This is a genomic window from Paenibacillus sp. FSL K6-2862 (assembly GCF_038005125.1).
GTDB lineage: Bacteria > Bacillota > Bacilli > Paenibacillales > Paenibacillaceae > Paenibacillus > Paenibacillus illinoisensis_A.
Window position 1 is genome coordinate 5,016,195 of the sequence record NZ_JBBOSN010000001.1, and the last position, 57,671, is coordinate 5,073,865.

49 protein-coding genes (2 of these 49 cut by a window edge) are annotated in these 57,671 nt (G+C 48.6%); 15 read left to right on the top strand and 34 right to left on the bottom strand.

Annotation, left to right across the window (positions count from 1 at the left end; all coding sequences use genetic code 11):
- Positions 1–298 carry the 3' portion of a LysR family transcriptional regulator gene (locus MHB82_RS22635; protein WP_341175891.1) on the top strand. Its footprint begins 584 nt before the window's first position, so only the last 298 of its 882 coding nucleotides appear in the window; its start codon lies off the left edge, out of view; its stop codon occupies positions 296–298.
- 135 nt (positions 299–433) lie between these two features.
- Here MHB82_RS22635 and MHB82_RS22640 read toward each other — a convergent pair whose 3' ends face one another.
- The 5 genes from MHB82_RS22640 to MHB82_RS22660 form a co-directional block, all read right to left on the bottom strand.
- On the bottom strand, positions 434–2,350 hold the full coding sequence (locus tag MHB82_RS22640; protein WP_341175892.1) for a beta-glucoside-specific PTS transporter subunit IIABC: 1,917 nt from the start codon (positions 2,348–2,350) through the stop codon (positions 434–436).
- Between the two features lie 128 nt (positions 2,351–2,478).
- Positions 2,479–3,330, bottom strand: coding sequence for a BglG family transcription antiterminator LicT (gene licT / locus MHB82_RS22645; RefSeq protein ID WP_095289679.1), 852 nt, complete (start codon positions 3,328–3,330; stop codon positions 2,479–2,481).
- Between the two features lie 232 nt (positions 3,331–3,562).
- Positions 3,563–4,987: a glycoside hydrolase family 1 protein gene (locus MHB82_RS22650; RefSeq protein WP_095289678.1), complete on the bottom strand. Its 1,425-nt coding sequence runs from the start codon at positions 4,985–4,987 to the stop codon at positions 3,563–3,565.
- A 69-nt stretch (positions 4,988–5,056) separates the two neighbouring features.
- A complete protein-coding gene (locus tag MHB82_RS22655; protein ID WP_341175893.1) occupies positions 5,057–6,514 on the bottom strand; it encodes a glycoside hydrolase family 1 protein in 1,458 nt (485 codons plus the stop codon).
- Positions 6,515–6,862: 348 nt separating this feature from the next.
- Positions 6,863–7,156: a hypothetical protein gene (locus tag MHB82_RS22660; protein WP_341175894.1), complete on the bottom strand. Its 294-nt coding sequence runs from the start codon at positions 7,154–7,156 to the stop codon at positions 6,863–6,865.
- Positions 7,157–7,304: 148 nt separating this feature from the next.
- On the opposite strand from MHB82_RS22660, the gene MHB82_RS22665 reads away from it, so the two are divergent.
- The 3 genes from MHB82_RS22665 to MHB82_RS22675 all read left to right on the top strand — a co-directional run bounded on the left by MHB82_RS22665 (position 7,305) and on the right by MHB82_RS22675 (position 10,039).
- A complete protein-coding gene (locus MHB82_RS22665; RefSeq protein ID WP_341175895.1) occupies positions 7,305–8,369 on the top strand; it encodes a suppressor of fused domain protein in 1,065 nt (354 codons plus the stop codon).
- Between the two features lie 18 nt (positions 8,370–8,387).
- Positions 8,388–9,149, top strand: a complete 762-nt coding sequence (locus tag MHB82_RS22670; protein ID WP_341175896.1) for a LuxR C-terminal-related transcriptional regulator — start codon at positions 8,388–8,390, stop codon at positions 9,147–9,149.
- A gap of 110 nt (positions 9,150–9,259) precedes the next feature.
- A complete protein-coding gene (locus tag MHB82_RS22675) occupies positions 9,260–10,039 on the top strand; it encodes a hypothetical protein (RefSeq protein WP_095359643.1) in 780 nt (259 codons plus the stop codon).
- 112 nt (positions 10,040–10,151) lie between these two features.
- Here the strand turns inward: MHB82_RS22675 and MHB82_RS22680 are convergent, their stop codons facing one another.
- Positions 10,152–11,897: an ABC transporter ATP-binding protein gene (locus MHB82_RS22680; RefSeq protein ID WP_341175897.1), complete on the bottom strand. Its 1,746-nt coding sequence runs from the start codon at positions 11,895–11,897 to the stop codon at positions 10,152–10,154.
- Between the two features lie 170 nt (positions 11,898–12,067).
- On the opposite strand from MHB82_RS22680, the gene MHB82_RS22685 reads away from it, so the two are divergent.
- The 4 genes from MHB82_RS22685 (at position 12,068) to MHB82_RS22700 (ending at position 17,239) form a co-directional block, all read left to right on the top strand.
- Positions 12,068–13,486 carry an ABC transporter permease gene (locus MHB82_RS22685; RefSeq protein ID WP_258377784.1) on the top strand — a complete coding sequence of 473 codons (1,419 nt, stop codon included), beginning with the start codon at positions 12,068–12,070 and terminating at the stop codon, positions 13,484–13,486.
- Positions 13,487–13,498: 12 nt separating this feature from the next.
- On the top strand, positions 13,499–15,013 hold the full coding sequence (locus MHB82_RS22690; RefSeq protein ID WP_341175898.1) for an ABC transporter permease: 1,515 nt from the start codon (positions 13,499–13,501) through the stop codon (positions 15,011–15,013).
- Positions 15,014–15,057: 44 nt separating this feature from the next.
- Positions 15,058–16,884 (top strand): ABC transporter substrate-binding protein, encoded by a 1,827-nt coding sequence (locus tag MHB82_RS22695; protein WP_341175899.1) that lies wholly within the window; start codon positions 15,058–15,060, stop codon positions 16,882–16,884.
- An 85-nt stretch (positions 16,885–16,969) separates the two neighbouring features.
- Positions 16,970–17,239 carry a hypothetical protein gene (locus MHB82_RS22700; protein ID WP_341175900.1) on the top strand — a complete coding sequence of 90 codons (270 nt, stop codon included), beginning with the start codon at positions 16,970–16,972 and terminating at the stop codon, positions 17,237–17,239.
- Positions 17,240–17,368: 129 nt separating this feature from the next.
- Here MHB82_RS22700 and MHB82_RS22705 read toward each other — a convergent pair whose 3' ends face one another.
- Both MHB82_RS22705 and MHB82_RS22710 read right to left on the bottom strand, forming a co-directional pair.
- A complete protein-coding gene (locus MHB82_RS22705; RefSeq protein WP_341175901.1) occupies positions 17,369–18,106 on the bottom strand; it encodes a cyclase family protein in 738 nt (245 codons plus the stop codon).
- 181 nt (positions 18,107–18,287) lie between these two features.
- Positions 18,288–19,214, bottom strand: coding sequence for an NADP-dependent oxidoreductase (locus MHB82_RS22710; RefSeq protein WP_341175902.1), 927 nt, complete (start codon positions 19,212–19,214; stop codon positions 18,288–18,290).
- A 188-nt stretch (positions 19,215–19,402) separates the two neighbouring features.
- On the opposite strand from MHB82_RS22710, the gene MHB82_RS22715 reads away from it, so the two are divergent.
- Positions 19,403–20,281, top strand: a complete 879-nt coding sequence (locus MHB82_RS22715) for a PhzF family phenazine biosynthesis protein (protein WP_341175903.1) — start codon at positions 19,403–19,405, stop codon at positions 20,279–20,281.
- A 126-nt stretch (positions 20,282–20,407) separates the two neighbouring features.
- Here MHB82_RS22715 and MHB82_RS22720 read toward each other — a convergent pair whose 3' ends face one another.
- Genes MHB82_RS22720 through MHB82_RS22730 form a run of 3 tightly spaced genes read right to left on the bottom strand, consistent with a single transcriptional unit; the run spans position 20,408 to position 22,586 of the window.
- Positions 20,408–21,613, bottom strand: coding sequence for a cation:proton antiporter (locus MHB82_RS22720; protein ID WP_095359650.1), 1,206 nt, complete (start codon positions 21,611–21,613; stop codon positions 20,408–20,410).
- 3 nt (positions 21,614–21,616) lie between these two features.
- Complete coding sequence (locus MHB82_RS22725; RefSeq protein ID WP_341175904.1) at positions 21,617–22,123, bottom strand: cation:proton antiporter regulatory subunit; 507 nt, start codon at positions 22,121–22,123, stop codon at positions 21,617–21,619.
- Positions 22,113–22,586, bottom strand: a complete 474-nt coding sequence (locus MHB82_RS22730) for a GreA/GreB family elongation factor (RefSeq protein ID WP_341175905.1) — start codon at positions 22,584–22,586, stop codon at positions 22,113–22,115. Before MHB82_RS22730 ends, MHB82_RS22725 begins: the two co-directional genes overlap by 11 nt.
- A 388-nt stretch (positions 22,587–22,974) precedes the next feature.
- Here MHB82_RS22730 and gdhA point away from each other — a divergent pair, with 388 nt between their 5' ends.
- Positions 22,975–24,351 carry an NADP-specific glutamate dehydrogenase gene (gene gdhA, locus MHB82_RS22735; RefSeq protein WP_095289665.1) on the top strand — a complete coding sequence of 459 codons (1,377 nt, stop codon included), beginning with the start codon at positions 22,975–22,977 and terminating at the stop codon, positions 24,349–24,351.
- A 231-nt stretch (positions 24,352–24,582) separates the two neighbouring features.
- Here the strand turns inward: gdhA and MHB82_RS22740 are convergent, their stop codons facing one another.
- On the bottom strand, positions 24,583–25,122 hold the full coding sequence (locus tag MHB82_RS22740; RefSeq protein ID WP_095359839.1) for an NADPH-dependent FMN reductase: 540 nt from the start codon (positions 25,120–25,122) through the stop codon (positions 24,583–24,585).
- A 351-nt stretch (positions 25,123–25,473) separates the two neighbouring features.
- Between MHB82_RS22740 and MHB82_RS22745 the strand changes: the two genes are divergently transcribed.
- On the top strand, positions 25,474–26,298 hold the full coding sequence (locus MHB82_RS22745) for a pentapeptide repeat-containing protein (protein WP_341176682.1): 825 nt from the start codon (positions 25,474–25,476) through the stop codon (positions 26,296–26,298).
- Positions 26,299–26,406: 108 nt separating this feature from the next.
- Here the strand turns inward: MHB82_RS22745 and MHB82_RS22750 are convergent, their stop codons facing one another.
- From MHB82_RS22750 to MHB82_RS22835, 18 genes are all read right to left on the bottom strand, one after another.
- Positions 26,407–27,384, bottom strand: a complete 978-nt coding sequence (locus MHB82_RS22750) for a diaminopimelate dehydrogenase (protein ID WP_341175906.1) — start codon at positions 27,382–27,384, stop codon at positions 26,407–26,409.
- 167 nt (positions 27,385–27,551) lie between these two features.
- A complete protein-coding gene (locus tag MHB82_RS22755; protein ID WP_341175907.1) occupies positions 27,552–27,731 on the bottom strand; it encodes a hypothetical protein in 180 nt (59 codons plus the stop codon).
- A 44-nt stretch (positions 27,732–27,775) separates the two neighbouring features.
- Positions 27,776–28,759: an alpha/beta fold hydrolase gene (locus MHB82_RS22760; protein WP_341175908.1), complete on the bottom strand. Its 984-nt coding sequence runs from the start codon at positions 28,757–28,759 to the stop codon at positions 27,776–27,778.
- 300 nt (positions 28,760–29,059) lie between these two features.
- Entirely contained in the window at positions 29,060–29,815 is a 756-nt protein-coding gene (locus tag MHB82_RS22765) for an exodeoxyribonuclease III (protein ID WP_095359655.1), read from the bottom strand.
- A gap of 102 nt (positions 29,816–29,917) precedes the next feature.
- Positions 29,918–30,649 carry an alpha/beta hydrolase gene (locus MHB82_RS22770; protein WP_110821872.1) on the bottom strand — a complete coding sequence of 244 codons (732 nt, stop codon included), beginning with the start codon at positions 30,647–30,649 and terminating at the stop codon, positions 29,918–29,920.
- Between the two features lie 36 nt (positions 30,650–30,685).
- Complete coding sequence (locus tag MHB82_RS22775) at positions 30,686–31,708, bottom strand: FecCD family ABC transporter permease (protein WP_341175909.1); 1,023 nt, start codon at positions 31,706–31,708, stop codon at positions 30,686–30,688.
- Positions 31,701–32,708, bottom strand: a complete 1,008-nt coding sequence (locus MHB82_RS22780) for a FecCD family ABC transporter permease (protein WP_341175910.1) — start codon at positions 32,706–32,708, stop codon at positions 31,701–31,703. The genes MHB82_RS22775 and MHB82_RS22780 overlap by 8 nt, the downstream gene beginning before the upstream one ends.
- A gap of 23 nt (positions 32,709–32,731) precedes the next feature.
- Positions 32,732–33,733 (bottom strand): ABC transporter substrate-binding protein, encoded by a 1,002-nt coding sequence (locus tag MHB82_RS22785; RefSeq protein WP_341175911.1) that lies wholly within the window; start codon positions 33,731–33,733, stop codon positions 32,732–32,734.
- A 118-nt stretch (positions 33,734–33,851) separates the two neighbouring features.
- Positions 33,852–35,495, bottom strand: coding sequence for an AraC family transcriptional regulator (locus tag MHB82_RS22790; RefSeq protein WP_110821868.1), 1,644 nt, complete (start codon positions 35,493–35,495; stop codon positions 33,852–33,854).
- A gap of 117 nt (positions 35,496–35,612) precedes the next feature.
- Positions 35,613–36,449, bottom strand: a complete 837-nt coding sequence (locus MHB82_RS22795; protein WP_110821867.1) for an alpha/beta hydrolase — start codon at positions 36,447–36,449, stop codon at positions 35,613–35,615.
- 214 nt (positions 36,450–36,663) lie between these two features.
- Complete coding sequence (locus MHB82_RS22800; protein ID WP_341175912.1) at positions 36,664–37,221, bottom strand: GNAT family N-acetyltransferase; 558 nt, start codon at positions 37,219–37,221, stop codon at positions 36,664–36,666.
- Positions 37,222–37,413: 192 nt separating this feature from the next.
- Entirely contained in the window at positions 37,414–40,419 is a 3,006-nt protein-coding gene (locus MHB82_RS22805; RefSeq protein ID WP_341175913.1) for a beta-galactosidase, read from the bottom strand.
- Positions 40,420–40,506: 87 nt separating this feature from the next.
- On the bottom strand, positions 40,507–42,003 hold the full coding sequence (locus tag MHB82_RS22810) for a glycoside hydrolase family 30 protein (protein ID WP_341175914.1): 1,497 nt from the start codon (positions 42,001–42,003) through the stop codon (positions 40,507–40,509).
- Positions 42,004–42,085: 82 nt separating this feature from the next.
- Complete coding sequence (locus MHB82_RS22815) at positions 42,086–42,931, bottom strand: carbohydrate ABC transporter permease (protein WP_095289651.1); 846 nt, start codon at positions 42,929–42,931, stop codon at positions 42,086–42,088.
- Positions 42,924–43,811 (bottom strand): carbohydrate ABC transporter permease, encoded by an 888-nt coding sequence (locus tag MHB82_RS22820; RefSeq protein WP_095289650.1) that lies wholly within the window; start codon positions 43,809–43,811, stop codon positions 42,924–42,926. The genes MHB82_RS22815 and MHB82_RS22820 overlap by 8 nt, the downstream gene beginning before the upstream one ends.
- An 83-nt stretch (positions 43,812–43,894) precedes the next feature.
- Positions 43,895–45,166, bottom strand: a complete 1,272-nt coding sequence (locus MHB82_RS22825; RefSeq protein WP_095359666.1) for an ABC transporter substrate-binding protein — start codon at positions 45,164–45,166, stop codon at positions 43,895–43,897.
- 181 nt (positions 45,167–45,347) lie between these two features.
- A complete protein-coding gene (locus MHB82_RS22830) occupies positions 45,348–46,376 on the bottom strand; it encodes a LacI family DNA-binding transcriptional regulator (RefSeq protein ID WP_095359667.1) in 1,029 nt (342 codons plus the stop codon).
- A gap of 84 nt (positions 46,377–46,460) precedes the next feature.
- Complete coding sequence (locus MHB82_RS22835) at positions 46,461–47,348, bottom strand: metallophosphoesterase family protein (RefSeq protein ID WP_341175915.1); 888 nt, start codon at positions 47,346–47,348, stop codon at positions 46,461–46,463.
- A gap of 155 nt (positions 47,349–47,503) precedes the next feature.
- Here MHB82_RS22835 and MHB82_RS22840 point away from each other — a divergent pair, with 155 nt between their 5' ends.
- Both MHB82_RS22840 and solA read left to right on the top strand, forming a co-directional pair.
- A complete protein-coding gene (locus tag MHB82_RS22840) occupies positions 47,504–47,866 on the top strand; it encodes an iron-sulfur cluster biosynthesis family protein (protein ID WP_095289646.1) in 363 nt (120 codons plus the stop codon).
- Positions 47,867–48,085: 219 nt separating this feature from the next.
- Positions 48,086–49,243 carry an N-methyl-L-tryptophan oxidase gene (gene solA, locus MHB82_RS22845; protein WP_341176683.1) on the top strand — a complete coding sequence of 386 codons (1,158 nt, stop codon included), beginning with the start codon at positions 48,086–48,088 and terminating at the stop codon, positions 49,241–49,243.
- A gap of 164 nt (positions 49,244–49,407) precedes the next feature.
- On the opposite strand, the gene MHB82_RS22850 is transcribed toward solA, so the two are convergent.
- Positions 49,408–51,468: a methyl-accepting chemotaxis protein gene (locus MHB82_RS22850; protein WP_341175916.1), complete on the bottom strand. Its 2,061-nt coding sequence runs from the start codon at positions 51,466–51,468 to the stop codon at positions 49,408–49,410.
- 335 nt (positions 51,469–51,803) lie between these two features.
- On the opposite strand from MHB82_RS22850, the gene MHB82_RS22855 reads away from it, so the two are divergent.
- A complete protein-coding gene (locus tag MHB82_RS22855) occupies positions 51,804–52,154 on the top strand; it encodes a hypothetical protein (RefSeq protein WP_341175917.1) in 351 nt (116 codons plus the stop codon).
- A 30-nt stretch (positions 52,155–52,184) separates the two neighbouring features.
- On the top strand, positions 52,185–52,619 hold the full coding sequence (locus tag MHB82_RS22860) for a hypothetical protein (protein ID WP_341175918.1): 435 nt from the start codon (positions 52,185–52,187) through the stop codon (positions 52,617–52,619).
- A 297-nt stretch (positions 52,620–52,916) separates the two neighbouring features.
- On the opposite strand, the gene MHB82_RS22865 is transcribed toward MHB82_RS22860, so the two are convergent.
- The 3 genes from MHB82_RS22865 to MHB82_RS22875 form a co-directional block, all read right to left on the bottom strand.
- A complete protein-coding gene (locus tag MHB82_RS22865) occupies positions 52,917–53,795 on the bottom strand; it encodes an amidohydrolase family protein (RefSeq protein ID WP_341175919.1) in 879 nt (292 codons plus the stop codon).
- On the bottom strand, positions 53,782–56,952 hold the full coding sequence (locus MHB82_RS22870; protein ID WP_341175920.1) for a GNAT family N-acetyltransferase: 3,171 nt from the start codon (positions 56,950–56,952) through the stop codon (positions 53,782–53,784). The genes MHB82_RS22865 and MHB82_RS22870 overlap by 14 nt, the downstream gene beginning before the upstream one ends.
- Before the next feature lie 246 nt (positions 56,953–57,198).
- On the bottom strand, positions 57,199–57,671 hold the end of the coding sequence (locus MHB82_RS22875; protein ID WP_110757225.1) for an MFS transporter. It continues 736 nt past the right edge of the window; the window shows 473 of its 1,209 coding nt (coding positions 737–1,209); the start codon falls outside the window, past its right edge — the gene reads right to left on this strand; its stop codon occupies positions 57,199–57,201.

The following is a 57,671-nucleotide window of genomic DNA, read 5'->3' on the forward strand; positions in this document are numbered from 1 at the left end:
AGAGGGACTTGGCATGTTTGAACTGATTCTCGAGAAGTTTCGTGAACATCAGGTGAAACCTTCGATTATGGGTGAATGCTCAGATGTCGCCATGCTGCTAGAGCTGGTCCGGCTCGGATTCGCGAATTCCATCGTGCCTGGCACTGTACTGCAGCTCCATCACGAACAATCATTCCATATATATCGGATCCTTGATTCGAACTCTACCGTGGGTTCAGCGCTCGTCTGGCTGCATCATCGTTATCTGTCCAAGCCGGCCCAGCAATTCGTGCAGTTGGTTCGGGAGATGCTCCCATAGGTACATAACGGATGAGGTGTTAATTGAAAGCAACAGATATTCAGCTGCGATGAAACACAGGCGATTAGCGTAGCTATAAACCAAAAAAACAGCAGGGTCTCCAGTACGTTTGGAAACCCTGCTGTTTCTTATTTGTTAGGCTTTGGCTGTATAGAGCAGCTCTTGCTCTTTGATTGCAGTACGACCTGCAGATACAATCGACTCATATTGATGCATGTTTGTGACGATGACTGGTGTAATGGTTGTATAACCGGCTTTTTCGATTTCTTCACGGTCAAATTCCATCAATACATCACCCACAGCAACTTTTGCACCCGCCTGAACCTTAGGCGAGAAGAATTGGCCTTTCAGCTTCACCGTATCAATTCCGATGTGGATCAGCATCTCTGCACCGTTGTCGCTGACCAGACCAATGGCATGTCCACTCTTCGACAAGGAGAACACTGTTCCGTTAATTGGGGAAACGACACGACCTTCAGTCGGCTGAATTGCAAATCCTTTACCCATAATTTCTTCAGAGAACGCAGGGTCAGGTACTTCGCTCAGCGGTTTTACTTCCCCTGTCATCGGGCTGAATACTTCTTGATCCTGGACTTTTTCTTCTTCAACCGCAGATACTGCGGAAGCGGAACTGTTTACATCAGCTGCAACTGGTGTAACAGGCTCAGCTGAAGCTGTAGCCGTTGCTGCTGGAACTGCTTCTGGAACATCTTCGAATCCGAGGATGTAGGTCAGAATTGCTGAAGCTACAACCGCAATGACAATTCCGATCAGAGCATATACAAATGTCGGACCGATGATCATTGGAATTCCTGAAAGACCTGCCAGACCACCGATAACATACGCTTTAGTTTGGAAGAAGCTGATGAACGCTCCGCTAATTGCCGCACCAATCAGTGCTGCCACAAACGGTTTTTTGAATCGCATGTTGACGCCGTACATGGCCGGTTCTGTAATACCCATAAGTGCGGTAACACCAGTCGATGCAGACAAGGACTTGATTTGTTTGTTTTTGGATTTCAGAGAAACTCCCAAAGCACTACCCGCTTGTGCAAAGTTAGCAACCATCATAAGTGGAATCAAGTAATCGTATCCCAATGTTGCAATGGAACCGATCATGATTGGAACGAGAGCATAGTGCATTCCTGTAATAATCAAGAGTGAGAACGCTCCACCAACAAGCAATCCTGCAAACAAACCAGCATTATTAAACAACCAGTTAATACCGTCCGTCAAGCCGTTACCAATGATAACCCCTAGTGGTCCTACGGCAATCATCATAACAGGAACAATGATAAGCAGAGTCACTGTAGGCACAACAATCAATTTAAGTGAAGCATGTGTAACTTTGTCGATCGCCTTTTCCACATAAGACGCCAGCCAGATTGCAATCAAAATCGGAATAACCGAAGAGGCATAGGTTGCAGCTACAACCGGCAAACCGATGAAAGATACATTCTCACCCGGTGCTAACAAAGCCGTAATGGTTGGATGCATAACCGATGCACCAATGGCTGCACCAATGTACATATTGCTCCCGAGTTTACGTGCTGTACTAATCCCGAGAATGATTGGCAGGAAGTAGAACGCACCATCACCAATAGCAGACAAGATGATGTATGTTGAACTTGTTGCATCAATCCATCCAAAGGTAAGCAGCAAGGCCACGATCCCTTTGATCATACCCGCGCCAGTGATGGCAGGAAGGATTGGAGTGAACACACCTGAAATAAAGTCAAATACGGCACTCAGCGGATTTTTCTTTTTGCCTCCTGTTGCAGCAGCAGCTGGTTTCGCATCAGGAGATTTGGACATGTTTCCTACCAGCGCGTTATACACCACAGGCACATCGTTCCCGATAATGACCTGAAATTGACCACCATTCTCCATAACACCCATAACGCCGGGTGTATTTTTAAGCGTCGCTTTGTCAGCTTTGCCATTGTCATTGAGATTAAATCTAAGTCTTGTCATACAGTGCGTGACTTGATCAATGTTTTCTTCTCCACCGACCAATTTCAAAATATCTTTGGACAATTGTTGTTTATCCATTGTGTTTTGCTCCTTTAATGTGTAATGAAGGTTAAAAAAAAACCTAAACACTGGATAATGACAAAGCAGTTTCAGCTTATCATTATTCAACGTTTAGGTTTTGCCTTTTTAGCAGTAACAATCCCAAATTATTCAGTTGGTTGTTCATTTCTTACTACACGCTCAATGTGAATCGTCAGATACAGTATTTCTTCCTTAGACAAGACCCGATTATAGATCTTCCGCGTATAATCATTAATCTTGACTGCACAAGCAAATGCTTCAGGGTATTGCTTACTCACCAGATCATGAAGCGGATTATCTTCTTCCTTGTCTTCAATGGCTGTACCTTGCAGCACACGTTGAGCAAAAAACTTCAGATGGGTTAAGAAGCGATAATAGCTCAGCGAATCCTCATCCAGTTCAATGACAAAACTGCGCCTTACAATGTTGAGTATGTCCTTGACAATATTCGTAATACTGATGGTTTCTCTCATCTCACCGTTCATCTGGGCATTGACCAGATGCATGGCGATGAATGCGCATTCGTCTTCGGGAAGCAGTACTCCCAGCGTCTCTTCAATAATCTGAAGTGCCTTTAGTCCAATGGCATATTCCTTGCGGTACATGCGCTTGATCTCCCAGAACAGTGCGTTACGGATCTGCAATCCTTGACGATGTCGATCAATGGCAAAATGAATATGATCCGTTAGTGAAATATAGATGCTCTCATGTAACTTCTCACCTAACACCGTCTCCGCATAACGAATAATTTCATCCGAGCATTCAACATATTCAACTGGAATATCGGACAGAAGCGTTTTCAGTTTCTGCGATACTTCCTTGCTTTCCAATGAGAATATTTTTTCGACAAGACTTTCGTCGATCGATTCACCAGCATGTTTTTTGAAGGCAATTCCCCGCCCCATGACGACCAGTTCGTTTCCGCCCGAATCAATCACGGTAACTACGTTGTTGTTGAGCACCTTCTCAATTTTCATTTCTTCACATCACCTTGCACCGTCAAAGTAGTAAAAGGCAAAACCAAAGCAGGTCACGAAAGATGCCCTGCTTCTGGTTTTGCCTGATTGAACAGTAACAATCCAGTTATTCATTAGCCTTAGGCCCATCTTACCATATAAATATCTATATGACAATGTTTTTGTGAAAGCGGTTAATGCGACTAATTATGACACGAGAAGATGCCTGTCAACCATGCCTTTTGAACCACTATTATTCGTTAATGCCTTTCAAGCTTGCACCATTAGTACTAATAACTTCTTTGTACCAATGGAACGATTTTTTCTTATACCGTTCCAATGAACCAGTTCCGTCGTTGTTGCGGTCCACATAGATAAATCCGTAACGTTTCTTCATCTCTGCAGTCGATGCACTAACCAGGTCGATACAGCCCCATGAAGTGTAGCCCATAACTTCGACACCATCTTCAAGCGCTTCACCTACCTGCACCAAGTGGTCATTCAGATATTGAATGCGATAATCGTCATTTACCGTTTTATTGCCGTTCTCGTCCGTGATCAGTTCATCCACGGCACCCAGCCCGTTCTCCACGATAAACAATGGTTTTTGGTATCGATCCCAGTATTTGTTCAGCGTCACACGCAGACCTTGCGGATCGATCTGCCAGCCCCATTCACTTGCTTTGAGGTAAGGGTTTTGAACCCCTGCAAACAGATTTCCTTTTCCTTCAATGCGTTTTTGCGGATCGCCAGTTTCACAGATACTTACATAGTAGCTGAACGAGATGAAGTCGACCGTATGCTTCAGAATTTCCGCATCTCCGTCTTCGAACTTAATATTGATATTATTCGCTTTGAAATAACGGTTAATGTATTTTGGATAGTACCCACGTGCGTGGATATCGGCAAAAATGTCATTGCGTTGTTCTGCATGCATCGCTGCAACCACATCATCCGGATTCGGAGTCAGCGGATACGTTGGCATACTCAGAACCATACAGCCAATTTTGGCTTCCGGCATAATTTCATGACCCAGTTTAACAGCCAGTGCACTTGCCACCAACTCATGGTGAATCGCCTGATACAGATCCTGCTTGCTCAATTGATCTTTTGGAGTATATATCCCGCCGCTCATGAATGGCTCCTCCAAAATGGAGTTGATTTCATTAAAGGTCAGCCAGTATTTTACTTTGCCTTTGAACCGGTTGAACAGAACGGTTACATACCGCTCGTAAAACTCGATCATTTTGCGGTTAACCCAGCCGTCATACGTTTTGGACAGATGCAGCGGTGTCTCATAGTGAGAGATCGTTACTAGGGGTTCAATCCCGTATTTATGGCACTCATCGAACAGGTCATCGTAAAATTGCAGACCTTTTTCGTTGGGCTCCAGCTCGTCCCCTTTAGGGAAGATTCGGGACCAGGCAATGGATGTACGGAACACTTTGAAGCCCATTTCGGCAAACAGTTTTACGTCCTCTTTGTAACGGTTGTAGAAATCGATACCGATCAATTTCAGGTTATCTTCCGTAGGACCTTCTGTTCTTGGCGTTGTGATCCCGTGAGGCATCACATCTTGGACAGACAATCCCTTGCCATCCGTATTATAAGCTCCTTCAAGCTGGTTGGCGGCTACCGCGCCGCCCCATAGAAAGTCCTTAGGAAATGGTGTTGTCATCTCAATCATTCCTCTCTTATCGTGTCTATTCATTGTTTGTCAGAAGCGTTCAAGCTATCCGAACCTGTATTACAGCTGTTCACCATTGCTTGCAATCACATTTTTGTACCAGTCAAAAGAATCCTTTTTGGAACGTTCAAGGGTTCCGTTACCTTCATCGTCCAGATCCACGTAGATGAAGCCGTATCGTTTGGACATTTCGGAAGTGGACATGCTAACCAGGTCAATTGGACCCCAAGCCGTAAATCCGATCAGATCCACACCATCCTTGATGGCTTCCTTCATTTGTTCAATGTGTTTTTTCAGGTAATCCACACGATAGGAGTCATGAATCGAACCATCTTCTTCTACTTTGTCATAAGCTCCAAGACCATTCTCAACGATGAACAATGGTTTTTGGTAACGATCCCAGAAGTTGTTCAGCGTTATGCGCAGGCCGATTGGATCGATCTCCCAACCCCAGTCAGAAGCTTCCAAATAAGGGTTTTTCACACCGCCAGCCAAGTTGCCTGCAGTTTCTTCCAGGTCAGCAGAAGCTGATTTGGTCACGGACATGTAGTAGCTGAAGGAGATGAAATCGACCGTGTTGTTCAGCAAGATTTCATCATCGCCAGCTTCTTTTTGAATCACGATGTTGTTCTCTTCAAAATAACGTGCCATGTAGTTCGGATATTTACCACGAGCGTGCATATCCGTGAAGAAGAGGTTGATCTGGTTCTCGTGTTGAGCCAGACGAACATCTACGGGGTTGCAAGTCGCCGGATATGTCTCCATGCGAGCAAGCATACAGCCCACTTGGGAACCAGGCATGATCTTATGCGCAAGTTTTGTTACCATTGCACTTGCTACGAATTGGTGATGCAGCGCTTGATATGTCGTTTGCAATTTGTTGTCTACTTTATCGATCAGAATGCCGCCGCCAGTGTACGGGCTGAACAGCATGACGTTGATTTCGTTAAAAGTCAGCCAGTATTTCACTTTGTTTTTATATCGGTTGAATACCGTTTCTGCATATCTTACGTAGTGCCCAATAACTTCACGGCCAGCCCAGCCATTGTACTTCTGTGTCAGACCAAGCGGAGTTTCGTAGTGAGACAAGGTTACCAGCGGCTCAATGCCGTATTTCAAAAGTTCATCGAAGACTTCGTCATAGAATTTCAGACCTGCTTCATTCGGCTCCTGATCGTAACCATTCGGGAAAATGCGCGCCCAGTGAATGGACAAGCGAAATACTTTGAAGCCCATTTCGGCAAACAAAGCGATGTCTTCCTTGAAACGATGATAGAAATCGATACCAAAACGTTTCGGGAAACGCTCTTCAATTTTGCCTGACAGAATCTCTTCGATGCGGGAAGAGGAGATTTCCATCGCATGTCCGCTCGTACGTTTCTCTTTGGGAACATGGGCGATCATATCTGCTGTGGATAGACCTTTGCCGTCCTTATCAAATGCACCCTCCAATTGATTGGCAGCAGTAGCGCCGCCCCATAGGAAGTTTTCAGGGAAACCTTTTTTTGCCGTAGTCATGAACAACAACCTCTTTTCAACAATTTATTTTGTAATGACAAGTCAGAAAGATAGAATGTCCTATTTCGAGCAAACCAACACGGTAATCAATAGATTCAATTGAGGTTGTTCCTGAACTATGGACCCAAAATAGGCCAGAAAACAAGAAAAACCTAAACTCAAGGTAAAATAGCGCCCAAAAAAGGAGCTTTCATTTCACCATCAGTTTAGGTTTTGCCTGTCTTCGCAGTAACAATCCATCAAACGATGTATTGATTATTCTGTTGTTTTCTCTCGTGATGTAAGCGTAACATATCTATATTTTAAAATCAACTTCACCACGTGACACTCCATTTATATAGAAGAACTTCAACGCGGCATTTGCATAATGGCTGCTCTTAATGCATTTGCACCGTCTGTATGACCCAGATAGCTTGCAGGACTTTGGTCGCCTAAAGCAGGCACCTTTTTGCACACCCATTCCAGTCCATACTCACCCATTTCGCATAAAAGCACCTGACATATATCTGCCGGAATCCCCTTTTGTTTCGCGCTTTCCACCAGTTTGGGATCAATCTGCAAAAAGCGATCGGCAAAGCACATAACAAATGAGTCCCAATTCTCCTGGTTGAATTCTGCAAGAAAGATATCTTTCATACTCATGTAAATTACCTCCCTGAAATGCGATTTGGTACCCCGAAGTCCTATCTGACATAATTCAGCCTTAAGCCGCTTGAAACGATAATTGAGAAAGGTAAACTTAATTTTAAATGTTTTTTTGGGAAATTGGAACATGAAGGAGGAACCCATCATGACTGATGAAGCAAGCACAGCCGGCTGGGATGCCATTGATACAGCATTTAACGAACTTTATGGGGAGCAGGAACCCAAACATTATGGCACAGCCATCCCTTATGCGCTCGGAGGACCTGACCCTCTGGATGGAATCAGTGCCTATAAAGTGGAACAACCAACGCCTCATTGGCATTTTGTAACGTACGGATTCTCCGAACTATATGACAAAGAAACCAATGATCCAGAGCACAGTGGATATGGATTCGAACTGACCTTTCGGCTTACCCGAACAGAGGATGAGACTGAACCTCCCGCTTGGGCCCTGAACTTGTTACAGAATATGGGGCGGTATGTCTTCAATAGCGGAAACGTATTTCGCGCAGGCGACTACTTGGATGCCAATGGACCGATCTGTCTGGGCTCTGATACCTTGCTGACCGCCCTTTCCTTCATTGAAGACCCGGATCTGAAGCAGCTGTCCACCCCTAACGGCACAATGGAGTTTATTCAGATGGTCGGAATCACCGGACGTGAACTGGAAACGATGCAGACATGGAATACTCGCGGATTCCTCAAATCATGCGAACCTTTCATGCCCAAATATGTCACGGATCTCATGCGTAACTCCTATGTGGATATTCCATCGGTAGGGCAGGCGGTTCAGCGTGGAATTGAGCTTGAAGGCTCCAGCACGGCATTTTTGTTCATACAACAACTGGCTTGGACGCCTTCCCGCAAAAGATTGCTGCAAAAAAATGTGCCCGCCGAACTTCAGCTTGGAGCCAAACAGGCGGTTCTGATTGGAAAAATACTGCGCAGCCGCATTGCAAAAGGTGCTCCGTTATCACTTGTAGGTTCAGGAGTAAATATCACCTTCGAGGCCGGAGAAAATGCTTCTTTTCATGAAGAAGAGACCAAAATCAACGTAACCGTGAATGAACAGACAGTAAACGAACTAACAGCTCATCTTAAACCTTCGGAAATGACATTCGAGTTACCTTCTCTTCCCGGTTTGCTTATCCGAATAGTCCGAACTGAAATTACCGACCAGGAAGGTCGCGTCGTAGAAACCATCGGTTAAATGTAAGGAGGTAATATCATGTCTGTCACTACAACGGCCTTGCTGGAACATTGGTCTGACATCAGTGCACCTAGATCCGGCATGGCTCATATTAAATATATTTCCAGGACCAGTCTGGAAAGATTGCGCAAAATCAATCATTTTCTGATCAGTGCCTTCCAGCGCAGTCTATCGGATATCCGGGAGAACCTGTCCAGCACCTATCTGTTTCTGCTTACGGATGCGGATGGCGTGCTGCTCGCCATGGATTACAGCCATGATCTGGAGGATGAAGTGAAGCAGTCTCCGATTCGTCCAGGCATGATTTTCACTGCACAGAGCTGCGGAATCAACGCCATCTCGGCCACCATGGAAAAAAACGAACCGGTATTGCTGCCACCAGAGCAGCATGAGAGCCCGCTTTTTCAACAATGGCATTGTTACGCTACGCCTCTCTCTGTAGGACTGAACCATTCCGGTTATCTGGATGTGTCCACCATTAACGCAGATATGCAAAGTGAATTAATCGCCATTGCTAAGCTCATTCCTGCCCATATGCAGAACAGCTACCAGAGCCTAATGTCATCCGTTCCTTCGGAGAAACCTTCTGTGGATTTCACTGAGCGTCAGTTAACCATCCTTGAAATGATCTCAAAAGGGTTAACCGTTAAGGCCATTGCTTTGAAATTAAAAATCAAGGAATGCACCGTGAATCACCACAAAAAAGTGATCTTCAACAAATTAGGTGTGCAATCCAGCACAGAAGCTGTTTCAATTGCAAGCCGATTGTCTTATTTATAGAGGGACCCCTATAGTTTCCTATAGGTGGTAAAGAAGAACGTTTGTGCTACAATTTTGGAGTACGCAACATTACAGAGAGAGAACACACACATTTATTTCAGGAGGGTTTTATGTCTATCACAAAAAAAACGTCTTTATTCACTATGCTCATCATGATGATGCTTGTTGCAGCCGCTTGCGGTGACAAGGCAGATAACAACGCTCAAACGGAAGACACGACTAAAACAGAAACTGCAGCCGCTACAGACACGGATACCGCCAAGACTGAGGATACTGAAAGTACGGAAACGTCGACTGACGCAGCAGCTGAGGAAGACAATTCAGCAAACGTGGAACTGGGTACAACCGAAAAAGGTTCCTACACGAATGACTACTTCGGTGTATCATTGAAATTCCCTGAGCAATGGGAGTTCCAGGATGCAGAAGGAATGAACGAGCTGACAAGTGCTTCTTCGGATGCCATTGCCGGTGACGATGATACGAAGAAAAAACAGCTTGAACTGTCCCAGACAAAAACACTGAACCTATTGATGGCTTCGGAATTGCCACTGGGTGGTCAGGAAGTGGGTCCTTCCGCTATGGCCATTGCCGAGAAGGTCAGCCTGCTGCAAGGGATTCGCACGGGTAAAGACTACCTGGAAGCAACCAAGAAATTCATGGTCGACAGCCAGTTCCCTTATGAATATAAAGATATCGCAACCGAAACGATCGGTGGTAAAGAGATGGATGTTATGCAAATCACAATGGATGCTGGTGACGGCACAACCATTACACAAGATTACTACAGCACCATCATTGAAGGTTATGCCTTCAACTTCATCTTCACGTATTTGGATGATGCAAGCAAAGCCGAGATTGACAACATCAAGAAATCGGTGCAATTCAAATAATAAAGTCCACAACCTAAAACAAACGTATAAAGGACCCCGTACAGTTGATCTTGCACAGATCACTGACGGGGTTATTTTTTTGTGCCTGCTTGTTTGATTACTCTGATCCGTTCTAACCAGAAACGGCCACCCAGTGCCCTTCCGTTACTTCGACCCACTTGGACTGCTCCAGATTGTAACGATCGGCTAGCTGCTCCCTGCTGTTTTCTTCATACACTGTGCGTTTTTTCTTCGCTTCCACAGCCGGATCAGGGACCGGAATTGCAGAGAGAAGAGATTTCGTATACGCATGCTGTGGATTGGAATAGAGCTCTTCACTCTCAGCAAGCTCAACGATTTTACCGTTATACATCACAGCCACACGATCACTGATATGTTTGACCATGGACAAGTCATGTGCAATAAAAAGATACGTCAAACCAAGCCGCTGCTGCAATTCCTCAAGCAGCTGCACGATCTGCGCCTGTATGGACACATCGAGCGCAGACAGCGGCTCATCGCACACAATAAACTCCGGTTCCACAGCGAGTGCGCGCGCAATCCCAATTCTCTGTCTCTGACCGCCAGAGAATTCGTGAGGGTACCGCAGCGCATGGGATGGATCAAGCCCCACCATTTCCAGCAGCTCTTCCACCCGCTTCTCTCTCTCCGCTGTTGTCTTGGTCAACTGATGAATATCAAGCGCCTCCCCGATAATGTCCATAATTCTCAATTTCGGGTTCAATGAGGCGTAGGGGTCCTGGAAGATGATCTGCATATGCCGTCTCATCGTTTTCATTTCCGAAGCGGACAGCCGGTTTAGTGGAACCCCTTTGAACAAGACATCCCCGCCAGTCGGTTCATGCAGTCTCAAGATGGCACGCCCTGTCGTGGATTTGCCGCTGCCAGACTCTCCGACAACCCCCAATGTCTCGCCCTGGCGGATATAAAAGCTGATATCATTCACTGCCTTCAGCGTATTGCCTTTGCCAAGATTAAAATGCTGCCGCAGGGATTTCACCTCAAGCAGAGGCTGATCATCTTTTAGATCCTTAGGGAACAGTGAAACCGGTTTGGGTTTCTTCTTCTCATCCAACCGCGGCAAGGCATTCAGGAGTCTGGACGTATATTCGTGTTTCGGATTCGCGAAGATCTCCGCCGTTGTCCCGGATTCCACGATCTGTCCCTCTTTCATGACCGCGACGCGGTCACACATTCCGGCCACAACCCCCAGATCATGTGTAATCAGTATAATGGACGTCCCCAGCCGTTCCTGCATGTCTTTCATCAAATTCAGAATTTGCGCCTGGATGGTCACGTCGAGCGCAGTCGTTGGTTCATCGGCAATCAGCAGCTCAGGGCGGCAAGCAAGTGCTATGGCGATCATTACCCGCTGACGCATGCCTCCCGAGAACTCGTGCGGATACTGATTGTAGCGCACCTCACTCCGTGATATGCCAACCAGTTCGAGCATGGCGATGGCTTGCTTTTTCGCTTCCCGACGTGACAGCTTCTGATGCTTGATCAGACTTTCGGAGATTTGTTTTCCAACTTTGATGGTCGGATTAAGCGAACTCATGGGATCCTGGAAAATCATGCCGATGTCGCGGCCGCGGATGCTTTCCATCTCTTTTTGCGTTTTGGTCGCCAGATTGACTCCACGAAACAAAATCTCTCCCTGCTTCATCTGAGAAGGAGGAGAAGCAAGCAGCCTCATAATGGAACGGGCTGTTACGCTTTTGCCGCTTCCCGATTCTCCAACAATCCCAAGCGTTTCCCCTTTCCGAACCTCGAAGCTGACATCCCGTACCGCCTGAAACTCATTCTCTCCGGAATGAAAAGAGACTGACAAATCACTAACTTTCAGTAAAGGCTGCATACAAACACCTGCTTTCCTTCATATTTACGCGTTTCATAATATGTACAGAATTCCATACCTTGACAATTGAATAGACCCTAAATAATATATACTATATCAATCGGAATAATGCAATTTAAACCTGAATGAAGGGAGGTTTGCTCGGTTTGAATCTTGCAGTAGGCGGCAAAATGTCACGGCTTGCACAGAATCTGAGTTTCATTTATGGCAAAATGCTGCTTCATCCCTCCTACCGATATGTGCTGTTTATTCTCGGGCTGCCGATCAATCTGATTGTGCTTCTGGTGTGGCAATCCAGACGCCAAAAGGATGGATGGCAAACCGCTCAGCGAGCTGTAGAACAGGAGATGCACTCTTCTTCTTACCGGGATAAGCTTCGAACCATAGTAGAAGAACAGCTGAGACGCAAACATCGCTTCTTCCAGCAGCAGGTCAGTGAAACAGAATTCAAGCGTCAGACTGAGCAGTGGCTGGAGGAAACATATCAGAAAGAGTTGTATGAACGAACGTCACGCAGGCTGCAGGAACATGGAGAACAGCGCCTGACCATGGCCGACACGTTTCGTGCACTGCTGGATAAACCCTGGTTTGTGGCTCTATCTATCATTCCTGGCTGTCTGATGTACGTCATACTATGGATCTATGGCAATCCTTATCTAAAGTACATATTCGAAAGAATACTGATGACCCTGTTCGTCATTTTGGGTGTAGCTACCCTCGTATTTACCATCTTGTATCTGTCTCCGTTCAACCCTGCAGCCAACATTCTTGGAGAGACAGCGACACAGGAACAGATTGCAGCCTTTAATCACGTATACGGTCTGGATCAGCCTTATCTCGTTCAGCTATGGAACAATATTAAGGGAATCGCACTGTTTGATCTGGGCAAATCCTTCTCGGGAAATGAGGATGTGACAGCGACCATAGCCAGAAAGTTTCCGATTACACTGACACTCGCAGTCATTTCTCTACTGCTTGCCCTTGTCATCGCACTTCCCATCGGGATCATCTCGGCGATCAAGCCTAATTCGCTGTTTGATTACACTTTTATGTTTATTGCTCTGATCGGATTGTCGATTCCGAACTTCTGGCAGGGACTGATCTTCATCCTGAACTTTTCTATTAAAATGCAGTGGCTTCCCGCGACCTTCAATCCTCAGAACTGGCTGTCCATCATCATGCCAACCATTGTTCTGGGAACAGGATTAACGGCTGCAGTGGCCCGAATGACCCGTTCTTCCACGCTGGAGGTTATTCACGAAGATTACGTGATGACGGCTCGCGCCAAAGGACTCAGTGAACGGAGTGTTCTGCTGAAACATGCGGTACGCAATGCGTTGATTCCAATCGTAACGGTCGTTGGATTGCAATTCGGAGGGATGCTCGGTGGAGCGGCCGTAACGGAGAAAGTATTTAATATTAGCGGACTCGGCAGTTACATTGTGGATAAACAGTTTATTCCCGATATTCCGAGTATTATGGGCGGAGTAGTGTATACAGCGATTACCATTTCCATCATTAATGTGATCGTAGATCTATTGTACGCATTTATCGATCCAAGAGTACGTTCCAAGATGAAACAATATTAAAGCAGGTGCAATATGACAAATTCGGTTTCCTTAACACAAGAAGTGCGTTTCCGGCTTAAGTCTTCACCAGAATACAGTCAGGCCAGCTTTGCGTGGGTTACTTCTCTTCTATTGACGGTATTACTGCTGTTTAACAGTTATGACCTGGGCAGGCAAGAATTCAGACCCTTTCTGTTGACTGCACTTTGTATCTATCTTTTTTTCACGATCATTCAGAGTATTCTGATGCTGCTCATCCGAAAAGACTTGACCAAACAAGGACATATCTCAGCATTAACCCGCAGGCTGGCTTGGGTTCAGTTGCTGGCCATCTGCTCTGGCAATATTTTCATCGTCACAGCGGCGTTTCACCTGATCATAAAAGCAAAGCAAGTGGAGTACACCTTTGCGGTCTATATGCTGCTGACGCAGCTATTCGTTATTGGCGTATCGGCGCTCAATATGTTCAAACCCTATGTATCAGATACGTTTTTGCCAGCCATGGCCGCCTTGCTATTCATTCTGGTCATTGACCTGGTCGTTTTGACGATTGTAGCCCAGTATACTGCTGCTTCGGTCATCCCACGCTGGATGGTTGCTGTCAGCATCCTGCTGATCCTGACCTCGGCCACAGGAAACGTATTTGCACTGCTGCTCGGCATTTCCATCATGGGTCGCTACCGGAGACAAGGGAAACAGAAATCAAACTTCTGGAACGACCTCTGGGACCGACTGGCTCCTAACGTAACAGCAATGTCCGGCATGTTTTTTATCATCTTTCTATTTTCCATCTCGATCTGCAGTTTCTTCACCTTTGATTACAGCATGGCGGTCGAAAACAACTATTCCGCCCTGCTGCAGCCGCCATCCCTGGCTTATCCACTCGGGACGGATGACTTCGGGCGATGCCTGTTCTCCCGAATCATATTTGGTGCCCGCATCTCGTTGATCGTAGGCTGCCTGTCGACCATTATTCCTGTAATCATTGGTGGAGTACTTGGGGCCTTCTCCGGATTCTATGGAAGACACACAGACAATATCATCATGCGGCTGCTCGATGTCCTCTATGCCATTCCGGGCATCCTGCTGGCCATTGCCATCATTGCGGCATTTGGTGCCAATACGGTCAATCTGATTCTGGCCCTCAGTCTGGGATCGATCCCGACTTATGCACGTACCATGAGAGCCAGTGTCCTGTATGTTTCTACCTTTGAATTCGTGGAGGCTGCGCGTGCACTCGGCTATAACAACCGTTCCATCATTTTCAAACACATCATTCCCAACTCGCTTGCACCAATGATCATCAAATCCACGCTTACGATTGGCGGAGCGGTCATTGCGACCAGCAGCCTGAGCTATCTGGGACTGGGTGTCGAACCACATATCCCGGAATGGGGCAACATTCTCAAGCTGGGCAGTACATATCTGGAAACGCACTCGTATCTCGCCATTTATCCTGGGCTGGCTATCATTCTGCTCGTTCTGTCATTCAACTTTCTCGGTGATGGTCTGCGCGACGCACTTGATCCCAAATTGGTAAAGGCTTAATTCAAAACCATCATTCCATTCAAAATTATCCAGGAGGTTATCCCATGAAAAAACGTTCGTTGATCTCATTGCTGCTTATTCTCGTCATCGTGATTTCGGGCTGCAGCGTGAAGACCAAGTCCGAAACCCAATCGGAGACGGCCCAGACTTCGCCAGCAGAGAACACTCAGAATCAGGCTCCAGTCGACATTGAGTTACTCGCCCAAAGTTCTTCCGAAAATGATGTTAATATCATCCGTGATCAGCTGACCAAAAACGGCTTCAATGTGAAGCTGAATCTGCAGCCGGATTACGGCAGCTACAAATCCCAACAGGACGCAGGCAACTATGATATTGCTCTCTCCAGCTGGACAACAGTAACCGGTAACCCGGACTATGCCGTTCGTTCCCTTTTCAAAACCGGTGGTGACTACAGCATTCTGGCGGATGAAGAGATCGATAAACTCATTGACGCCGCAGCTACCCAAACACCCGAAGAATACAAGGAAACGTACAAACAATTGGAGGACCGCCTGGTAACCGATCAAGCCTACATCGCTCCATTGTACATTTCCCTGAAAAGTCAGGCCGTGAATCAGGACATCCTGAATCCGGATACGGTGCGCCTGTCCAAATCCCGTGCCATGGCTTGGGAACCCATTGAATTCAAAGACAGTTCCAAAAATACGAAAGATCCACTGATCCTGACTCAAAGTGCTTCCGTGCTGACTTCCCTTGACCCGATCAAAGGAAACGACGGCTCCATCAACCAATTGAACACCAATATGTATGTTCGTCTTGTAAACCTCACGGATGATGATCAACTAACGCCCGAAGGATCACTTTCACACAATTTCAGCATCGCTGAAGGGAATTCGGAGTATTATTTCATTCTGAGAGACGATATTAACTTTGCAAAGATTGAAAACAAAAAGGCAGTAGATACCGGGGAGCGCGTTGGTGCCGATGACGTCATCTTCTCTCTGGACCGTGCCAAAAATAAAGACTCTGTTCCGGATCACCGGACTTACAGCTTGCACGAGCATATCAAAGAAGCTGAGCTGGTAACCGACCTGAGCACCCTGGAATCCATCCAGCAATCCGGCGGTAATGGAACCATCAAAGACGCTCTCGAGCAAGGACTCGATTCCAAAATTACCGAACTCGTCTCTGACAAAACAAAAGCGGATAATAATGCAGGAAAATATCAGGTCGTAAAACTAACCACAACGGAGCCTTTCCCTCAAGTGCTGAACTACCTTGCTCACCAATCTGCAGGGATCGTGTCCAAAAAACAGGTGGAGAGCATCAACACTTATGACGTAGCTTCTTTTGACGTAAACAAGGATATTCCTTACGGTGATCAGAACACGGTTACAGAGGGTGCTTCCTACAACAACACGCTGTATGCAAGCGGACCTTACATCCTGGCTTACAAAAATGACTATGAGGGCGTATTCTACCAAAATCCCGGATACCGCAAAGGATCAGAATATGCACCGAAAATTTCGCAGGTAAACGTTCGCTTCATCGCGGATGCTGACAGTGCGCTGTCTGCGCTTCGCAGCAGTGAGATTCATTTGTATTACGGAGTACCTGAAACGAAGTATGACATCATTGAAAGTGACAGCAAGTTGAAGCTGCAGAGCATTCCGAGCAACGCGGTTTCCTATCTGCTGTTTAACACCAAGAATAGAGATGTAGCGAAGAGCAGTGACTTGAGAAAGGCCGTGCTGTACTCCATCAATCAGGATGAGATTCTGCAGTTCTATAAGAACAACAAGCTCAAAGCCTACTCTACAGTAAGTCCGCTCGTTCAGACCGGGAATGAATTGAAGTCTGATCCGGCCAAAGTAAAAGAGTTCTTGAGCAATTACAACGCATCCAAGTAAATAAATGCATAAACGGCTGCTGACAGAATCACTCCAGGGTTCTGTCGGCAGCCGTTTTCATATCATGCAGATTGCAAGCAGGTTAATGGTAAAACTTGATAAAAGAACGTACGTTCGGTATAATGGTGTTATCCTGAATGAGCGAGAGGCAGATATGGACGACAAATTTATTAAAGAATTACGCGAGATTAGTCGGGATGATAGACGAAGATCCGAATTCATGATTCAAGGCATGAAAGAGACACTGGAAGAAAGAAAGCAGCAGAACATACTTAAGCGCTGGATTCGGCGCAAGAAAGCAGAGAAGAAAATCTCACAAAGATTCAATCCGAATATCCATTCGGATCAAAAGTAAGACATAAAAAAGGAGGCAACGCGTGCCTCCCTTACGTTTACATATGAGCATTGATCTAGTAATTAGGAATTGTATTTTAATTGGACACTTACTTTCTATAGAACTTGATTTCATCTGAGAGCTGCTGCATCAAGGCAAAATGGCAAAGGATCTAACCGGGAATCCGGAAGCCTTTTCGGCCTTGGGTACAATGTTGAAGATCACTGCACCTTTTGCTGGCACCTGGTCCAGATTGGTTAACAACTCTACCTGATATGTATCCTGAGCAAGCACATAATATTCCGCGAGAAGTGCGCCATTTTTCTGATAGTCCACAGCTGAATCGGTATCGAAGGTTTCATGACCAATGGCCTTGATTTTGCGTACTTCGAACAAAAACATCAATGCACTAACCGACCAACCGGGTGCATGGCTGTTGCCTTCTGCATCCTTGTTGTCGAACTTTTCATGATTGGGCCAGCGTTTGCTCCAATCGGTACGAAGTGCCACGAAGCTGCCTTCTTCAATAACCCCATGTTCCTTTTCGAATTCAAGAATATGTTCGACATCCAGCGTAAAGTCCGGATTGCTCGCCACGGCAGCAGACTGGTCAATGACCACCAGCGGCAGCACAAGTTCCTTCAGACCTAGCTGATCCAGATAACGCGTGTCACGCACAAAATGAATCGGTGCATCCAGATGGGTGCCGTACTGGCCAGGGAATTTGAAGCTCTGAGCGAAAAAGCCTTGGTCGTGATTAAACAGCGTATCAAACTCGGCAGCATCAAAAGCAGAGAAATGCGGTGATTCTGGACCGAACGTATGGGTCAGATCAACCCACTTCTTTTCTTTTAACAGTTGAATGGCTTGGATGAGTTCGTTGGACAATTGGATCACCTCATACGCAGAATGGAATAAATTTCTACTATTATAGCTTAAACCTCCACATATGGGAATCTGCTTCTGCTTCTCCCGTCATCCATGAAACAGCCACCTTCCCAAACGGAAGATGGCCATGATTCAGACTCCTGATTTTAGTGGAATATCACTGGTCCTTAATCGTTGAAACCTATTGCGCACGAATGACCAGCTTACCGCGTGCATGATGCGATTCACTCTTTTCATGTGCCTCCCGAAGTCCCTGCTCACTTAAATCATACGTCTCGTCTATCACAGGTTTGAGTTTTCCCTCGAAGGCGAGCTTCGCCAGTTGATCCAGCTGCTCCCCTTTCGGTTCCATCATGAATACATTAGCGGTTACGCCTGCCTCCTTGGCAAGGTTATCGTCCGGTTGTTCCACGAGCGAAACCAGATGTCCGCCGGGCTTCAGCACCTTGAAGCTGTCCCGCTGAATGTCACCACCCATCGTGTCGAGCACGACATCATACCCGGAGAGAATCTCCGAGAAATCTTCTGTTTTATAATTGATAAAATGATCCACGCCCAAGGACCGAAGCAGCTCCTCATTTGACTCGCTAGCTGTGGCCGCCACTTCAGCGCCAATATATTTGGCAATCTGTATCGCATAAGTCCCCACACCGCCTGCTCCCGCGTGAATCAATACCTTTTGCCCCTTGGCGAGATGCGCATGGTCAACAAGTGCCTGCCAGGCTGTCATGCCCGCAAGCGGTATGGCTGCAGCCTCCTCAAAACTCAGATTGTCCGGAATACGGGATATGATATCTGCATCTACCGCCACATATTCTGCATAGGTTCCGAAGCTTCGCGGACGGGCAAATACTCGGTCACCCTCCCTGAACTGTGTAACATTGGATCCTACCTCTGCCACAATACCCGCAGCATCCCCGCCCAAGATTAAAGGGAATGAGTCAGCCGCTTCTTCCATATGTCCTTGTCTGACTTTGAAGTCGACCGGGTTCACCGAGGTTGCATGAATCTGGATGATCACCTGATTGATTCCACATGTCGGTTTGGGTATTTCCTGTTCCTTCAATTGTTCCGCTCCACCAAACTTATCAATAACAATAGCTTTCATACCAAATCCCTGCCTTTCGATTGGATTATCGCGTGCTCTCCTTCTTCATTACCCTTTGCAGCCATTCACTTGACCTTGAATCATCAATCGCTCGCCGTCCTCGTTCCATCAAAAACCAGCCACCGAGCATGCTATAATAGGAACATTCTCATTCTTCATGAACTAACGGACAAGCGAGGGAAAACAAAATGGATATTGAGGTAATCACATTACATGCATTTTCGGATATCACTGAGGGAGGTAACCCCGCTGGGGTCGTTCTGCAGGCAGAGCATTTGTCCGCGTCGCAGATGCAGGAGATTGCCAGACAAGTCGGATTCTCCGAAACGGCATTTGTCATGCCTTCAAATTTAGCTGATTACAACATACGTTACTTTACTCCAAATCATGAAGTTGACCTATGTGGACATGCAACAGTGGCCCTCTTCTATCTCATGAAGGCAGAGCAGATGGTTGACGTGGGCAAGTATACACTTGATACACTTGCTGGAATTCTCGAAGTAACCGTCGAGGAAGGTGGTGACGTCTATCTGTCCCAGACACTTCCGCAGTTTGGAGAGCTGGTTAACCGGCAGGACATCGCGGACTCTCTGCAGATTCCGCTGCAGGACCTACACCCTGATTTGCCTGTACAGATCGTATCTACCGGGCTGCGCGACATCTTAATTCCGGTTAGGCATCCTGTTGTCTTGACAACCATTAATCCTAACCTTCAGCAAATCTCCGACATCAGCAAAGCACATCAAGTGGTGGGTTATCATGTGTTCGCACTCGAAACGCAGGATAATGCAGCCCTCGCCGAATGTCGGAACTTTGCCCCGCTGTACAACATACCGGAAGAGAGCGCCACAGGTACATCCAATGGGGCATTGCTGTGTTACCTGCATAAGTATCAACAACTCCGAGCTCCCCATGATCAGACATATATGATCAAACAAGGGTACACGATGAACCGTCCTTCCAGGATTCTAGGCAGAATAACGCTTAGTCCTTCCAACGAGATCACTCAAGTTCAGATCGGCGGTGTCTCCGTGCATATCGAGAATATTCAAATTCATCTCCCTTAGGCAAAAAATATCCCACATTGCCCGCCTACTCACTTACGGTACTTGGTAGCATAGGAATCCAAAAAAAAGCGTCACACCCGAGAGATGAAGTCTCTCCATGGTGTGACGCTGCTACCAAAATCCAATCTAACCTGTCTCTTTCCTTCGTAATCGATTTCTCAGACGCTCATACTGCCCATAGATCCACGGCGCTTCCTTCGTCAAGATCGGGCCCAGTACCGCCAGAATCAGCACGTACAGCACAGCAAAGGACTGGATTGAAACCATCAGTCCTCCGGCCTTGCCAATGTTCGCCATAATGATGGAGAACTCTCCTCGGGAAACCAGCGTGAATCCTACTTTGAGTGAAGCCTTTGGCGTCATTCCAGACATTCTGCCTGCAATCATTCCTGCGCCATAATTGCTCGCAATCGTTAAAATGACCGCAATGATCGTCATCCCGACAGCTCCCCCAAGGGAGGAGGGTTCAATGGTCAGTCCAAAGCTAAAAAAGAAGATCGCACCAAAAAAGTCCTTGAACGGCATGACCTGATGCTCAATCCGGTTCGCATGTCTCGATTCACCGAGTACCAGCCCCATCATTAATGCACCGATCGCCTCGGCAACATGCAATGTTTCCGAGAAACCAGCAACCAAAAAAAGCAACGTCATCACGGTAAGCAGAAACAGTTCGGATGACTTGATATTCAGCGCCTTGTCAATATACTTGATGCTCTTCCGGCCAATGATCAGAAACAGCACAATAAACAGCATCGCAGACAAGGATACCAGCAGTACACTGAGGAACGAGGTCGCCCCGCTGAGAACGAGGCCAGTCAGGATCGAAATATGAATGGCAATGAACAGATCGTCAAACATGATCATGCCCATAATAATCTCCGTTTCAGGATTCGCCGTGCGCTTCAGATCAACGAGTACTTTGGCTACAATCGCTGTTGAAGAGCTGGTCATGATGCCGCACACCACCAGCGTTTCTTTTAACGGCAGTTCCATGAACCAACCCAGCAGCAGACCGGAAGCAAAATTAAGCCCTACATAGAACATGCCTCCGGTCAATATGGCTTTGCCCGATTTCATCAATCGGGAGACCGAAAATTCAAGTCCAAGATAAAATAAAAGAAACAAAATGCCAAGCCTGCCCATAAATTCAATAAATGCCGAGCTTTCGATGAAACGCAAATCCACAATACCAATCTGTGGTGCATGCGGTCCAACCGCCATTCCGATCAGAATGTAGAACGGAATGACCGAAAATCGTAATCGTGCAGATATTAGCCCCGTAAGTGTAATCAGCGCAACAGCAATTCCCACTTCGAATATGAGCATATCCATAGGCTACAACCGTCCATCGGATAACAACTGTTTTAATTGCCTGATCTGATCCCGCTCTCCTGCAACGACAATGGTAGCTCCAGAGGTAAATGCGTATTCTGGCCCCGGATTAAACTGTTTTCCCCTGTTCTTCTCCACCACCGCAAGAATGACAGCCCCCGTCGCTTGGCGGATATCCAGTTCCCCAATCGTTCTTCCAATGCTTCGTGAATGAGGTTCGATTCGCAACCATTCAATCAGTAAGCCCTCAAGCATGACTTCCCGTTCATCCTGGAACTTGGGCTTATAGGTCATGCCTCCCACGATGGCGGCGACTGCCCGAGCTTCCTCGTCATCCAAGGTTACAAGGGACACCATATCCCCCACTTCTTCAGGCGTGTCTCCGGATTCCATGTGAAACAGATCGCGCCGCTCATCATTATGAATCACGATAATCAAATGCTCCCCGCTACGGGTATGCAGCCAATACTTGCGTCCAATTCCCGGTAAATCCGTCTCTTTAAAGTGCATGATCCACACCTCCTGAAGATACCGGATTCAAGGATGCACGACTCCAAGTGATTTCCGTAATACGCACCCTCATGGAACCAGCCGGGATCGTAACGGATCTCGTTTCCCCTTTGCTGCTAAGCAGCAATTGACGTCCTACAGGCGAGAGAAAGGAGATGCGTCCTGCATCCGGATCTGCCTCGTCAGGCATGACAATCTTGAATTCATCCGACGTATGGAAATCAATGTAGTCAAATCGGATCTCGCTCCCAATAAGTACGACGGAATGGAGAAGCTCATCCGGGCCGAGCAGCAGCTTCTGGACATGTCCGGTGTAAGTAGACAATAATTTCTCCATCTGTACCCGTTCAGGTTCACGCACGTCAAAATAGGCGTCGAGAAATGTCCTTTTCTCTTCACCCAATGTAATCAGCTGTTTCACCAATATTTCTCTGCAAGGTTGAAGGTTAGACCTATGGTTCATAATAGATCTCACCTCCTATACAAGCTTTGTTCTCCACATCAATTCGCATGTTGCTGTTCATCATCCTGTTTTCCTCCTTCGGTTAGATAAAAGCCCCGGAAACCGGGGCCTTCTTACCATCTTACCAAAACTAATTTTTTAATCCAGTCTATTCAGCTAACTTCCCGTTTAAAATTAGGCATTAGCTATATTATCCAATTATTAGAATTCAATCTTTACACCGTATGATAGATCCATAGAACATTTTAATAACGTCATAAAAAACATTTTATGGGTTTTCATCTCGTATTTTTATTTTCTTTCCTGTATATTTAACTACAAACTTTTATGCAATTTATGCAAATAGCCAACCAAAGACTTTAACACAATAAAGGAGTGCATCGAAAAAGTGTCCACTATTACTCAAGAATCAACTCAAGTCACTGCTGCAGAATATGTTCATTCCGTCTATGAATCGGTTATCGCCAGAAATCCGCAAGAACATGAATTCCATCAGGCTGTAAAAGAGATTCTGGACTCACTCATTCCTGTGATTGAAGCACACCCGAAATACATGAATAACAGCTTGCTCGAACAGCTGGTTGAACCTGAACGTGTCATTACGTTCCGCGTACCTTGGGTCGATGACCAAGGCAAGGTTCAAGTGAACCGCGGATTCCGCGTACAGTTCAACAGTGCCATCGGTCCTTACAAAGGCGGACTACGCTTCCACCCTTCCGTTTATTCCGGAATCGTGAAGTTCCTGGGCTTCGAACAGATTTTCAAAAACGCACTGACTGGACTGCCGATCGGCGGCGGTAAAGGCGGTTCCGACTTCGATCCCAAAGGAAAATCCGATCTGGAAGTGATGCGTTTCACGCAAAGCTTCATGACAGAGCTGTATAAATATATCGGCTCTGATACAGATGTACCTGCAGGCGATATTGGTGTAGGCGCGAGGGAAATCGGTTACATGTTCGGACAGTACAAACGCATTAGCAGCGGGCATGATGCAGCGGTATTAACGGGTAAAGGTCTGCTGTATGGCGGAAGCCTTGCACGCAAGGAGGCCACTGGATTCGGTTGTGTGTACTTCGTAAACGAGATGCTGAAATCGAAAGGCTTGAGCTTCCAGGACAGCACAGTGGTTGTTTCCGGTTCAGGCAATGTTTCCATCTACGCCATCCAAAAGGCTCAGGAGCTTGGTGCCAAGGTCGTGGCTTGCAGTGACTCGGGAGGATACATATATGATGCAGAAGGAATTAACCTGGATACCGTAAAACGATTGAAAGAAGTGGATCGTCTGCGGATCAGCGAATACGTCAAAGAGCATCCTCACGCAGTGTATACCGAGGGCTGTGCAGGCATCTGGTCCATCCCGTGCGATATCGCGCTGCCTTGCGCAACGCAAAATGAGATTGATGAACAGTCTGCTGAGCTGCTCGTGCAAGGCGGCGTCAAAGCCATCGGTGAAGGAGCTAATATGCCTTCCACGCTTGCCGCAATCGAGCTCTTCCTGAAAGAGGGCGTTCTGTTCGGCCCGGCGAAAGCAGCCAATGCTGGTGGGGTTGCAGTGTCCGCTCTTGAAATGTCTCAGAACAGCATGCGCCTGTCCTGGTCATTTGAAGAAGTGGACGCGAAGCTGCATGAGATCATGCGGAACATCTACAGCAGCTGTGTAGAGGCAGCGGATCAATATGGCTGTACTGGAAACCTTGTGGCAGGTGCCAACATTGCAGGCTTCCTGAAGGTAGCCGATGCCATGCTCGCTCAAGGCGTAGTCTAAGTTTTAAGCCATATGACTGTTTCACTCGAAGTGCGTGTACATCATAATTAATCTTAACTTTATTGATGAAGGACAGTTCTCCCTGAGGAGAGCTGTCTTTTTTTCATCTTTAGAATGAAGGGAGCCACGCCAAGCTTCCACAGGTTGAGACGGTCAACGGGTCGCTGTCCTTCGCTGTCCTCTCTCACGCAAAAAAGCCGCCAAAATGGCGGCTATTACAGTCCATGTGATTTATGAACGAACAGTTTTCAACGCACCGCTCCAGGATAACACTTGGTCCAACATTCCGTTGAGATTGGTCAAGTGCAGATCAGCTGGTTTGAAGGTTCCGTTATCAAAATCGGTGAATAAAGAAAGCGCCGGGTGAACACGAACATCCGCAACCGACAGTTCTCCGAGAATACCGCGCAGGTGTTCTGCCGCACGTGCACCGCCTACCGAGCCATAGCTAACAATTCCTGCAGCTTTATCGTTCCAGGCTTCACGAGCATAATCCAGTGCATTTTTCAGTGATGCAGAGATGCTGTGATTATATTCCTGTACGATAAATACGAATCCATCGAGGCTCGCCAGCTTGGTGTTCCAGGCTGTAGCCTGTTCTGTTGCATCAGCTTCGCCCAATAGCGGCAGCTTATAGTCGGCAATATCCACGATTTCATAGTTGGCATCACCGCGTGAATCAGCGATCTGTTTCACCCATTCTCCTACTTGCGGACTCAACCGACCTTCACGTGTGCTCCCAAGAATAATCCCAATATTTAATTTCGACATCTTTGTTTCCTCCTCTTGTGTGTTGTTGTTACTTTTACCGAATAACTTATCCATAAATCCCATATCTACACCATCCTGCATCCGTTTAATTGTTCAGCTTAGTATTGATAATAAGTTATATGATTAAATTTGTCAAGTAACTTACATAAAGTTTGTAGATGTTTTTTTACCTCTAATTATCATATCAATGTTGATTCCTATTTATTCTGCAATTCTGCCCTCCTATATGAAACCAATAGGAATTGATCATATTTCAGTGTAATGGTAAAGTGATATTAGCACTGAATATCCAGTTTTTTTCATTGATTAAAGGAAGTGTACACATTGTCTAATCTATCCCACGGCAGTACGATGAGCCCTCATTTATACACGGACTGTGAGCAATGTTTCGGGCTGTGCTGCGTTGCCTTGCCTTATGGCAAGTCATCTGACTTTGCTTTTGACAAAGCCAGCGGTACCCCCTGTTCCAATCTGCGCTCAGACAATCGCTGCGGCATCCATACGCAGCTCCGGCAAAAGGGCTTCAAGGGCTGCACCGTCTATGATTGCTTTGGTGCAGGTCAGAAGCTGTCCCAAGTAACCTATGCAGGCAAGGATTGGCGGGATCATCCGGAATCGGCTGCCGAAATGTTCGACTGCCTGCCTGTCATGAGACAACTGCATGAACTGCTCAGTTATATGAACGAAATGCTCTTACGGCCGGAAACCTCCTCTCTTCACGATGCCATCCGCAGCGTATACCAGGAGACGGAACGCCTAACTGGTCTGGAGCCTTCCGCGATTCTGCGTCTGGATATTCCCTCTCAGCGGGCGATCGTGAACGATCTTCTGGTGCAGGGGAGTGAACTGGTACGTGCGCATGCGCCATCCAGCAGCCATGAACAAGGGAACTCCAAGCGCAAGAAACTGAAAGGAAGAGACTTCCTGGGAGCCAATCTGAGAGGAGCGGACCTCCGGGGAGCAAGCTTTCGGGGCGCCTTAATGATTGCTTGTGACCTGCGCAATGCCGACTTAAGACATGCTGATCTGATCGGTGCCGACTTGCGTGATGCGGATCTGGGCGGAGCAGATCTGACCGGGAGCATTTTTCTGACACAATCCCAGCTGAATGCAGCCAGAGGCAATTCCCGTACCAAACTGCCAGCTCATCTCAACTTGCCTGAGCACTGGTTGTAACATTATCCTGCTGCTATATAAGAGCTCTAACACAAACAGCCCGTCCCTCATGATGAAGGACAGGCTGTTTCTATTTATTGCGATGAATGAATCATTATATTTCAAACATTACAGAAGATCGCGGCGAAGTTCCTCAGCGGATTTCGGGGACAAGTGACCAAGTGGGATATCAAATACTGTTTTGGCACCTTTATGTCCTTCCAAGCTCAAACGCTGTGCAGCCCGTGCATAAGCGACCAGTACACTAGCGGTGAATTCAGGGTTGCTATCGAGTTTCAGACCAAATTCCACAATTTGCTTTTGGCCTGTACCGGTAACACCACTACGAATAACAAATCCACCGTGCGGCATACCTTCATGTTCCGATTTAAGCTGCTCTTCAGTAATGAACGTTACCGTTGTATCGTAATCTGCAAAATAGTTCGACATGGATACAATGGTTTCACGAATTTCATCCTGGTTCGCACCTTCTTCAGCCACGACATAGCATTGACGCAGGTGTTTCTCGCGTGTGGACAATTCAGGTGTCTCTCCTGCACGAATCCGGTTGATCACTTCTTCAACAGGTACAGTGTACTGAACACCAGCCTTAACCCCTGGAACACGACGAATTGCATCGGAGTGACCTTGACTGACTCCTTTGCCCCAGAATGTATACTCTTTACCTTCTGGCAGGATGGATTGTGCAAGCAGGCGATTCATGGAGAACAAGCCTGGGTCCCAGCCTGTAGAGATCACGCTTACGTGACCGCCTTGCTCTGCCGCTGCATGAACTTCCGCATAGAATTCAGGAATTTTGGCATGTGTATCGAAACTGTCCACTGTATTGAACAACTTGGCAATGGCAGGTGTCTGCTCTGGAAGATCCGTTGCCGAACCGCCGCACAGAATCATGACATCGATTTTACCTATGTACTGCTCAGCAGCAGAGATGTGTTCAAAACGTACTTCTGTACCTTCTGCAACCATCTGCTCCGGGTTACGCCGTGTAAATACGGCAACGAGTTCCAAGTCCGGGTTTTGCACAATAGCTTTCTCTACACCTTTACCCAGATTTCCGTAACCTACGATACCAACTTTAATCATGTTCGATCCTCTCCTGTCTTCTTCTATAGTTGTCTACTACTCTAGTATAAACATATAACATACCATGTAACTTGTTAGGTTTCCAGTCGAAATCAAAAATACTTTGCACTAATGCAGCATCAGGCTGCTTTCATGCAAAGTATCCGCCATTCATTCCTATCATGGACCTAGAAAAATAATCGAAACACATGAATGATGTAATCCGACTGTTCGGTAAAATGTGCTACAGATGCTGCATCTACTCTGGCTGTGAAGCACAAGAAAGATAGGGTTAGTATCAAGAGAGAGAGTACACTGCTTGCCAGGAGCAAGGATGCGAATTTGGTGACGACCCTTACTTTTCTCATCCATTCTGCCTCCTGTTCGTTGTTTGTTTCGGAAATGATATGTTTCATTGGTGATCTGTGGATTCAGCCATGTTCAAAATGGCCCCCGCAACGGCGTCCGGTTGACTGTTATGAATGTAATGTTTGGCGTGAGGAACAATCTGCTGTCTCCCCTGTACGGACCATGAGGCAAACTTAGCTTGATCTGCCTGCCATGCCCGGCCTCCCTCACTTGATTGATCTGATCCGGCCGTAAGAATGGTTAGAGGAAAGGAAAATGGCTGTTTGTTCTCCAACACACGGGCTGCGTTCATCTTGGAACGATGAAGCTCATCCATCACGTTGTCGTTGTATGCATGCTTCAGCGTCGAACTGGTAGCGGCCTTTTTCATCGGTTCCGCCACCAGGTCCGGGTCAATAACCAGCGTTGCCATCATCCGATCCGAATGCAGCAATGTACGTGCAATGCCTGTTTTCACCAGAAACCTTGCTGAATCGAAATACCAGTCTGGCGCATCCATCTCCACCGTGCTGTAATATTCAGGACTGCCCCCATCGATCATAACGATACCTGCCACTTCATCCGGGTACATTTGAGCATATCGAATGGTCTCCAGAGAACCCAGGGAGTGACCCACCATGATGTACGGTGGTCGCTGACCGGATTTGCGCAGCAATTGATGAACTTCATCTACAACATTATCGATGTCACGCGGCTGCTCTGTATAGTCGCTGTATCCATATCCGAATCGGTCATACACGGCAATTTTCACACGGGATTTCAGCTTGTCATACAGCGGACTGAAATCCACGTAGGGATTGGGTGTTCCCCAGCCTGATGCGAGTACAACGGTCACGGATCCCTTTCCCGCCGAGTAGAGGTGCATATTATGTCCACTTACCTCATACAGCCTGCCAGGCGGGGTATATGACTTCATATCCTGTGCTGACTGATAAGCTTCGTAAGCCGTACCTGTAAGCAACAGCAGACCTGTCGTCAGCATCAGGCCACCTAAAACTTTCACCACTCTCCGCAAACCCTTGTTCATCGCTTCTCTACCCCTTACACACTAATCTCATCTTCGTCTATGCCTTGCATAACGTTCCTATATGTATTCTTTAATCCTACCCAAGATCCGTTGTAACCGGAACAATCCGGGGTCCAGTTGCTTCCCCCAACCAAAGTCCAGTTCATGCCCTACCCTGGGGGCTGAGAAGGGACTGTCCAGAATTTTATTAGAGGTCAAAAATGGCCCAGTTCACACCAAAAAACCGCAAATCCCCGATGAATTATCGGGAACCTGCGGTTGTCCTCATCTTATTATGAAGTTCAGCCTCTTCTGCGCATGCTATAGTTGTAACGTCAGTCCGACTGGACAGTGGTCACTGCCCATCACATGACAGTCGATGTTTGCATCTTCAACCCGTGGTGCCAATTGATTGGACACGAGAAAATAATCAATACGCCAGCCCACATTCCGCTCCCGTACCTTCGGCATATAAGACCACCAGCTATATACGTCCGTGCGATCTGGATACAAATGCCGGAAGCTATCCACATATCCCGCCGCCAGCAGTTCGGTCATTTTCCCCCGCTCTTCCAGCGTAAATCCGGAGTTGCCCATATTGGGCTTCGGATTCTTGAGGTCAATCTCCTGATGAGCCACATTCAGGTCACCACAGACAATGACCGGCTTGGTCTGCTCTAGCTGCACGATATATTTCAGGAAACGATCCTCCCACTCCAGTCGATATGGAAGACGGGTCAGATCACGCTTCGCATTGGGAGTATATACATTCACCAGGTAAAAGCCGTCAAACTCCAGTGTAATCATCCGGCCTTCCGGTTCACTGTCTTCCTCCATCCCGTAGCGGACGGATAACGGCTTGATCCGGGTAAATACGGCGGTACCGGAATATCCTTTTTTGATGGCATAGTTCCAGTATTGGTACACATCTTCCCCGAGGTCCATCTCAATCTGCCCTGCCTGCAGTTTGGTCTCCTGCACACAAAAAATATCAGCTTGGCTTTCCTTATAATAATCCATGAATCCTTTGGTAACACATGCCCTTAAACCATTCACATTCCAGGACACCAGCTTCATATCCTCATCTCCTCACATCTCCCCAATATAGCATGGGCGAATTCATAAGGACAAGGCTATCGGCCTGGAAATGGGACGAGAGCTGCTCAGAGTCAGTTCCGTCTAGGTGAACAGCCACTCAAGCGCTTCGGGAAAATGTTTGGCAAAGAACAGCAGGTCATGTGTTCCTCCCTCTTCCTCCACGTAGTTCAATCGATCAGCGGGATATCCCTTTGCCAGAATTGCCCTGACCGCTGCACGCGTATAGTCCAGCATATGCGCCTGAATATTTTGTTTGTAGAACCCCTCCAGGCTGCCCACATACATGTACAGCTTCAGCTCACTTCGATCAGACCAGGATTGCCCGGTCATGTAATCCAAAAAGCCTTCGTACCACATCGATGCAGACAACGCCCCGACCTTGCCGAATACGTGCGGAAATTCGGTGGCTGCATACAGGGAAATCAATCCCCCGAGGGAACAACCCATGATCCCCGTATTCGCTCGATCTGCCCATGTGCGGTAGCTCGAATCCACGTGTGGTTTCAACTGCGTGATGATCGTATCCAGGTAGGTTCTGCCCTGCCCCCCAAAAGACGAAAACGAAGCCGTAAGGGCAGGCAATGGCCAAGGCGTATAATCATCGTTCCGATTATGAGGCTCAATGCCAACCAAAATCACTTCTGGCAGCCTTCCCGTTCGATAATAATGATCCAGAAGATTGCTGCCGGCCTTGGCTACTGCTCCCCCATCCTGAACATATACGACAGGATAACGACCTCCATCGGCGTAGGAGGGTGGAAGAAGAATATGAAGCGTCCAGCCGCCCACTGTCTCTTGTATCCATTTATTCATGCTAGGATTCCTCTCTTCCAATGCGAGTCCGGCCAATCACATCCGGTTTTTGAGCAGCAAAAATATAAAATACGGTACTCCGATAATGGAGATTACAATGCCTACAGGCAGCTCTGCCGGGGCAAATACGGTTTTGCCAATCAGATCACCCACGACGACCATGGCCATACCCACCAGTCCGGATATCGGAATGACCCGCTTATAATGAAGACCTACCAGTCGTCTGGCAATGTGAGGAGCTATGAGTCCAACAAATCCGATACTTCCGGATACGGCAACACAGGCGCTGACCAGTCCCACACTGCCGAGCAGCAGCACTTTTCTCTCCCGATGCACATCCACGCCGAGCCCCTGGCTGCTGGCCTCCTGCAGCTGCATCACGTCAAGTACACGGGATTTCAGCCAAAGCAGTGGAATAAGCAGCACCAGCCAGGGAATCATGGCCGTAATGAAGCGCCAGTTGGCATTATAGATGCTGCCCGTCAACCAGACGGTGGCCATCTCAAAGTCCCCAGGGTTCATCTTCAAGGAAAGATAGAGCGTGATTGCACTAAAGCCCGAACCGATCGCAATTCCGACCAGTATCAGCCGCTGTGAATCCAGCTGTCCCCGCTCCTGGGCAAACCACAGAATAAGAGTTACCGCCACTAAGCCTCCGATCAGCCCAAACAGCGGCATGGCCATAATGGACAACCAGCCGGTCCCCGATATGGAACCCTGGAACAGCAGCATAAACAGCACCATGGCCGTTCCCGCACCTGCGTTGATTCCAAGCATGCCTGGATCAGCCAGCGGGTTGCGGGCAATCCCCTGAATAACCGCCCCTGCAATGCCAAGTCCCAGCCCAAGCAGCAGAGCAATGACGATCCGCGGCAGCCTGAAATCAAAAATAACCAGATCATGTTCATGCACGGGGGCCAGCCTCAATAAGGTTTTGACTACCTCCATGACCGAGATATCGAACGTACCGTTCGTCAGACTGATGTACACTGCCGTTGCGATAATAGCCGCACATACGAATATAACGGTCCATAGTCTTCCCCGCTTCCGTTCAGGCATGTTTTCCCCCTCCTTTGGTCTTGATCAGATAGAGGAAAAATGGTACGCCAAACAATGCGGTGACAACCCCAATTGGTGTTTCAAATGGTGAATTAATGAAGCGGCTCAGAATGTCGCACCACGCAAGGAATATGCCGCCCAGAATGGCGGAACAAGGAACGACCCAGCGATAATCCACACCGAAGAAAAAACGAGTGATGTGCGGTATTAACAAACCGACAAATGCGATCTTCCCCGCCAGAGCCACGGATATTCCCGTTAAAATAACAACACTCAAAATGGATAACGCCTTGACCCATGCGGTCCGTTGTCCCAGGCTTGTCGCAACGTCATCTCCCATGGACAGAATGGTAACGGACTTCGAAAGGACCAGCGCCAGTGCCAATCCCACCACGGCAAAGGGAATAATCAGCTTGATCATGGTTGGATCCATCTGATGCAGTCTGGCGTTGTACCAGAAGCTGATGGTCTGGGAGACCTGATAGTAGGTTGCTACTGCCTGCGACACACCACCCAGAAACGTGCCAATAATCGTGCCCAGGATAGCAAGCCGCACCGGGGACATTCCGCCGGGCAGGAGCCAGGCAATGAAAAATACGAGCCCTGCTCCCAGAGCAGATCCTGCCAGGGAATAAAAAATAAGCCCAAGGGAAGACGTATTCGGCATAAATACCATGCATAGCGTGATTATAACGACCGACCCGTCGGATACTCCCATAATGGAAGGGGAGGCAAGATAGTTTCTTGTCATCCCCTGCATGAGAGCCCCGGATACGGCCAAAAAAGCGCCGATCAGCAGCGCACCAATCACGCGAGGAAGCCGTGAAGACACAATGATCTGATGATCGATGCTGTTCGTGTCAAATTCAAAGATACTTGCAAAGACCGTGGAAACATCAATATTTTTGGCTCCATACAGAATGGATGCCAGAATGGTGGCTGCAATAATCAGGGGTGCTGCTGCGAACAGCACCGCCGGATTCAATCTTCTTTTTTGCATGGATTATACACGCCTTGCTCTAATTATTTGGTTAGCTGCTCCACAGCGGCCTCCAGGAAATGAATTCGGCTCCACGCCGGGCCTCCTTCGGCAAGCGGATCAATTACGTTAACAAACGCCTGATTATTTTGCAGGGCTGTCGTCTTCTGCAGAATCGGATTATTCTTCAGATCTTCAAGCGCATTCGGCGTGTCTGCATTCTCTGTTGCTTCGAATTGAATAAACACCACATCCGGATTCATCTCGGCAAATTTCTCCACGGAGATCGCTTCCTGTGCTTTGGCTGCCTGAATCTCGGCAGGGACCTGGAATCCAAGGTCATTGTACAGAATCGGGTTCACGAAGACCGACTCGGGATATACATACATCTGTCCATTACGAATACGGACCGCCACAACCTTTTTGTTCTCAAGTGTGTCACCGAGCTCTGCCTGAGCCGTTGTCAGGGCTGCTCTGTATTGTTCAATCTCCTGTTTGGCCAGATCCTGCTTGCCTGTCAACTCAGCGAGCAGATTGAGATTCGCCTCCCAGTTCGTGGAAATGTGAGATACCTGAATAAACGGGGCGATTTTGCCGAGCTGCTCAGCCACTTCAGGCTTGAATTTGGTGGTGCCCAGAATAATATCCGGTTTCAATGACAATATGGTTTCGAAGTTTGGCTCAATCTTCTGTCCAATGGACTCTGCTTGATCAGTAATCGAGGTATACATCTCCGGGAACTCCCCGCCAAAGGTAATTGCACCTACAGGGTGTACATCCAGTACCAGTGCATCTTCCATGGCTTCCATCGAACCGGTGATTACAATTCGTTGAACATCCGTTGGAACCGTGTATTCCTGATCCAGATACTGAATGGTTCGTGTGCCTTCTGCTCCTTGGCTCGTGTCCGTTTCACTACTCGCTGCCGTACTTTCGGCCTGCGCTGAATTTTCCGTTCCTCCTGCTGTATCTTCCTGATTACCGCATGCCGCCAGAACAGTCAGCATACAGATCATTGCCAGCAGCAACCCCAGTTTTTTCTTCATCTCTAGTGATCCCCCTTCAATAGTTCCATCCTCTAATTGAGAATAATAATCATTATTGAATGATAAACAAGAATGACAAACAGGACCATGGACTCTGTCCTGAATCCCTATGGATTATTTACCGAAGCAGATTCATCATGTCATCCACCATTCGTTCATTGGATACAGGGGAATTTTCAAGCCAAGGGTCGGCCGTAATGATATACAGACGGTTATTCTGCACCGCCTTGATGTTTTGCCATAGAGATGTTTTCTGCACATCCTCCCATACGGATAATGTTTCACTCTCCTGACACACCATCAGGAAAATGCAATCCACCTTCATGGCGCTTAATTGTTCCAGGCTAATGGGTTCGTTGTATACCGCGCCCTGTGGACTCGAATAGGCGGGTCTAACGCCCAAATCACCATAGAAAACCTCCGCCATGGAAGGCGAGCTGTACCGGGTGAACTGCTGTTTCAGCAGACGTACAACTACAGCTGTGTCATTACCGAGTTCCTGCTGCACCAGCACCTTAGCCTTCTGGACCTTGAGGTCATAGCTTGCCAGCCAGGCTTCGGCATCCTGCTTCCCCCCCACCTGTGCGGCCAGCATCTGCAGCTGTACGCGCCAAGAATGCTCCGAAGCTGCAATATACTGCACAGGCGCAATCTCTTCTAGCCGCTTCCTCTCTTCAGGCCGCAAATGGTCATAACTGATAATCAATTCGGGTTGATGCTCCTGCAGAGCCTGAATTTTGGATTCCCATTCCACGTCCAGACGATAGGCACTAAGATGCACCGGGATGTCCTTTCCGAATATGCGATAGTAATAGGCCGTCCATTTGGGGTGTAGCGGGGCAGCATACGGAGTCATGTTCAGCGCCAGCAAATGTCCCGTGACCCCAATATGATAGGCTGCAATTTTACGGCGGCGGCTGTTCATATATACCGAAGGGGATACGCCTACGATTTTTTTGAATTTGCGACTAAAGTAAAACTCATCCTGATACCCGACCTGATGGGCGATGTCACGCAGACGCAGATCCGTGCTGGCCATGAATTGCTTCGCCCGGTTGATCCGGAGTCCTGATATGTAGTCAGTGGTACTCATTCCATATCTTCGTTTGAACAAGTCCACATAATATTTCGGGCTGAGTCCAGCCATGCCTGCGAGAAGTTCCACCGTCAGATTCTCATTGGAATGTTCATCAATGTATTCTTTGGTACGCTGAATCAACATTTGCGAGTCTTCCTTGAGTGGTGTGTGAGCCTCTGTAACGTGAACCAGGAACTGCAGGAATTCCAGATAAGCATGGTAACGGCCCATCGGCTTGCCGCTGTGCCAGAAGGTATTCATTTCTTCACAACGGAAAGCAAGCTGCAGGGTGGAAGCGACAGCCAGTTCCCTACCAGATCGAAACAAAGGTGTGTCTTTAATGAGACGCAGTGAACTTGTGTCTTCTTGGTCTTCCTCATACAGATCGAAGCGGACCAGCGTTACTTCTGCGCCTTCTTCTCCAAAAGATGCCAAGCCAAACGTCGATTCAGGCACACATGAATATACGCCTTGTGCCCTTATGTTCACAGAACGGTGATCCAGGGTTAATAGAGCTTCACCACCTGTAACCATGACCAATATATAAGAGGATGTATGCTGCTGGGGCAGCACCCAACCTGTTGTGGATTTGATTTTCTCAATATCTCGTATTTTCAAAGTCAGACGATCGAGCGGATGTTCGGAACCCACCAGGCGATCCTTGTGAAAGTTTTGGGAAATCATCTATTTTCCTGCCTCCATTTGATAATCATTCTCATTTACTCGTTCTAGTATATCAAATTTACGCAGGATGTCGCACGACCTTCTCAGGATCGACACATTAGAAAAAGAAATGATCCACTATCCTCTGGAGGCAAACCTGATTGCCCTGCTCATTAATATCGGCAGTACCGAAATATGACCTTCATCTTCAAAACATGTAAACTCGGCACTGAAGCCCTCAAGTCTGGTCTGGCCCAGCCAATGTGCGAGCTCCCTGGAACGGCCCACTACGCCGCTCGGGTGGCTTCCTTCCTGCTCCCCTGCTGTGATTAAAACATGCATCTCCTTCCCGCAATTCTCCGCGCGCGAGACCCATGACGCTCTCTGCTGCGCAATCCAAGCAGAATTCCAGTGGATGGACGGACTGCCTGCGATGTAATGGCGAAACGTTCCGGGATTGCCCAGCAGCATCTGTAATACCAATAACCCGCCGAGGGAGTGACCTACGATGGATTGCCTGCTGCGATCGATGGAATACTTCTCCTCCACCTCCGGCTTCAACTGTTCTTCAATAAAATGCATGAACGCTTCTGCCCCTCCATGTTCAGGCCAGCTTGCGCCATCCGGTCTTCGAGGCAAGTCCGCTTCCGGAACTGGCATCATGAAATCGTAGTATCTCTCTGGTGGAAAGGGCTGCTTAGCCTCGTAACCAATCCCGACAATCACTGCCGGAATCACTCCCGTTTTATCTGAACGCACGGATTGAACACGTATCGCCTCAACCATAGTACCGAACACGGCATTGGCATCAAGCAGATAGATCACGGGATATCCACTGGAAGGGGGAGCGATCTCCGGAACAAAAACGTTAATTACATACTCGCGTCCACTCCGTTCAGCACGTAACTTATATACAGATGTCCCCGGCAAGATCAATCCCGGACCCATGCCATCTTGATTCATGACCTGTTTCATGGACAATTCCTCCTTGTTGTTAATGCAGTAACTTTTGATTATATCCAAGGCCCTTCCATCCTTCCATGGACGATCTCCCCGTCTGATATGGATAATGCACCGTTCATGCAGGGTTTCCAAAAAACGAAAAAAGACCGGAACATGGTCCGGTCTTCGTTCGGCCGCGAGGAGGCGCGGCCTTTAGCCTATGTGAATCCTTGCAGGTTCGTGTTTCCTATACCTCACTCTTTAACTTGGAGAACACCGCAAGATCGATGTACCGTCCCTTTTCAAACTCATGCTGCCGCAGCAGACCTTCCTGTTGAAAACCAAGCTTGTGCAGCAGCCCGATCGAGGCCTCATTCTTCGGTTCCACTCTCGCTTCAATCTTGTTCAGCTGCATGTTCATGAAGCCAAAATGCAGTACGGCACGTGCTACCTCAGTCATGACGCCCTTCCCCCAATACTCGGGATGCAAATCGTATCCGATCTCTGCACGGTTATGTACTTCTTCTCTATTGAGGAACCCGCAGGTCCCCACCACCTTACCCGATTCCACATCTTCAATCATCCAGCGCAGACCGGACTGCTCTCTGAAAATCTTCGTATACCAACCGATCTCATCCATCGCATCGTTCACACTCTCAAAAGGCGTAAACGGCATGAATTCCACAACCGTCTCATTGGAATACAACGCCAAAACATCCAAAGCATCCTGTTCAGCTGCGGCTCGCAGGTTGAAGCGGTCGGTCTTAAGCACAGGGAATTCGTCAAACACAAACGGGGTATTCATGGATCGTCTCCTTTAAGCCAAACTGTCATCAAACTCTATTTATCCATATCCATATGTTTCCTATCCATTGTACCAAAATCATGAAAAAAAAGACCCCTTTATTGCACAGCAGATGATAAAAAAACAATCACCGTACTGTTCAAAAAGGAGTCCTACTGCACACGTTTAACCGTGCCTATTCACACTTGATGGTTATTCGATTACAACCCATGGGTATTGGGACGGCTTATCAAATAGAAGTCGTATTCGATCAGGTGCACAACCTTCCTCGTCAAATACGAGCAGTTCATTCTCGTCCTGGAGCCAGGAAACAGGAACCTTGTAATCTTCCTGCGGACCAATCTGCCAATATCGGCCCAGATGATGTCCGTTCAGATGGAGTGTTCCCTTGCTCATTCCAGTCAGCCGAACCATCAGATTCACTTGGTAATGTTCCGGTACATCAGACCGCGAGAACTTCCAACGGTACCACACCGGCTGGCCATAGGAACGATCAATCAGCGGACTGGCCATACGATTGCCACTATACTGAACGTCATCATTGGTTTCCATCGGATCAGCCGATCCATTGAATGTACCGAGCGTTTCCCACTGCTTAGGAAGCAGTGCTTCGTTGCCAGCCATGCGCCAATCTGTCAGCTCATCTGCATTTCGGTACAGAATAAGCTCTAATCGGTTCAGAGGGCTGCTGCTGTAAGGCATCTCCAGTGTGTTGACTTCACCTGGTTTCAAATAGAGTGACAGATCCACCGTATGGAATGAAAACCAGTCCTGATATCCTTCGAGCGGTACATCAATGCCATTGATTCGCAGCCCTTTGCTTACCGCTCCAACGAGAATAGCACGGTCCATGCCATCCAGCATGATACTCCGGCTGAGAAGTGGATGTTCCTCCAGATGATTCACTTCATCCAGATGATTCACTTCATCCAGATGAACAATTCCACTTGCTGCCTGCCAGTCCCGCCGGATATCCTGTACGGTGCCGCCAAGATATACAGGGCCTGCCAATCCTTTGCTCTCTCCCAGATGTGGGGAGAAATTGAGCCTTCCCATGTGCTGGATCAGGATCTGGAGCCTGTTCGTTCCTTTCACAGTCCTCACCGGGATAGCTGCCGCACCAACCTGTCTTACCAGCGCCTGTTCCACGCCACCTACGTACACTCTGGCCGTATCCTGAAGATTCGGCAGAATGAGATTGCGCGTACCTCCTTCCTCACTATGGAAGTCGCATTCATAGAGCAGATATCCGTAATCCTGCCTGTACTCAGCGAAGTGTTCCGGCTGACCGCTTGGTGATTGCGCCGCTGCTTCCAACTTTATACGTGATACGTCTGGGGATTCAGACAACCTTGGAGGCATCGGCAGCACTGGCAGCTGATGATGGTGATTGCCCTTCGTCTCATGGTAATTCTTCGTATCCTCCGCACGACCGGACTCCACTGCGACATCCGGTTGGATGAACTCGCGTCCAGTCAACATCTGTTCACCACAGGGCCAGCCACCGAGCAGCATCATGGACCGGTCCGGATCGGAGATCATGCCCTTGACCTGCCCGGATGGCAGAATGTTAACATCATCCAACCCGATCACATAACGCAGTTGTTCCGGATCCGCGTCTTCGATTCTCCAGGTTCTGTCCATCGCTTCACTGTCCAGTACAATGATACGGAGCGGGACACCGCCAGCCTCCAGACGAATCGTCCCTGGTTCACGGAAATGGAACAAATCCAGGCGCCGGACATCACTTTCCGGATCGTGATCCAGGAGCAGCTGCATGCTGCTGCTTATCACTCGCAGGGACGGAGCTTCCAGTTCCACAACCGAACGCTGTCCCGTATCTCCCACAATGAACAACGTTCGTTCACCATTCACCATTTCGTTGCCTGTAATCCACACACCACCAGTCAGGAAAACATCATCCGCAATCCGAATCCGGTCAAAAACCGGAACGATCTGCCCAGGGTCCAAAGCAACAGGAAGGGTCCGTCCTTCTTCCAGCGTAATGGGCAACGTCTGCCGTTCATCCAGGTGACTCTCCAGATACCAGACCGTCTGGTCGCCAGAACGCCGGCCTCGTATGGAGGTCCCCTTTGGATGGCGCGGGCTAATCTCCGCTTCCGGAACCTCTTCGGATTCCATGAAGAACGTTCCGAACGCATTTACGAAATAGGACCACTTCTTCGTTACTGCGTATTTCGGCGTCACACGCCCGTATTCATTCAGCGGTGCATCGTAGTCATACGAAGTGACCATGAATATATCGCTGCTGCCCACGGTTCTTCCGCCATATCCGCCAAAGTTGGTCCCTCCATAGAACATATAATGGCTGATCCCGGTGTACCCGGCACGGAGAACTTCCATCAGCCGCTTTTCCAGTAATGGCGCCGTTTTTTGAATGGCTGAGGGTCCGCCCCAATTCTCGAACCATCCGGTCCAGAACTCGGTAACCATCTTCGGCGTATCCGGCTGTTTCTCACGCAGCTTCGCATAATGCCCGTCAGCACCTGACCAGAAGTTGGCCCCTTCGATGGTCCCCTCTGCACCCCCTACACAGGTAATGAGCGGAACTTCGATACCCCGCCGCAGCAATCCATCCCGGAGGCGGATCATATGGTCGCTTGCTGCGGCGTCATCCATCAGATACCCGTATTCGTTCTCCACCTGGACAAGAATGACACTGCCTCCAGTGGATACCTGGCGCTCACGGATGACCGGTATAATCCGGTCGAAGTACAGGTCCACATAGTGCAGATAGGTTTCGTTGTTTTCACGGAATTTCACGTTTGGCTTCGTTTCCAGCCAGTACGGAAATCCGCCAAAATCCCATTCTGCACAGATGAACGGGCCTGGACGTGCAATGACCCACATACCCAGTTCGGCACACAGATCCAGGAAAGCTCCACAGTCACGATCTCCTTCGAAATTCCATTGTCCTTCCTCGGGTTCATGTACGTTCCAGGCAAAGTACGTATCGATACAGTTCATGCCGGCCAGTTTGGCCTTAACTAATACCTCACGCCACTCTGCCCTCGGCATCCGGAAGTAATGAATCGTTGCACTGTTCAAAAATACGCGTTGTCCATTCCACATGAAGCTATGCCGGTCATAACTCCATTCCGAAGTAACACGGTTGTCAGCCCCAGGTTCTGTAATCTTCTCCTGCTCATGAAGCAAAAGGGATCGTTTCTCTGTCAATGCGTTCCCCTCCTTCTTAAATGTTTGAGTTCATATGTCATTCGTCTATTCCTAATCCACCGAATGGGTCTGCGTCTGTTCGATCTACTATTCCGCCTTCAACGTTACACCTTCCAGAACGACGGTGGTCACGGAATTGTCCGCCACAGGCACTTCCACTCCATTGGCATACACCGGAATGTCCTCAAGCTGATCCATATTCCGATCCGGTGAGGTCTGGTACACCTGTGCCGTAGATGAATTCCCAATATCAAAAGACTGTAAATCAAACGCCTTTTTCCCGGCAGACAGTTCATTGCGGATAACCAGCACCAATCTCTGACGCTCTGCGTCATAGGCGGCCAGCGTACGTCCATCATCAGTCGGTATAATCTGCGTACCCGGACGAATGTACTTGGTGAACTGGGCCATGCCGTAATACTGTTTGGTCATCTCAAACTGCTCATCCCCGTTAAAATTGGCATGGATGAATCCCCAGTTATTATTCGCACCTTCATCTTCAACCGCCTGCCAGTAGACCCAGGCAGAAGGCTGCATGATTTTCAGATCAAACATGATCCGCTCCGCCAGTTCCTGTACCGATGTCATATCTTCGTGATGATGAGGCTCACTGCCTCCCGTGCCATACTCGGACATCCACAATTTCTTGCCGTGCCGCTCGGCCAGTGTGCGAAGTTCCTCCATTTTGCTTCCATTATAAGAATGGGTGTTGATCAGCGCAATCACATCCAGCGTATCCTGATCATACATGCTGAAGTTGTGCACGGTCTCATCAATGCTGTTGTCGTCCGCAGCACTGATGACCGTACCATCCAATCCCTTGCTCTTCAGTGATGCAGCCACCTTATTGATGATCTCGGCCTGCTTGTCGTTGCTGAAGTGACTGCCTTCCTGCATATTGCCTTTTTTCCACCAGTCCGAGGAAGGTTCATTAAGGGGATCCAACGTCCGGAACGTAATGCCCCACTCATCCCGGTAATGCTTCACCACTTCGGTCAAATAATCGGCAAAGGCGTCATACTGGTCCTCACGCAGATTATTGCCGCCGTCTACGGCACCCGTTACCGATCCGCTGATCGTCATCCAATACGGTGGTGAGTTGGAGAACGCTTCAGCAATGTTAACTCCGCGTTCCAGGGAGCCCTGCAATACCCGCCGCTGACCTGCATCCGCCTCCCAGTCCCACACGCCGGGTTCAGGCTGGAAGCCGGGAACATCACCGCCAGGGCGGAGCGCCTTCATTTCCGGGTTTTCTTCTCCGCCGATATTGTAACGGACGATGTTCAGTCCCAGGCCTTTGTCCGCATCAAAGACCAGGTCCATGACTTCATCGACCTTCGCCTGATCCTTCCATCCCCCCAGATCGTTGGCCCACCATGCAAGCGACGTGCCCCATCCTTCAAAATGGTCATAGGACTGTTCCAGCTGCAGACGTACCGGCTCACCCTCAAAAGCAAGCATCTTGGATTTTTCATTGGCAAAATGGTTCATGATGATTCCTCCTCCCGCCAGAAGCACAATCAGGGCCATACCGATCAGGCTATAGCTCTTTTTGCGGCTGCTGCGTCTTTTGTTATCCGCCATGGTTCACCAAGCTCCTTCTCCATGCACGAACATGACATCCACTGATTTTCACGACAGGTTCAATCAATGTACATCCCTCCCGTTACTTGATTCCGCTGCTGCCTCCGCTAATGTTGGCTTCATAGACATAACGCTGTCCGAACAGATAGACCAGTACCATCGGAATGGTCAGGAACAAGGAAGCAATCATGACCAGATTCCAAGGAGGCATCTGCCCGCCGCCAACGGTTGTCAGGAGCTGAACGCCAAGCGCGAGCGGCATTTTCTCCGGATCATTAATATAGATGAGCGGCCCCATGAAGTTCCCCCAGTTATAGGAAAACGAGAAAATGGCGATGGCCGCCAGGATGGGATACGTCAGCGGCATGATGATTTTCCAGTAGATGCCCGGATGTCCCATGCCGTCGATCATCGCTGCTTCATCCAGCGACTTCGGAATGCTCATCACGAACTGACGGATCAGGAATACGTTGAACGCCCCTGCGAAGAAGCTCGGTACGATGAGCGGATAAAATGTATTGATCCAGTCCAGATGACGGAAGATGATGAACTGCGGTACCATCGTGACCTCCCCCGGAATCATCATGGTGCTCAGCAGAACGATAAACAGAAACCGGCTGCCTTTGGCCTTGATACGGGCGAAGCCATAAGAAACGATGGAAGCTGACAGGACCGAACCCACGATGGTGAATACGGTAATGATGATTGAATTTTTCAAATAGGTGCCCAGGTTGTTGTTGGTGAAAATTGTGTAGAAGTTCGACCATTGAAACTCCAGCGGCACGAATGTAAAGGCCGACTTCACCGTGGTTGCGTCACTCGCCAGCGCAATCGAGATCATGTACAGGAAGGGCGAAGCAAGCAGCACCCCGACCAGGATCAGAAAAATGTAGGATATCGTTTTCTCCGCTGTGGATGGATTACTCATTCGCTTTTCCCTCCTCGTAGTGCACCCATAGTGCCGATGAACGGAACACAACCAGGGTGAGTGCCATGATGATAATGAACAGCACCCAGGCTATGGCTGAGGCGTAGCCCATTTTGTAGAACTGGAATGCATTCTGAAACAGGTAGGGAACGACCATCTGGCTCGCATTGTCAGGGCCGCCCGCTGTAACAATGAACACCTGTGCGAATGTCTGCAGCGCTCCGATCATCCCGGTAACCAGATTAAAGAAGATGACGGGCGTGAGCATCGGAAAGGTAATATGGAAGAAGGACTGTGTGCTCTTCGCTCCGTCAATGGCAGCAGCCTCGTACAGCTCCTGGGGAATGCCTTTCATACCCGCCAGCAGCAGTACCACGCCACCCCCAACGCCCCAGAGGGACATGAGAATCAATGCAGGTTTGACCCAGTTCGGATCGAGCAGCCAGGCAGGACCCGGAATGCCGAAGATGGACAGAGCCTTGTTAATCAACCCTTCGGTTGGTGCCAGCAAATGAATGAAGAGCAGTGAGCTTGCTACGACCGGTACGACCGACGGCAGATAGAACAATATGCGAAAAAAGGTAATGCCCTTGATTTTTTTGTTCAGATAATAAGCGATCCAGAGAGAAATAGACATGCCGAGCGGAATGGATATCAAAGCATAGAAGAACGTATTACCCACGGACTTCCAGAACAGCGGATCATCGGTGAGCAGCGTTTTGTAGTTGTCGATACCGATAAATTCCGGGGTCTGGAACAGATCCCAGTTGGTGAAGCTCATATAGATGGAAAACAGGATCGGACCCAGGGTAAGCCCCAGGAAACCGATCAGCCAAGGCGAGATGAAGAGATAAAACCATTTCCCGTCTTTTTTTCTCACGTTAAGCCCTCCCCATGACGTAGAGAGCAGATGGAGATACGCACAAGTTCATGTGCAGCGCTCCATCTGTCCCCCTGTCCATGCTATTTGTAGAGTCGTTCCAGCCCACTCTGAATTTCGGTTACCGTATCATCCAGTGAAGCCTTGTTGTTGAAGTAGACGCCAAGCTTGTCATTAATCAGTTTCATCATTTCGTTCCATTGCGGGTTGAATGGTTCTGCATAAATGGTGGATTCGCTGAACGCAGCCATGTTGATCTTCTTGCCGCCATATTCAGCATTCAGGAATTCATCGCTGGACAGTCCCGCCTTCGTAGCGGGCGCATCCTGCCCTGCCTTGATCATCGGCATCTGTGCCTCAGGCGTCGTCAGTGCTTCAATGATCTTGAACGCCTCCTCTTTGTGCTTCGATGCATTCGTGATGGTGAAGCCGTTGAAGAACGCGTTCGTCTCCCCCCATACCGGAGAGATATCCCAGTTGATACCTTCCACCTTGGCCAGTGAACCGATGTTCCAGAAGCCGGTTGTCTCCATCGCGATTTTGCCCTGAGCGAACAGCGGGTCCGCACCGATATTGCCCATGTCGGCGATCTCCGTCGGCGTCGGTCCTGCACCGTGCGTAAAGATCAGGTCGTTCATGAATTGCAGTGCATTGCGCACCGGTTCCGTGTTGAAGGTTGGCTTGCCGCTCTCGTCGAACAGCGCTCCGCCGTTCTGGTAAATCAGCTGCATCCACTGAGGCCACCAGCTTCCCGGGTAGTACCCCCATTGAACCGTCTTGCCGTTCTCCTGCACCGTCAGCTTCTTGGCTGCTTCAAGCAGGTCTTCCTGGGTCCAGTCCTTGGTTGGGTATTCCACCCCAGCCTTATCGAACAGATCCTTGTTATAAAAGAGTACCATCGCGCCTGCGCGGTCCGGCATGCCGAACTGCTTGCCATCGTATTTCATGAGGTTCGCGATGTCATCGGAGTAACGCTCTGACATGTTGACATTGTTCGCCTGGATCATCTCATCCAGCGGAATGATCTGATTTTTGGAGGCGTACGCCTGATAGTTCTCGGCAATCATCATGATGTCGGGCGCAGTTCCCCCGGCGATCATGGTCTGTACCTTCTGGTCATAATCCCCGGCAACCACGTTGAGCTTCACGTTAATATCGGGATATGTCTGTTTTACAATGTCGAGTCTCTCCTGGTAAATCTTCTTCTCATCCTCCGAGCCCCAGATGGTCATGCTCAGATCAACCTTGCCTCCGGCCCCGCCGGCTGAATCGCCGCCGTCTCCGCTGCTGCAAGCTGTCAGAACCACAACCATAACCAACATCAATAACGAAATGACCTTTAAACTTCTTCTCATACGGTACGCCCCCTCGAAATAATGAATGGATGACCACACTGAAACCCGTTTCATGAAATGGGTTTCATAAAGCTTAAAACTAAAACCCGTTCCACTTCATGAAAGGGGTTTCATTTACGGACTCATTATATTTCACCTTTCGAGGGAATGTCAACGCTTTCTTTTCCAGATGTCCGTCCCTTTATCGCTTGGCAGGACCCGTACTCTGACGGATAATCAGCTCCGGTTGCAGCACAGTTTGCTTCTTCGCTTGTCCCTGATTAATCAGCTCGTGCAGCTTATCCACTGCCAGCTTGCCAAGCTGATACGTATTCTGTGACACGGTCGTCAGTTCCGGAATAACCGCACTGGCCAGCGGCGTATCATCGAATCCCACGATGGAAATATCCTGCGGAATCGACAGGCCATGTTCAATCGTTGCCTTGATCGCACCAATCGCAGTGTAATCATTCACACAGATGACTCCTGTCGGTGGATTGTCCTGCTCCAGCAGCTTGGACATTTCCCGTTTGCCGTCATCGATGGAGAAACTGCCGAGCAGCTGGCGTTCTTTCGGAATTTCGAGTCCATGCTCCCGCAGTTTTTTCTGTACGGCCTTGACCTTGACCATCGTTGTGGACAGTTCTCTTAATCCGCCTACAAAAGCGATGTCCCGATGTCCCAGTTCCAGCAAATGTTCCGCAGCGAGTACAGCTCCTGCCCCTTCATCCGTGTAAACCCGGTGGAAACCACCTTTTGGAATATTGCCATTGACCAATACAATCGGCATGCGTTTGCCCATGTCGATCAATTCCTGAGCCATGTCGTCCGGACAATGCTGCATGTTGATTCTTCCACCGAGGAAAATAATGCCGTCCACCCGCTTTTCGCGCAAAATGGACAGATACTCGGACTCCCGGTTGTAATCCCCCGCCGTATTGCACAGAAAGAACGTGTAGCCCAAGCCACGTGCCTCATTCTCGGCGCCCCAGAATACTTCCGGGAAGAACGGATTGGTAATGTCGGGAAGGATGATGGCAATCGTGCCCGTCTCTTTCTTGATCAGGCTTCGTGCCTGCGCATTGGGCTGGAACTGGTGCTTCTCGATAATCGACATGATCTTCTCCCTCGTGCTTGCCCGCACGGGTGCCGTATCGTTGAGCACCCGGGAGACGGTCGCAACAGATACGTTCGCTTCTTTCGCGATGTCATAAATGGTGATCGGTGTCATAAGTGGAACCTTCCTTTGTCTCTAATTTTCCTGCTTATCATACCAGATAAGGATGGGTGATGTAATGGGTTTCACTCTGATGCATCAACCTCGTGTCAAAATAAACAGCTTGCTGTCGGCATTCACGACCTGCGTGCCGTTGTCCAGCTGCACAAGGGACGTATCCCAGTGGGTATGTCCGCAAAAGACAACCGTCTCCGGCCCGGCCTCCAAGGCCTGCCGGATCAGCGGTTCGCCCTTGAGCCCAAGCTCGGGAATACCCGGGCTCTGGTGCAGCAGTAAGCAATCCGGCTGCTGCTTCAGCAGCTTGTTCACGGATTGCAGGTACTGCTTCTCCGGCAGCCGGTTCGGCTTGTCCGGCCTGCCGATAATGCCGCCCAGGCCAGCGATGCGCAGCAGCTGTGACTGGGCGGCAGCATGCTGCGCAGGGCCATCCGCTGGCGAGCCTGCGTCAATGACGGCTGGGACATCCATGTAGTGGATGCCCTCGCCGCTGTGCAGCCGATGAGCGCCTGCTTCATCGGTGAGATCATGGTTGCCGTCCACACCGGCAACCCAGCCGAAGGCTTCCCGGAAGGCAAGCCAGACGGGAACCGGATTACCGCTGGCTCCCCTTTTGCCGCGCCGGGCATACAGGTCTCCGCACAGTAACACTCCCACACGATCCGGATCAACCTCCGGCCATTCCACTTCCAGCAGCAGCCGAACATGGGCGGGCAGCATTACACCGAGCAATACATCCATGTCAGATCCAGCCGCTGCATCGGCTGTCATCGTGTGCGTTTCCATCCGGGGCACAGGCACAATGCCCTGCAGATCCGAAGCCACAATAAGTGCATCTATACCCTCTGGCATCCCGGAAACCGTACCATGATATATGGGCAGCTGCACCTCTGCGACCTCTCCCCCGGGGATGGTATTCAGGTAATCATACGGTTCGATCGGCTGGTCGTTCAGGTTCAAGATTTTCATGCAAATTCGCCTCCTTCGCTGACGAAACATGGAGCAAATTAGTCTTCATTTTTCCTTGATTTTGGCATGGATACTCCTTCTATTTTACATCACTCGCCCATATATTAGATTGTAAGCGAATTCATATGGTGATTAGAGGAGTGTGAACTTACGTTATGATCATTCAGGTCAGCCCGCTGGCAGAATCAAGACTTAACGCGATGCTGGGAGATCGGCCAGGCTATTTAAAGCTGTTTTATGACACCGATGGATGCGGATGCGATGGCACTGCGGTCCTCCTGATCGTTAACGAACCGGATAGTGATGACATTCCGATTGAATCCGGTGCGCTCCCTTTTCTCATCAACAAACAGCAGCAGATATATTTCGAGTCCAACTTGCGTCTGCAATCGGAGAACAGCTTCCCTTCGTACCGGCTGACCAGTGATTCGATGATCTATGGCAGCCATGTCAAGGTCCATGATCTTCGGGATACGGCCAACTCTTCACCCGAGCCGCTCAGTTGGTTCGTCCGCTGATTTATTTTACTACGCTTAAACACATATGCAAAAGCCGGCACTCCCATTGGAGCGACCGGCTTTTGTTATGGAAGACATGGAATAATTATGTTTTTATCGAATTTTCAGTTATCGTAATACCTTCCTCCTCTAAGCTGCCTCTTGACCAAATTGGGTTTGAAGTCTACATTATCATGTAAGCTAATCAAGCCTAATCAATCCGCGAGAGGAGGAGCTCTTATCACACCATTCTATGACGTCATTATCGTTGGAGCAGGCTCCATGGGGATGAGTGCAGGTTATTATCTGGCACGTAGCGGGCTAAAAACCCTGATGATTGATGCTTTTGATCCCCCACATACCGAAGGGAGCCATCATGGAGAGTCGCGATTGATTCGCCATGTTTACAGCGGGGGACCTGATTACATCGCGATGGCGCTTCTTGCCCAGAATTTATGGCAGGAGCTGGAGGATATAACGGGTAATAATCTATTTGTTCGTTCAGGAGTCATCAACCTGTTTGATCCAGAATTTCATACGTTTCGCGACCGGTTGACTCATGCAGATGATGCCGGAGTCCGGTATGAGATGCTGCGTGCAAATGAAGTGATGAAGCGCTGGTCAGGGATTACCATACCTGAGCATTATGAAGGCATGTACGAACCGGATGCTGGTTATCTGTTCAGTGAACGCTGCATTCAGACGTATCGGCAAGCCGCAGAACAAGCGGGAGCCACGCTGCTGACGCATACTCCTGTGGAACATGTCGAGTGCGGACCTCAGTCCGTATCCGTTAAAACCGCTGGTGGAGATACGTATCACGCAAGTAAGCTCATACTCAGCACAGGTGCCTGGTTTCAGACATTGAAACCGTTTGTGGATCTCCCGATCCGGGCCGTTCGCAAAACGGTAGGATGGTTCGATGCACCGGAGGCATTGTTCGGCGAAGAACATTTCCCTGGTTTCACGATATCCGAACGGGAAGGGATCTATTACGGATTCCCCAGCATCGGCGGGGCCGGAGTGAAGATTGGCCGTCATGATACAGGACCTACATGGACGCCAGGAGAGCAACAGACACCGTTCGGAGCAGAAGAGACAGACGAGGGTGAACTGCGGAGGCTGCTTGAGCTTCGAATGCCACAGGCGGCAGGTCAATTAAAACGTGGCAGTGTATGCAAATACGAAATGACGCCGGACGAGGATTTTATTATTGATCGTCACCCGCTGCATGAGCATGTTTGGCTGGCAGGCGGATTCTCGGGTCATGGCTTCAAATTTGCGAGCGCGATTGGCCAGATCCTGTCCGATTTGGTCCAGACAGGGCATACGGATCAGGATATTGGAAGGTTTGCCCTGTCCCGATTCGCCAAGACTGGCATTTCATCATCACTATAAATTCAAAAGACGTGCAGGGACATCATCGATCTCGATCGATTGGCGTCCTTGCACGTCTTCTTCATGAACACTTTTAATATCAGAAAATAATTCTTATGATCTTGCTTGCTTAAAGCGGATGGATTATTTCATTTCACTTAGTTCATTTTGATTGCTTCATTGGGTCAATTCGTTTTAAACTTCGCCGCTTCCTCTGCAAGCCGTTTGGTCAGCTCATCAATGGTCTGCACCATCTCTGCCAAATGCTCTGTCATCCCCGCTTGCTCCTGCATCGTTGCGGTCACTTCCTCAACTGAAGCTGATACTTCCTCACCGGAAGCAGACAAGTTCTGTGCGGCCCCAAGGACATCATCCTTGTCACGCTCTATGGATTCGATCTCGGAAGCAATGGCCTGTACCTGTTCCATGATTTCATGCATATTTTGCGTGACAAACGTAAAGGTTTCCTTCGTTTGACCAACACTGCTCTTATGCTGTTCTGCAATGGCCTCAATGGCTTGTACGCTGCGGTTGTTCTGCTCGACATGTTCAATTGTCTGCATCACAATCCGCTTGATGTCTTCCGACTGTGCGGTCGTCTGCTCTGCCAGTTTACGGATTTCAGAGGCAACAACGGCGAAGCCGCGTCCCTGATCTCCTGCTCTGGCTGCCTCAATGGAAGCATTGAGTGCAAGCAGCTTCGTCTGATTCGCAATCTCGGCAATGGTGCCTGTAATCTGATGAATCCCCGTAGAACTCTCCGCAAGTTGCACCGTAATTTTAGAGATATTGCCAACTTCAATCTCGTTCTGATTGTTCACGGCAATGAGCTTATCGACGACTTCATGATTGTTTTCAAATGCGTTGGTAATCTCATCAGCTTTGCGTTTCACCGCCTGTGATTTCTCGCTCACACTGGCAATCTTGCTTCCTACGTTCATGAATTTATCCACGATGGATTCCGTATCACTTGCCTGTGATTCCATGGCACGTGAAATTTCCATTGCGGTGGTTGTTGTATCCGCAATGGATGCGGAAGTCTGCTGCGTGGATTGATCCAGCTCGGTTGTACTGGTGTTCAACGTTCCAATGGAGCTGTTCATGCTGGAGATAAGCTGCCTGTTGGCACTCGCCATGGTGTTGAAGCTGTCCGCCAAGTCTTTGAACTCTCCGCTGTATTTGCCTTCTGCCTGAACGGTCAGGTCTCCGCTTGCGAGTTGTCTGAATAATCCGGTCAGTCTGGTTATCGGTTTAGTTAACATCAGCGAGATCAGAATTCCTGCTGCGATGGAAACCGCAATGGCACTGAACAGCACGATATACATTTTGTTCGCCATGGATACGAGAGGCTTCCGCACGTCCTCGTACGAATCCTCCACGATTACCGTCCAATCAGAGCGTGGAATTTTGGAGTAGAATATCACTTTTTCTTCCGAGCTGACTTCCCCTTGCTGCAGCTGTTCGCTTGGAGGCAGATCAATCAATGTCTGATATTCCCCGGACTCCATCTTTTGGCCAGCCAATGTCTCATCAGACGAATGGAACATCACCGTACCTACACGATCCAGGATGATAACACTACCATTTTCATTGATTTCGATATTCTGCAGCTGGTCGACGAAGAACGAGGTGGTTGCAGTAGATACCAACACGCCTTCTACTTGATTGTCATCATTATAAATTGGCATGGCAAAAGCGTTCCCCAACGTACCTAACGTTTTGGAAATAATCCCGTCACTGATTACATTCCGCCCTTGAATGGCCTGCTTAAAGTAATCACGATCTGCACGTTCACCCTTGAGTGCTGACGGATCATTCGCTGCAACAATAATGCCTTCCTTGTCCAGCAAGATAATGTTGCTGTTGCCCTCCATTCCTGCGAGACTGTCAGACAGTATGCCATTCGCTTTGTCAATCAGTTCACTGTTTTCCGAGAAAAATGCATCATCGCTCTGTTCTCCCGAATTTCGTATCTGGAGCAATTCCTCAAATGTACGATGGGTCGTAATCAGAAACGTTGACTGCTCCTCCAGGGTAAGGGATGTGAACAATCCCGCGCCGATCCGATCGGAAGTCGCTTTTATCTCATCTTTACTTTTGTCTAGTGTAATATTTTCTGCAACCCTATAACATAAGACCGCCGTAACTGCCAATACGATACACACAAGCACACTGATCATCAGCGGCAATCTGACCCTGAAGGACATGTTCGCCATGCTTTCCTTCACCTTACCGAATAACTTCACTGCATTTCACCTTCCATTTTCATCATGATGTAATCCATACTTTATGTATTTTCTTTATATCGGTATGTATCTGTGAATTGTTCAGTGATATGAACATTTGCAATGATGTTTTCATATTCGTGCAGTACCTCTGACGCTCTTTCTCCAGGATCTTTCTAGGACAAAGGAGAGAGCAACCGATTAACAAATATAGACTTTGGTTTAATACAAAATATGACATCACTTACGTATAATCAAAGAACTACATATTTATTAGGGAGAGAACTAAAATTGAATACAAAAATGCCCACATTGTTAAACGTTATACGCTCACTGCTCGGGGTGCAGATATCTATATGGGAATTGCCACAGGCTTTGTAATCTACGATATGCTGCGACACAGTACTGATTACGCCGCGTTTCCGCTATCTGATCAGGTTGCTTACTTCACGAGTGCAGGGGTTCGTATTCTGCTGATCCTGGGACCCCCGATTCTGACCATGATATTCATTGCAAAAAGAAAATATAAACTGACCCTAACCTTCATGAGTCTTACCTTTTTGTTCACTGCCGGACTGCTTCAGAATTTTCTAGTGGTTCTGCATTTGTTCATGCTGCTTGTACTCCTGCTCCACAAACCGAGCAAGATGTATCTCAAGCAGGAGGCTCATGTGCGGCAGTATTCCAAGCGGGATTTGCAAGTATAGATTAGTTGTGGAATGGAGTCTGTGAATAGAATGTTAAAACCGAAGTTACCCGCATTGCTGAATGGAGTTCGTATCTTGTTGAGCTTCAAAATCATTTTCTACATAATCACCTTTATCGTATTTGTTTCTATTTTCAGTCGAAATCCAGAAGCCTATCTTGATCCTCCGATTACAGGAAGCGATCTTAGTGACGTCTCTGCCGAACTAACCGCCAGAATAATGTTTTGGGTGATTCCCAGTTTGCTTGCTGTCTTTTCCATCACCCAACGAAAGTTCAAATCCACTGTTACGTTCCTGAGTATCGCTTTATTTATGGGTGTATTAAATGAGGGACTAATCGCCGCACTTATTCAACTTTATGCTTTATTAGTTGTGTTACTGCATCGCCCAAGCAAAAAATTCTTGAAACGACAGGATTCAGATGTTACAGCAACGAAGTATGTTGCCAAGAAGAGCCTGACCTAATCGTCAGGCTCTTTTTTTGTGTGTGGCTGTAGGTTGTTTTAATAGAAAGAGCCCCTCATTTTCTCTTCAAAAAGGAAGGGGCTCAGCTTGGTTTATTATGGATCATCAGCTTTATCCATAAGCTCAAGAACGCTTGATTACGTTAATTCCTTGCGTTCAAAAAAAGCTCCTGCCACATATGTGGCAAGAGCTTTTCTGTGGTCGATCATTCCATAGTGAACGATATAGTGATACAAACGACGCATTCGAATATTTATCAGCTTATAAATATATTTCTTGAACCTTTCTTCTTAACCCTTAACCCTGCTGTGCAATTCGCTGCTCTATGCGAGGAAATAAACGGAATGCATTCTCATAGAACACCTTGTCATGATGCTGCTCCGGCACAAGCCTACGAATGAATTCGGCATACAGGTCGATCGGTGCAAGCGGCCAGTCGGTTCCGAAGAGCATTTTCTCGTAGTGATCGGAATACACCAGCGCCCGGCGGAAATGGTCCATGAACAGCGGTTCATTCATGAATCGTTCAAAATGGGGACGATCCCCCACCACAAGGCCGGACAAATCGGCATATACGTTAGGATTCTTCGCCACCACTTCGGCGGCATCCATCACCCAGGGATCACCCAAATGACAGATCATAAAGTTCACCCCGCGCTGTTGATATGCTAGCTCATCCACAGTCAGCGGATGGGCATACTTCAGCAATCCATTCATGGAGTAGGTGTCCCCCGTATGAATCACGACGGGAATATTGTACTTGGCTGCCAGCTCATAGATCGGAGTATAAATCTTGTCATGGACATAGTAATGATAGTACCCCGCGTACAGCTTGATTCCCGCTACCTCGGGAGCCTGCAGCCTTGCTTCAATGCGGTCCAGTTCTTCCTGCGCGTGTTCACCACCAAGCCGGTTCGGATTGACGCCTACGCATTCCATCAGAAAGGGCGGAACCGTTTCTTCCAAATCAAGTCCCATCGGGTTCGGTGAACTGGAGTCCGGAAAGGCTCCTTTGGTCTGCTCGGTTACTCCCATGCCAATACCGAGAATAACGTCGTTCTTGTCAAACTCAGCCTTGAGGCCTGCGGCAGAGTAATCGACTCGGGACAAATCAATCGCCGTTCGATGGAAGCTGTCAATATCAGACAGATGAATGTGAATATCAATGATCGGCATGCGTGTTCTCCTTTTCAACAGTTGTGTTACTAAAGGATAGCTTCAACAGGCTGCGGACATCTTCCGCATTCAGAGGAATCTGCCCTAAGACCAGATAGGTTGGTTTCATCCAGGCAGTCTTCCCATTGGATACCGGCAGATGTTGATGCACATTGTGGCTGAGTACCTGGTTATTCACATACACCGACGGATTATGATTGGGATAGGCATCTACTGCATGAAGCATGTTTTTACGAGTAACCGCACCTATTCGTAAGATTCCCTTCAATTGAAGACCTGCGTCAACCTTCCCCAAGGAAAACCGTCCTTGCTCGGGATGTTCCAGCCAGCCTTCGGCAAAGATGGGTGACGGCCTGAAGAAATGATCTTCTGTAAGCGAGTAATTCACCAGCGTCAACCCGGTTTCGTTGGTTACCGAATGCAGCGAACAAAGAACAGGTACGCCAGGCAGCATGAGGTAACGCTGTTGTACCGTAATCCCCCGATTCGCTTCCTGTTTCTCGATCCGGGTCGTCATGCAGATTCCTGTCCAGACGTTTCCGTGATCATCCTTCTGCTCCGTCCACGCTGTACTTCGGTGCTCCTGCTGACGGCTGAAACCATTCATGCCGGGGATTCCCACACCAAGCCCGCCGTACCAGGGGTTCCACCAGGAACGTGGTGCTGCTTCCGGATACGAACTGTCCAGCCATTCCTCTCCCTGATACGTCAAGGAATGCACGACACTTCCGAACCCGGGTGCTGCTGCGATCGAGAGAACTCCATTGCTCACCGTGTACACCGGACCTGCCTGCCCTTCTTCAATCACACAGTTAACGGCGGATTGCGTCTTCGGAAACCAAAGAGCAGTCCGTTCCTGAATCCGATCCTCTCCGCGATATACGGCCCGAATCTTCCAGCCATTTCCACTGTATTCCTTTGCCACGGTATCCTCAGGGGAGAACTCGAACTGTACAGAGCGAAGGTCCTGCTCCCGATTTAATTCCATATCTGCAACTTTAAACTCCGATGCACCACCGTTCTGCGCATACAGCTCCAGTTTTCCGGCTAGTGGTATCATTTTTCGCTCCATCCATTCGGCCTGCAGCTTCCCTCCCTCAAATGGATTGCCACCGCACAGAGCCAGCTCGAGATGGTCATCCAGCACAGGTACAATCAAATCGCGCTCTTTACGTGCAAAAGAACGGAAATCCTGCCACTTAACGAAAGTGTTCAACGCAAATACAGTCTTCTTGGTCTGTACAACAGCCCCTGCCGGCATCCGGCCAAGGTCATGCTCCAGCCCCAGTGTATATTCCGGACGAAGCAGCTTCAGTGAAGGATCCCAATAGATACCACACGCCCCGTACGCTTCCTTGCAGAAAAGCCAGTTCTCCGTGATTTGTGAACTATCCCAATGGCCCGGATCACTAGAGTACGTATCACCCATGTCCACATACCGACCTTGATACGGCAAAATTAGCCGATTCCCGAAGAACCCGAAGTTGGTCATTAAACTCATATTCTCTTCCAGCTCTGTACTGCGCGTATTGGTTATTTCGTGGTTAAATTCCGCAATGCCGCTGGCAAACAAATGGACCACAGACTTGATCTGCAACCCAGGAAAGTCCTCCGAATCATAGAGAGCTTCAAAAACCTGACTGTCCCCTTCGGAATAGATATTCACTTCTCTGGCTTGTTTCTTGGAAAACTCCTCCGCAAACGGCTTACCCAGCTTCGGATAGGTCCACCAGAATGTGTGGTGAGAGCCCGGATATTCGATCCACATCGTATTATCCTGTCTGCTCATATGAAGGGAGAATGCGCCATTCACAGCTACCCATTGATCCCCGTGCTCTCCGCCATAACGCCCTTGGGTTCCCTTCATCAGAACGGAAAGTTTGCTTGTGAAAACGACTGGCTGGTGACCTGCCGGAACAGCTGTCACTTCCACCTTCCTCGAATAGAGTCCATACGAGCGCAGGATAAAGGATACTGGTATCGAGGCTTTACCCTTCGCAGGCACGGTGAGGCGTACCGAAGGTTCTGTCCATTCCAGGAATTCATCCTCTGGTAGGTCAAAAGCAAACTCGGCCTCGACATCATAATTGTTCTCCACGTTCAGAACCAGCTCTGCCGGGACGCCTGTGTACAGTTCCTTCACGGGCAGTACCATGTTCAGCTTGGCTGGGAACTTCGGTGCAACGCCTATACGAAACTCCGCTTTCCTGCCGCCAATCAGCCATGTGCTGGCGACAACAGGGTGGGTCTTCATCAGGTTCTGTTCCTCTGTGACCGGATCCAGATGGAACTCGCCTTCCACAACGATCACCTCTCCCGGAGCCACTCCTCTTGTGAAGTCCAGAGCAAAGCGAATATTTTTGTTGTCCTGCCCCTTAATTTCAAACGTCAGCTCAGATGCTGAGCAGTTCTTGATTCGGTAGCGAACCTTGTATATGGAGCCAAACACCAGGTCATGGTCGTCCATCTCTGTGGAGATTTCGTAATCTGGCGTTTCGAGCGCGGTCAAGCCGCGACCGGACTTCTCGAACTCGGCGCGCAGAGAGATGTCTCCCTTTTTCCAAGTGTAATCAAAGAAATCAAAGCCACGCTCACGCCGGCCATCCGGCTCAATGACGAGTTCACGCGTACTATCGGTATACCAATCCAACACCTCGAAGTATGGAGCGAGCGCTTCGGTCTGCAAGACGGTTGGGATGAAGTTCATCAGGTGCACATTGTCCTCTTTTTTCTCCCAGAAAAAACCGCACTTCTTGTACATCGGAACGGCCTTGGTGTTGCCTGCCCACGTGAACAGATCGAGGCGGGGCCACCCCGCTTCCACGGTTTTGCGCACGGCGTTCAGGATCAGATTGCGGCCGACCTTATGGCCATGATAATCGGGGCGAACGTTCAATAACGGTACATACAGCGCGCCTTCATCGAAACGGTAGTGGGCAAAGCTGCAAAAGCCAACCACTTCATGCTCATGAACCGCGAGAAACACATGCAGATTGGACGAACTCTCCATCTCCCGGCGCACGGTATCCTCCGTTCTCTGGTTCGTACCGCCTCCCCAGCTTTCATTGCTGCGGTTCCACATGTCTGCGAGTGCAGAAGCGTAGGAGTGATCGTATTCAATAATGCGGATCTGTTCTAGATTTGAGGTGACTGCCATGTCTCTATCCCCTTTGCTTTATGTATAGGGTGGTCTTCGTACTCGTCATGATGACCCGAATATATCCGATAGCCACAGAGATGATAGAGTACGTGTTTGCAGAAACTATCGATAGTATGATCATACTATAAATGGGAAACATTTTCAGAGGATTAAAAATCTATCAGAATAAATAAAAGAACCCCCGTTTAACTCCAACGAGGATTCCAATGCCATCTCACATAATTAAATAAAATAGAATGATTACTAAATCAGTTCCTGCTTCCGTTTCAGATACACAAACAACACCACGCCCGACGCCGCACAGATCACAGCGCATAAACCGATGAACCCATAACCCGCCTGCAGACCGCGAAGCAGCCCTAGCGGTGTGGTTGCACCATAAGCGTTCTTCACGCCTTCAATAACCCAGCCAATCGCATAGTTACCAATGACGCTGCCGACCCCCATCAGCGTAACCGCAAACGTAATGGCGGTATCGCTTCCGTTTGGATACCTTTTCGCAATAAATGCCATCACGGTTGGATAGATCATCGCAATACCAGCACCGGACACGGCAAACAGGAACGCCAGCCCCTCACCGCCCGCGATGGCCGCGAACGTGCAGATAGCGGAGAAAGCCGAGAAAACAATCAATGAAAGTACAAAACCAATCCGATCCGTAAGCGGACCGAGCAGCAGACGCCCGAGCGAGAAGCTGAGGAAAAATGCAGACAGCA

Bases quoted from the DNA above. Each gene is read 5' to 3' on its own strand.
- MHB82_RS22640 (WP_341175892.1), bottom strand. From the start codon at position 2,350: ATGGATAAACAACAATTGTCCAAAGATATTTTGAAATTGGTCGGTGGA.
- licT (WP_095289679.1), bottom strand. From the start codon at position 3,330: ATGAAAATTGAGAAGGTGCTCAACAACAACGTAGTTACCGTGATTGAT.
- MHB82_RS22650 (WP_095289678.1), bottom strand. From the start codon at position 4,987: ATGACAACACCATTTCCTAAGGACTTTCTATGGGGCGGCGCGGTAGCC.
- MHB82_RS22655 (WP_341175893.1), bottom strand. From the start codon at position 6,514: ATGACTACGGCAAAAAAAGGTTTCCCTGAAAACTTCCTATGGGGCGGC.
- MHB82_RS22660 (WP_341175894.1), bottom strand. From the start codon at position 7,156: ATGAGTATGAAAGATATCTTTCTTGCAGAATTCAACCAGGAGAATTGG.
- MHB82_RS22665 (WP_341175895.1), top strand. From the start codon at position 7,305: ATGACTGATGAAGCAAGCACAGCCGGCTGGGATGCCATTGATACAGCA.
- MHB82_RS22670 (WP_341175896.1), top strand. From the start codon at position 8,388: ATGTCTGTCACTACAACGGCCTTGCTGGAACATTGGTCTGACATCAGT.
- MHB82_RS22675 (WP_095359643.1), top strand. From the start codon at position 9,260: ATGTCTATCACAAAAAAAACGTCTTTATTCACTATGCTCATCATGATG.
- MHB82_RS22680 (WP_341175897.1), bottom strand. From the start codon at position 11,897: ATGCAGCCTTTACTGAAAGTTAGTGATTTGTCAGTCTCTTTTCATTCC.
- MHB82_RS22685 (WP_258377784.1), top strand. From the start codon at position 12,068: ATGTCACGGCTTGCACAGAATCTGAGTTTCATTTATGGCAAAATGCTG.
- MHB82_RS22690 (WP_341175898.1), top strand. From the start codon at position 13,499: ATGACAAATTCGGTTTCCTTAACACAAGAAGTGCGTTTCCGGCTTAAG.
- MHB82_RS22695 (WP_341175899.1), top strand. From the start codon at position 15,058: ATGAAAAAACGTTCGTTGATCTCATTGCTGCTTATTCTCGTCATCGTG.
- MHB82_RS22700 (WP_341175900.1), top strand. From the start codon at position 16,970: ATGGTAAAACTTGATAAAAGAACGTACGTTCGGTATAATGGTGTTATC.
- MHB82_RS22710 (WP_341175902.1), bottom strand. From the start codon at position 19,214: ATGAAAGCTATTGTTATTGATAAGTTTGGTGGAGCGGAACAATTGAAG.
- MHB82_RS22715 (WP_341175903.1), top strand. From the start codon at position 19,403: ATGGATATTGAGGTAATCACATTACATGCATTTTCGGATATCACTGAG.
- MHB82_RS22720 (WP_095359650.1), bottom strand. From the start codon at position 21,613: ATGGATATGCTCATATTCGAAGTGGGAATTGCTGTTGCGCTGATTACA.
- MHB82_RS22725 (WP_341175904.1), bottom strand. From the start codon at position 22,123: ATGCACTTTAAAGAGACGGATTTACCGGGAATTGGACGCAAGTATTGG.
- MHB82_RS22730 (WP_341175905.1), bottom strand. From the start codon at position 22,586: ATGAACCATAGGTCTAACCTTCAACCTTGCAGAGAAATATTGGTGAAA.
- MHB82_RS22740 (WP_095359839.1), bottom strand. From the start codon at position 25,122: ATGTCGAAATTAAATATTGGGATTATTCTTGGGAGCACACGTGAAGGT.
- MHB82_RS22745 (WP_341176682.1), top strand. From the start codon at position 25,474: ATGAGCCCTCATTTATACACGGACTGTGAGCAATGTTTCGGGCTGTGC.
- MHB82_RS22750 (WP_341175906.1), bottom strand. From the start codon at position 27,384: ATGATTAAAGTTGGTATCGTAGGTTACGGAAATCTGGGTAAAGGTGTA.
- MHB82_RS22755 (WP_341175907.1), bottom strand. From the start codon at position 27,731: ATGAGAAAAGTAAGGGTCGTCACCAAATTCGCATCCTTGCTCCTGGCA.
- MHB82_RS22760 (WP_341175908.1), bottom strand. From the start codon at position 28,759: ATGAACAAGGGTTTGCGGAGAGTGGTGAAAGTTTTAGGTGGCCTGATG.
- MHB82_RS22765 (WP_095359655.1), bottom strand. From the start codon at position 29,815: ATGAAGCTGGTGTCCTGGAATGTGAATGGTTTAAGGGCATGTGTTACC.
- MHB82_RS22770 (WP_110821872.1), bottom strand. From the start codon at position 30,649: ATGAATAAATGGATACAAGAGACAGTGGGCGGCTGGACGCTTCATATT.
- MHB82_RS22775 (WP_341175909.1), bottom strand. From the start codon at position 31,708: ATGCCTGAACGGAAGCGGGGAAGACTATGGACCGTTATATTCGTATGT.
- MHB82_RS22780 (WP_341175910.1), bottom strand. From the start codon at position 32,708: ATGCAAAAAAGAAGATTGAATCCGGCGGTGCTGTTCGCAGCAGCACCC.
- MHB82_RS22785 (WP_341175911.1), bottom strand. From the start codon at position 33,733: ATGAAGAAAAAACTGGGGTTGCTGCTGGCAATGATCTGTATGCTGACT.
- MHB82_RS22790 (WP_110821868.1), bottom strand. From the start codon at position 35,495: ATGATTTCCCAAAACTTTCACAAGGATCGCCTGGTGGGTTCCGAACAT.
- MHB82_RS22795 (WP_110821867.1), bottom strand. From the start codon at position 36,449: ATGAAACAGGTCATGAATCAAGATGGCATGGGTCCGGGATTGATCTTG.
- MHB82_RS22800 (WP_341175912.1), bottom strand. From the start codon at position 37,221: ATGAATACCCCGTTTGTGTTTGACGAATTCCCTGTGCTTAAGACCGAC.
- MHB82_RS22810 (WP_341175914.1), bottom strand. From the start codon at position 42,003: ATGGCGGATAACAAAAGACGCAGCAGCCGCAAAAAGAGCTATAGCCTG.
- MHB82_RS22815 (WP_095289651.1), bottom strand. From the start codon at position 42,931: ATGAGTAATCCATCCACAGCGGAGAAAACGATATCCTACATTTTTCTG.
- MHB82_RS22825 (WP_095359666.1), bottom strand. From the start codon at position 45,166: ATGAGAAGAAGTTTAAAGGTCATTTCGTTATTGATGTTGGTTATGGTT.
- MHB82_RS22830 (WP_095359667.1), bottom strand. From the start codon at position 46,376: ATGACACCGATCACCATTTATGACATCGCGAAAGAAGCGAACGTATCT.
- MHB82_RS22835 (WP_341175915.1), bottom strand. From the start codon at position 47,348: ATGAAAATCTTGAACCTGAACGACCAGCCGATCGAACCGTATGATTAC.
- MHB82_RS22840 (WP_095289646.1), top strand. From the start codon at position 47,504: ATGATCATTCAGGTCAGCCCGCTGGCAGAATCAAGACTTAACGCGATG.
- MHB82_RS22855 (WP_341175917.1), top strand. From the start codon at position 51,804: ATGGGAATTGCCACAGGCTTTGTAATCTACGATATGCTGCGACACAGT.
- MHB82_RS22860 (WP_341175918.1), top strand. From the start codon at position 52,185: ATGTTAAAACCGAAGTTACCCGCATTGCTGAATGGAGTTCGTATCTTG.
- MHB82_RS22865 (WP_341175919.1), bottom strand. From the start codon at position 53,795: ATGCCGATCATTGATATTCACATTCATCTGTCTGATATTGACAGCTTC.
- MHB82_RS22870 (WP_341175920.1), bottom strand. From the start codon at position 56,952: ATGGCAGTCACCTCAAATCTAGAACAGATCCGCATTATTGAATACGAT.